Annotated in this window: 49 protein-coding genes and 1 pseudogene (1 of these 50 only partly in view); 35 read left to right on the forward strand and 15 right to left on the reverse strand. The window is 61.2% G+C overall.

Translation table 11 applies throughout. From position 1 onward, the window contains the following. Together JAO85_RS19665 and JAO85_RS19670 are read right to left on the reverse strand one after the other, a co-directional pair. Positions 1–173: pseudogene (locus JAO85_RS19665) on the reverse strand (allantoinase); the annotation flags it as partial. Further along, positions 170–847: a GntR family transcriptional regulator gene (locus JAO85_RS19670; protein ID WP_019043607.1), complete on the reverse strand. Its 678-nt coding sequence runs from the start codon at positions 845–847 to the stop codon at positions 170–172. The pseudogene JAO85_RS19665 and the gene JAO85_RS19670, both read right to left, overlap by 4 nt. Positions 848–1,059: 212 nt before the next feature. Here JAO85_RS19670 and JAO85_RS19675 point away from each other — a divergent pair, with 212 nt between their 5' ends. Next, positions 1,060–2,412: a glycerate kinase gene (locus JAO85_RS19675; protein ID WP_202788819.1), complete on the forward strand. Its 1,353-nt coding sequence runs from the start codon at positions 1,060–1,062 to the stop codon at positions 2,410–2,412. Positions 2,413–2,661: 249 nt separating this feature from the next. Here the strand turns inward: JAO85_RS19675 and JAO85_RS19680 are convergent, their stop codons facing one another. Then, entirely contained in the window at positions 2,662–3,579 is a 918-nt protein-coding gene (locus JAO85_RS19680) for a LysR family transcriptional regulator (RefSeq protein ID WP_003052436.1), read from the reverse strand. A 109-nt stretch (positions 3,580–3,688) separates the two neighbouring features. Here JAO85_RS19680 and gcl point away from each other — a divergent pair, with 109 nt between their 5' ends. The 3 genes from gcl to glxR all read left to right on the forward strand — a co-directional run bounded on the left by gcl (position 3,689) and on the right by glxR (position 7,426). After that, a complete protein-coding gene (gcl, locus tag JAO85_RS19685) occupies positions 3,689–5,479 on the forward strand; it encodes a glyoxylate carboligase (protein WP_012839516.1) in 1,791 nt (596 codons plus the stop codon). 147 nt (positions 5,480–5,626) lie between these two features. Then, positions 5,627–6,430, forward strand: coding sequence for a hydroxypyruvate isomerase (hyi, locus tag JAO85_RS19690; RefSeq protein WP_039048398.1), 804 nt, complete (start codon positions 5,627–5,629; stop codon positions 6,428–6,430). Between the two features lie 84 nt (positions 6,431–6,514). Then, positions 6,515–7,426, forward strand: a complete 912-nt coding sequence (glxR, locus tag JAO85_RS19695; RefSeq protein ID WP_003063991.1) for a 2-hydroxy-3-oxopropionate reductase — start codon at positions 6,515–6,517, stop codon at positions 7,424–7,426. A gap of 97 nt (positions 7,427–7,523) precedes the next feature. Here glxR and ggt read toward each other — a convergent pair whose 3' ends face one another. Next, entirely contained in the window at positions 7,524–9,353 is a 1,830-nt protein-coding gene (gene ggt, locus JAO85_RS19700) for a gamma-glutamyltransferase (protein ID WP_202788820.1), read from the reverse strand. Positions 9,354–9,676: 323 nt separating this feature from the next. On the opposite strand from ggt, the gene uraH reads away from it, so the two are divergent. Then, a complete protein-coding gene (gene uraH / locus JAO85_RS19705) occupies positions 9,677–10,027 on the forward strand; it encodes a hydroxyisourate hydrolase (protein WP_003070903.1) in 351 nt (116 codons plus the stop codon). A 135-nt stretch (positions 10,028–10,162) separates the two neighbouring features. Here the strand turns inward: uraH and JAO85_RS19710 are convergent, their stop codons facing one another. Further along, entirely contained in the window at positions 10,163–10,552 is a 390-nt protein-coding gene (locus tag JAO85_RS19710; RefSeq protein ID WP_003073280.1) for a DoxX family protein, read from the reverse strand. A gap of 326 nt (positions 10,553–10,878) precedes the next feature. Here JAO85_RS19710 and JAO85_RS19715 point away from each other — a divergent pair, with 326 nt between their 5' ends. Further along, positions 10,879–11,463 carry a YSC84-related protein gene (locus JAO85_RS19715; protein ID WP_039048395.1) on the forward strand — a complete coding sequence of 195 codons (585 nt, stop codon included), beginning with the start codon at positions 10,879–10,881 and terminating at the stop codon, positions 11,461–11,463. Positions 11,464–11,548: 85 nt separating this feature from the next. On the opposite strand, the gene JAO85_RS19720 is transcribed toward JAO85_RS19715, so the two are convergent. Further along, positions 11,549–11,959 carry an energy transducer TonB gene (locus tag JAO85_RS19720; protein ID WP_012839511.1) on the reverse strand — a complete coding sequence of 137 codons (411 nt, stop codon included), beginning with the start codon at positions 11,957–11,959 and terminating at the stop codon, positions 11,549–11,551. A 265-nt stretch (positions 11,960–12,224) separates the two neighbouring features. Between JAO85_RS19720 and xdhC the strand changes: the two genes are divergently transcribed. Both xdhC and JAO85_RS19730 read left to right on the forward strand, forming a co-directional pair. After that, the gene (gene xdhC, locus JAO85_RS19725) at positions 12,225–13,055 is read left to right on the forward strand and encodes a xanthine dehydrogenase accessory protein XdhC (protein WP_202788821.1); all 831 of its coding nucleotides are present in this window, start codon (positions 12,225–12,227) and stop codon (positions 13,053–13,055) included. A 291-nt stretch (positions 13,056–13,346) separates the two neighbouring features. After that, positions 13,347–14,663 (forward strand): urate hydroxylase PuuD, encoded by a 1,317-nt coding sequence (locus tag JAO85_RS19730; protein WP_202788822.1) that lies wholly within the window; start codon positions 13,347–13,349, stop codon positions 14,661–14,663. A 241-nt stretch (positions 14,664–14,904) separates the two neighbouring features. On the opposite strand, the gene JAO85_RS19735 is transcribed toward JAO85_RS19730, so the two are convergent. Then, entirely contained in the window at positions 14,905–15,702 is a 798-nt protein-coding gene (locus JAO85_RS19735) for a helix-turn-helix domain-containing protein (protein ID WP_202788823.1), read from the reverse strand. On the opposite strand from JAO85_RS19735, the gene JAO85_RS19740 reads away from it, so the two are divergent. Continuing rightward, on the forward strand, positions 15,701–16,468 hold the full coding sequence (locus JAO85_RS19740; RefSeq protein ID WP_012839508.1) for an MSMEG_1061 family FMN-dependent PPOX-type flavoprotein: 768 nt from the start codon (positions 15,701–15,703) through the stop codon (positions 16,466–16,468). The genes JAO85_RS19735 and JAO85_RS19740 overlap by 2 nt on opposite strands. A 67-nt stretch (positions 16,469–16,535) precedes the next feature. Here the strand turns inward: JAO85_RS19740 and JAO85_RS19745 are convergent, their stop codons facing one another. Continuing rightward, positions 16,536–17,177 (reverse strand): TetR/AcrR family transcriptional regulator, encoded by a 642-nt coding sequence (locus tag JAO85_RS19745; RefSeq protein ID WP_039049048.1) that lies wholly within the window; start codon positions 17,175–17,177, stop codon positions 16,536–16,538. A 243-nt stretch (positions 17,178–17,420) separates the two neighbouring features. On the opposite strand from JAO85_RS19745, the gene JAO85_RS19750 reads away from it, so the two are divergent. The 20 genes from JAO85_RS19750 (at position 17,421) to JAO85_RS19845 (ending at position 44,259) form a co-directional block, all read left to right on the forward strand. Beyond that, the gene (locus JAO85_RS19750; RefSeq protein WP_370552211.1) at positions 17,421–19,115 is read left to right on the forward strand and encodes an ABC transporter ATP-binding protein; all 1,695 of its coding nucleotides are present in this window, start codon (positions 17,421–17,423) and stop codon (positions 19,113–19,115) included. Further along, positions 19,109–20,878, forward strand: a complete 1,770-nt coding sequence (locus tag JAO85_RS19755; RefSeq protein ID WP_039049050.1) for an ABC transporter ATP-binding protein — start codon at positions 19,109–19,111, stop codon at positions 20,876–20,878. Before JAO85_RS19750 ends, JAO85_RS19755 begins: the two co-directional genes overlap by 7 nt. Beyond that, on the forward strand, positions 20,878–21,819 hold the full coding sequence (locus JAO85_RS19760; RefSeq protein ID WP_039049051.1) for an ABC transporter permease: 942 nt from the start codon (positions 20,878–20,880) through the stop codon (positions 21,817–21,819). Before JAO85_RS19755 ends, JAO85_RS19760 begins: the two co-directional genes overlap by 1 nt. Beyond that, positions 21,819–22,775 carry an iron chelate uptake ABC transporter family permease subunit gene (locus tag JAO85_RS19765; RefSeq protein WP_012839501.1) on the forward strand — a complete coding sequence of 319 codons (957 nt, stop codon included), beginning with the start codon at positions 21,819–21,821 and terminating at the stop codon, positions 22,773–22,775. The genes JAO85_RS19760 and JAO85_RS19765 overlap by 1 nt, the downstream gene beginning before the upstream one ends. Continuing rightward, on the forward strand, positions 22,772–23,548 hold the full coding sequence (locus JAO85_RS19770) for an ABC transporter ATP-binding protein (RefSeq protein WP_039049052.1): 777 nt from the start codon (positions 22,772–22,774) through the stop codon (positions 23,546–23,548). The genes JAO85_RS19765 and JAO85_RS19770 overlap by 4 nt, the downstream gene beginning before the upstream one ends. Next, positions 23,545–24,486, forward strand: coding sequence for a siderophore ABC transporter substrate-binding protein (locus tag JAO85_RS19775; RefSeq protein WP_003067141.1), 942 nt, complete (start codon positions 23,545–23,547; stop codon positions 24,484–24,486). The genes JAO85_RS19770 and JAO85_RS19775 overlap by 4 nt, the downstream gene beginning before the upstream one ends. 98 nt (positions 24,487–24,584) lie before the next feature. Then, complete coding sequence (locus JAO85_RS19780; protein WP_202788824.1) at positions 24,585–26,789, forward strand: TonB-dependent siderophore receptor; 2,205 nt, start codon at positions 24,585–24,587, stop codon at positions 26,787–26,789. Positions 26,790–27,106: 317 nt separating this feature from the next. Next, positions 27,107–27,586, forward strand: coding sequence for a sigma-70 family RNA polymerase sigma factor (locus tag JAO85_RS19785; protein WP_034353742.1), 480 nt, complete (start codon positions 27,107–27,109; stop codon positions 27,584–27,586). A 1-nt stretch (position 27,587) separates the two neighbouring features. After that, a complete protein-coding gene (locus JAO85_RS19790; protein WP_039049054.1) occupies positions 27,588–28,541 on the forward strand; it encodes a FecR domain-containing protein in 954 nt (317 codons plus the stop codon). Positions 28,542–28,684: 143 nt separating this feature from the next. Beyond that, positions 28,685–31,225, forward strand: coding sequence for a TonB-dependent receptor (locus JAO85_RS19795; RefSeq protein WP_202788825.1), 2,541 nt, complete (start codon positions 28,685–28,687; stop codon positions 31,223–31,225). Between the two features lie 400 nt (positions 31,226–31,625). Next, a complete protein-coding gene (locus JAO85_RS19800; protein ID WP_039049055.1) occupies positions 31,626–32,264 on the forward strand; it encodes a Crp/Fnr family transcriptional regulator in 639 nt (212 codons plus the stop codon). Between the two features lie 248 nt (positions 32,265–32,512). Continuing rightward, complete coding sequence (locus JAO85_RS19805; protein WP_039049056.1) at positions 32,513–34,588, forward strand: diguanylate cyclase domain-containing protein; 2,076 nt, start codon at positions 32,513–32,515, stop codon at positions 34,586–34,588. 155 nt (positions 34,589–34,743) lie between these two features. Next, positions 34,744–35,676: a LysR family transcriptional regulator gene (locus tag JAO85_RS19810; protein ID WP_003067150.1), complete on the forward strand. Its 933-nt coding sequence runs from the start codon at positions 34,744–34,746 to the stop codon at positions 35,674–35,676. 76 nt (positions 35,677–35,752) lie between these two features. Next, entirely contained in the window at positions 35,753–37,312 is a 1,560-nt protein-coding gene (locus JAO85_RS19815; RefSeq protein ID WP_034380525.1) for an ABC transporter ATP-binding protein, read from the forward strand. After that, the gene (locus JAO85_RS19820) at positions 37,305–38,399 is read left to right on the forward strand and encodes an ABC transporter permease (protein WP_039049057.1); all 1,095 of its coding nucleotides are present in this window, start codon (positions 37,305–37,307) and stop codon (positions 38,397–38,399) included. The genes JAO85_RS19815 and JAO85_RS19820 overlap by 8 nt, the downstream gene beginning before the upstream one ends. 3 nt (positions 38,400–38,402) lie before the next feature. Continuing rightward, positions 38,403–39,323 (forward strand): ABC transporter permease, encoded by a 921-nt coding sequence (locus JAO85_RS19825; protein WP_039049058.1) that lies wholly within the window; start codon positions 38,403–38,405, stop codon positions 39,321–39,323. Between the two features lie 52 nt (positions 39,324–39,375). After that, a complete protein-coding gene (locus tag JAO85_RS19830; RefSeq protein ID WP_003067155.1) occupies positions 39,376–40,521 on the forward strand; it encodes a BMP family ABC transporter substrate-binding protein in 1,146 nt (381 codons plus the stop codon). A gap of 195 nt (positions 40,522–40,716) precedes the next feature. Further along, positions 40,717–41,874, forward strand: a complete 1,158-nt coding sequence (locus tag JAO85_RS19835; RefSeq protein WP_202788826.1) for a BMP family ABC transporter substrate-binding protein — start codon at positions 40,717–40,719, stop codon at positions 41,872–41,874. A gap of 181 nt (positions 41,875–42,055) precedes the next feature. Further along, on the forward strand, positions 42,056–43,030 hold the full coding sequence (locus JAO85_RS19840; protein ID WP_003067157.1) for an aromatic ring-hydroxylating dioxygenase subunit alpha: 975 nt from the start codon (positions 42,056–42,058) through the stop codon (positions 43,028–43,030). A 185-nt stretch (positions 43,031–43,215) separates the two neighbouring features. Continuing rightward, on the forward strand, positions 43,216–44,259 hold the full coding sequence (locus JAO85_RS19845; protein WP_054074601.1) for an adenosine deaminase: 1,044 nt from the start codon (positions 43,216–43,218) through the stop codon (positions 44,257–44,259). A gap of 105 nt (positions 44,260–44,364) precedes the next feature. On the opposite strand, the gene JAO85_RS19850 is transcribed toward JAO85_RS19845, so the two are convergent. From JAO85_RS19850 to glaH, 3 genes are all read right to left on the reverse strand, one after another. Then, positions 44,365–44,805 (reverse strand): HIT family protein, encoded by a 441-nt coding sequence (locus tag JAO85_RS19850; RefSeq protein ID WP_046461538.1) that lies wholly within the window; start codon positions 44,803–44,805, stop codon positions 44,365–44,367. 52 nt (positions 44,806–44,857) lie between these two features. Then, positions 44,858–46,099 (reverse strand): alpha-hydroxy acid oxidase, encoded by a 1,242-nt coding sequence (locus JAO85_RS19855; RefSeq protein WP_057093142.1) that lies wholly within the window; start codon positions 46,097–46,099, stop codon positions 44,858–44,860. A 100-nt stretch (positions 46,100–46,199) separates the two neighbouring features. Beyond that, complete coding sequence (gene glaH, locus JAO85_RS19860) at positions 46,200–47,123, reverse strand: glutarate dioxygenase GlaH (protein ID WP_054074603.1); 924 nt, start codon at positions 47,121–47,123, stop codon at positions 46,200–46,202. Positions 47,124–47,227: 104 nt separating this feature from the next. On the opposite strand from glaH, the gene JAO85_RS19865 reads away from it, so the two are divergent. From JAO85_RS19865 to dcd, 3 genes are all read left to right on the forward strand, one after another. After that, a complete protein-coding gene (locus tag JAO85_RS19865) occupies positions 47,228–48,124 on the forward strand; it encodes a LysR family transcriptional regulator (RefSeq protein ID WP_012839484.1) in 897 nt (298 codons plus the stop codon). 242 nt (positions 48,125–48,366) lie between these two features. Further along, positions 48,367–49,659, forward strand: a complete 1,293-nt coding sequence (gene guaD, locus JAO85_RS19870; protein WP_202788827.1) for a guanine deaminase — start codon at positions 48,367–48,369, stop codon at positions 49,657–49,659. 63 nt (positions 49,660–49,722) lie between these two features. Then, complete coding sequence (gene dcd, locus JAO85_RS19875) at positions 49,723–50,289, forward strand: dCTP deaminase (RefSeq protein ID WP_003052512.1); 567 nt, start codon at positions 49,723–49,725, stop codon at positions 50,287–50,289. Between the two features lie 76 nt (positions 50,290–50,365). Here the strand turns inward: dcd and nadB are convergent, their stop codons facing one another. The 3 genes from nadB to JAO85_RS19890 form a co-directional block, all read right to left on the reverse strand. After that, complete coding sequence (gene nadB / locus JAO85_RS19880; RefSeq protein WP_202788828.1) at positions 50,366–51,892, reverse strand: L-aspartate oxidase; 1,527 nt, start codon at positions 51,890–51,892, stop codon at positions 50,366–50,368. A 15-nt stretch (positions 51,893–51,907) separates the two neighbouring features. Continuing rightward, positions 51,908–53,056, reverse strand: a complete 1,149-nt coding sequence (gene nadA / locus JAO85_RS19885; RefSeq protein WP_202788829.1) for a quinolinate synthase NadA — start codon at positions 53,054–53,056, stop codon at positions 51,908–51,910. Between the two features lie 213 nt (positions 53,057–53,269). Next, the gene (locus tag JAO85_RS19890) at positions 53,270–54,229 is read right to left on the reverse strand and encodes a delta(1)-pyrroline-2-carboxylate reductase family protein (RefSeq protein ID WP_202788830.1); all 960 of its coding nucleotides are present in this window, start codon (positions 54,227–54,229) and stop codon (positions 53,270–53,272) included. A gap of 157 nt (positions 54,230–54,386) precedes the next feature. On the opposite strand from JAO85_RS19890, the gene JAO85_RS19895 reads away from it, so the two are divergent. From JAO85_RS19895 to JAO85_RS19905, 3 genes are all read left to right on the forward strand, one after another. Next, positions 54,387–54,707: a hypothetical protein gene (locus JAO85_RS19895; protein WP_202788831.1), complete on the forward strand. Its 321-nt coding sequence runs from the start codon at positions 54,387–54,389 to the stop codon at positions 54,705–54,707. 143 nt (positions 54,708–54,850) lie between these two features. After that, positions 54,851–55,726, forward strand: a complete 876-nt coding sequence (locus JAO85_RS19900; RefSeq protein ID WP_202788832.1) for a neutral zinc metallopeptidase — start codon at positions 54,851–54,853, stop codon at positions 55,724–55,726. Between the two features lie 211 nt (positions 55,727–55,937). Beyond that, a complete protein-coding gene (locus tag JAO85_RS19905) occupies positions 55,938–57,359 on the forward strand; it encodes a DEAD/DEAH box helicase (protein WP_034362449.1) in 1,422 nt (473 codons plus the stop codon). Positions 57,360–57,418: 59 nt separating this feature from the next. On the opposite strand, the gene JAO85_RS19910 is transcribed toward JAO85_RS19905, so the two are convergent. After that, positions 57,419–57,426, reverse strand: partial view of a symmetrical bis(5'-nucleosyl)-tetraphosphatase gene (locus tag JAO85_RS19910; RefSeq protein WP_202788833.1) — the 3' end only. It continues 847 nt past the right edge of the window; only the last 8 of its 855 coding nucleotides appear in the window; the start codon falls outside the window, past its right edge — the gene reads right to left on this strand; its stop codon occupies positions 57,419–57,421.

Below are 57,426 nucleotides of genomic sequence, written 5' to 3' on the forward strand. Positions count from 1 at the left end.
AGAAACTGCTCGCTGCCGGGGTCGCCATGCAGGATATGGTTCTCACCGCCTTCTTCGTAGTTCAGCACGAACTGAACAGCCACGCGGGCTTTGCCGGGCCATTCGGGATGGGGCGTGTTGCGGCCGTAGCCAATCAGGTCGCGTGGGTAGGAGGCGGTGGAATCGTAAGTCATAGGGATACGGATGAAAGTGCCATCGACAAATCGTTCGTTGGCAAATCGCGGTCGAAGGTCAGGCCTGCTTCCACGTGGTCCAGGTGCAGCTGCATCAGCTGCACCGCATGTTCGGCATCGCCCGCAGCCAGTGCGGTCACGATGTCGGCATGTTCTTCGTGCGAATGCTCGGCCGCCGATGCAGACTGGTACATCAGGGTGATCAATGCGCAGCGGGAAATCAGCTCGCCCAGCAACTGAGCCAGCACCTCGTTGCCCATGAGCTCGGCCATGCGCACATGGAAGTCGCCCAGCAGCTCGGTGCGCTGGCCCACGTCATTGGCTTCCATGGCCTTCTTCTCGGCAGCCACATGCTGCTTGAGGGCGCGAATCTTGGCAGCGCTGCTTTGCTTGACAAAGCTGCGCACCATCTCGGCCTCGAGCATGCGGCGCACGGCAAACACCTGGCGCGCCTCGTCCACCGAGGGCGTGGCCACAAAGGCGCCGCGGGCGGGCTCGAGCCGGATGAGACGGTTTTGCGAAAGCTGGAACAGGGCCTGGCGCACCAGGGTGCGGGAAACTCCAAAGTGGTCGGCCAGCTTTTGCTCGGCCAGCTTGGTGCCGGGCATCAGGCGATGCTCGACGATGGCCTTGGTCAGGCTTTCGACAATGAAACTGGTGGTGGAAGTTTCCATAAATCCATCATAGCGGTTGAAGACAAGTTTTGTATACAGTTTCTGTTCACCAAACATGGTGTTTGTATCGATGTTCAGGCGCAGAAAGCTGTGCGCAAGCGCGCAAACCCAATGGGAGCAAGGGCTTGCAACATTGGTGTTGCAAAGATCAGCAGTGTTGTGACTGGGGGCCCTCTGTAAGGGAAAAAAGCCCGAATGCACAATGCGCAGCTATGCAAGCACAGAATACATCCTCGCGCGCGCAGGCCGCGGCAACGCCTGTTCCCCAGCAAGACCCGGCTGGCTTTCTGCGTCATCTGTATGACGTGGCGGTGCGCAATGCCCTGCCCATCGAGGGGCTGGCGCGTCATCTGCCCAAGCCGCCCAAGGGCCGCACGCTGGTGCTGGGTGCCGGCAAGGCCGGCGGCTCCATGGCGCAGGCGCTGGAAGCTCTGTGGCCGCAGGATGCGCCACTGTCGGGCCTGGTGGTGACGCGCTATGCACATATTCCCCCACGCCCCGAAGGGCTGGCCCAGCGCCTGGAGGTGGTGGAAGCCGCCCACCCCGTGCCGGACGCGGCTGGTCTGGCTGCGGCCGAGCGCATTCTGGCGCTGACCGAGGGCCTGATGGCCGATGATCTGGTGATCTGCCTGATCTCCGGCGGCGGCTCCTCCCTGCTGACGCTGCCCGCCGAAGGCATTGACCTGGCCGAGAAGCAGCGCATCAACAAGGCGCTGCTGGAGAGCGGCGCTGCGATTGGCGAGATGAACTGCGTGCGCAAGCACCTCTCGCGCATCAAGGGCGGCCGTCTGGCAGCCGCCTGCCATCCCGCCAAGGTGGTGACGTTGACCATCAGCGATGTGCCCGGCGACGATCCTTCGGTGATCGCCAGCGGACCCACGGTGCCGGACGCGTCGACCTGTGCCGACGCACTGGCCATCCTGGACCGCTACCAGATCGGCATTCCCGAGTCCGTGCGCGCTGCGCTGCAAGCCGGCGAGCTGGAGACGCCCAAGCCCGGCGATGTCCGCTTTGAAGGCCATGAGGTGCATCTGATCGCCACGCCCCAGCAGTCGCTGGAAGCGGCCGCGGCTGCCGCCCGCGTGGCCGGCATTGCCGTGCACGTGCTGTCCGACGAGATGGAGGGCGAGTCGCGCGAGGTGGGCAAGGTCCATGCGGCGCTGGCGCGTGCCGTGGCCAGGCATGACCAGCCTTTTGCCAGGCCCTGCGTGATTCTCTCGGGTGGCGAGACCACGGTGACCATCCGCCCGCGCCAACCCGGTGCAGCCAAGGGGCGCGGCGGGCGTGCTGGCGAGTTCTGCCTGGGTCTGGCCCAGGCCCTGCAGGGTCAGGAAAAGGTCTGGGCGCTGGCGGCGGACACCGATGGTATCGACGGTGTCGAGGACAACGCGGGAGCCCGTGTCTCGCCCTGCACGCTCAAGCGCGCGGCAGAGCTGAATCTGCGCATCAGCGATCACCTGGACCGCAACGATGCCTATGGCTATTTCTCGGCACTGGGCGATCTGGTGATCACCGGTCCCACGCACACCAATGTCAACGACTTCCGCGCCATTCTGATTCTTTGAAACCATCAAATTGGATAGCTGCTTGCGCAGGCTATTCAACGGTTTCAAATAGAAAAATATCTGCAGCCACCGTTCATCAAGCGGTAGCTGCTATTTTTATATAGCTGCAGTGTAAAACTGGCGCTACCCATCCCAGTGCTCCGAGCAAGAGCCGCCTCGCGGCGAAGGAGCAGTCCCCCTCCGTTAGCGCGCAGCGCGTACAGAGAGGGGAGGGCGGGGCCGCCTAGGCGCGAAGCGCCTCAGGGGGAGCTAGCCCCCTCTTGGCAGATCCTCCCACCAGGCATCGTCGAACTTGCCCTGCAAAAAGGCGATGAAGGACTGCACCTTCTGCGGTACCAGGCGCGGTGAGGGGTAGACGGCGTGGATTTCCTGTTCGGGCAGGCGGCAGGTCTTGAGCACTTCCACCACGCGGCCGTCCTTGAGCGAGTCCTGGGCCACGTAGCGCGGCAGGGCCGCGATGCCCATGTGCGAGCGGGCCGCGGCCAGCAGGGCCGAGAGATTGTTGGAGCGCAGCCGCCCGGTGACGGGAATCGACACCGGCTCGCCGCTGGCATTGCGCAGGCGCCAGATATCGTTGCCCTGCACGCTGCTGTAGATCAGCGTGGAATGCTCCTTGAGGTCCGAGGGGCGGCGCGGCGTGCCGTGCTTGCGCAGATAGGTGTTGGAGGCCACCAGCACCCAGGGATTGACGCCCAGCATGCGCGCGCCCAGTGAAGAGTCGGCCAGCTTGCCCAGGCGCAGTGCCACATCGATGCCGTTGGCCACCAGATCGGTGTAGCGGTCCTCGAAGCTCAGATCGACCTGCACCTGCGGGTTGTGCTTCATGAAATCCATGGCCAGCGGAATGAGCACCCGGCGCCCGAATGCCACCGAGCTGCCGATGCGCAGCTGACCCTGGACCTGGGTCTGGCGTACCTTGACCACGTTCTCCGCCTCGGCCACGTCGCTGACGATGATCTTGCATTTTTCGTAGTACAGCGCACCGGCCTCGGTCAGGCTTACGCCGCGTGTGTTGCGGTTGAGCAGGCGCACCTTGAGGCGAGCCTCCATGGCCGCGACCTGCTTGGTCACGGTGGGCTGGGTGGTGGCGAATTCCTGCGCCACCTTGGTGAAGCTGCCGGTCTCCACCACGCGCACAAACATGTGCATCGCGTCGAGTCTGTCCATGGATTTGTCTCCTATTTATTCTTGGGTGGAATAAATTTTATGGTCTGAGAGCGGCTTCCAGCAAGCAAGGGTCTTGACTAAAGTTCAACCAAGTTTTTAGGAGACCCTCATGGCCAAAATGAAAGCAATCGACGCCGCAGTCCTGGTGCTCGAAAAAGAAGGTGTAACCGTGACGTTTGGTGTGCCCGGCGCGGCCATCAACCCGCTGTACGCTGCAATGAAGAACCACGGCGGCATCGGTCACATTCTGGCCCGTCACGTCGAAGGCGCCAGCCACATGGCCGAAGGCTACACCCGTGCGGTGGCCGGCAATATCGGCGTGTGTATCGGCACCAGCGGCCCCGCCGGCACCGACATGATCACCGGTCTGTACTCGGCCAGCGCCGACTCCATCCCAATCCTGTGCATTACCGGTCAGGCACCTCGCTCGCGTCTGCACAAGGAAGACTTCCAGGCCGTGGACATTGCCTCCATCGCCAAGCCCGTGACCAAGTGGGCCACCACCGTGCTGGAACCAGCCCAGGTGCCACGTGCCTTCCAGCAGGCTTTCCACCTGATGCGCTCCGGTCGTCCCGGCCCCGTGCTGATCGATCTGCCCATCGATGTGCAGCTGGCCGAGATCGAATTCGACATCGACACCTACGAGCCCCTGCCTGCCTACAAGCCAGCCGCTTCGCGCAAGCAGGCCGAGAAGGCCATCGAGATGCTCAACGAATCCGAGCGTCCCCTGCTGGTCTCCGGTGGCGGTGTGATCAACGCCGATGCTTCCGATCTGATGGTCGAGCTGGCCGAGATCCTGAACGTGCCCGTGATCCCCACCCTGATGGGCTGGGGCACCGTCCCTGACGATCACCCCCTGATGGTCGGCATGTGCGGTCTGCAGACCAGCCACCGCTACGGCAACGCCAACATGCTGGCTTCGGACTTCGTGTTCGGCATCGGCAACCGCTGGGCCAACCGCCACACCGGCTCGGTCGAGGTCTACACCAAGGGCCGCAAGTTCATCCACGTGGACATCGAGCCCACCCAGATCGGCCGCGTGTTCGCGCCTGACTACGGCATCGTCTCCGACGCCAAGGCGGCTCTGGAGCAATTCGTTGCCGTCGCCAAGGAGTGGAAGGCTGCCGGCAAGCTCAAGTGCCGCAAGGCCTGGGTGGCCGAGTGCCAGGGTCGCAAGAACAGCGTCGAGTACCTGCGCAAGACCAACTTCGACAACGTGCCGATGAAGCCCCAGCGCGTCTACCAGTGCATGAATCGCACCCTGGACCGCGACACCACCTATGTGTCCACCATCGGTCTGTCGCAGATCGCCGGTGCCCAGTTCCTGCACGTGTACAAGCCCCGCAACTGGATCAACTGCGGCCAGGCCGGCCCTCTGGGCTGGACCACTCCCGCCGCCCTGGGCGTGCGCGTGGCCGACCCCCAGCGCAAGATCGTGGCGCTGTCCGGCGACTACGACTTCCAGTTCATGATCGAAGAGCTGGCCGTGGGCGCGCAGTTCAAGCTGCCCTATGTTCACGTGCTGGTGAACAACAGCTATCTGGGTCTGATCCGTCAGGCACAGCGCGCTTTCTCGATCGACTATTGCGTGCAATTGGCGTTCGACAATATCAACATGGATGAGGGTGATGCGACCCGTGGCTACGGCGTCGACCATGTTAAGGTCGTTGAAGGCCTGGGTTGCAAGGCGATCCGCGTTCATCGCGCCGAAGACTTTGCCCCCGCCATGCAGCAGGCCGAAGCCTGGATGGCTGAGCACAAGACCCCTGTGGTGATCGAGTGCATCCTGGAGCGTGTGACCAACATCTCCATGGGCGCCGAAATCGACAACGTGGTCGAGTTCGAAGACCTGGCGACCGAAAAGGCCGACGCGCCCAGCGCACTGGCCCTGCTGGACTGATAGGAAGACTCCCCCTGAGCGGCTCCGCCGCTTCCCCCTTTCTCTGCGCGGGAGGGGGCGACGCCTTCGCTGGGGGGCGCGGCCGGCTTAGGCCCTTGCTTGGCGTCTAGCGCCTGCAACTATTAACGATTACCGGAGACTTTTATCATGCCCCGTTTTGCAGCCAACCTGAGCATGTTGTTCACCGAGGTGCCTTTCCTCGAGCGTTTTGAGCGTGCCGCAAACGCAGGCTTTGAAGCCGTGGAGTTTCTCTTCCCCTACGCTCATACTGTGGAAGAGATCAAGGAGCGCCTCGACGCCACCGGCCTGAAGATTGTTCTGCACAACCTGCCCGCTGGTGACTGGGACGCAGGCGAGCGCGGCATTGCCTGCGACCCCACGCGCGTGGACGAGTTCCGCGCCGGCGTGGCCAAGGCCGTGACCTATGCCCACGCCCTGGGTGTGCCCCAGCTCAACTGCCTGGCCGGCAAGGTTCCTGCCGGTGTTGACGCTGCCGTGGTGCGCCGCACTTTCGTGGAAAACCTGCGTTTTGCTGCCGCCGCCCTGAGCGCCGCCAACATCCGCCTGCTGATCGAGCCCATCAACCCCTTCGACATCCCCGGCTTCTACCTGAACCGCACGGATGAAGCGCTGTCCATCCTGGACGAAGTGGGTGCACCCAACGCCTTTGTGCAGTACGACATCTACCACGCCCAGCGCGTGGAGGGCGAACTGGCTGCCACCATGCAAAAGCAGCTGGGCCGCATCGGTCACATCCAGCTGGCTGACAACCCCGGTCGCAACGAACCCGGCACCGGCGAGATCAACTACCCCTTCCTGTTCGCACACCTGGATCGCATCGGCTACGACGGCTGGATCGGTTGCGAATACAAGCCCGCCAACGGCACCGAGTCCGGCCTGGGCTGGCTGCAGAAGATCGGCGGCTGGAACAAGGTCGCAGTGGCTGCCTGAATGGATGAAAAGGCCTGTGGCGCCTGCTCGCAAAGCGCCATCGGCCATCGAATTTGAGTATCAAGAAAACTGAGGAGTACAACCATGAACGCATCGTCTCTCAAGCTGGGCTTTATCGGTCTGGGCATCATGGGCGCGCCCATGTGCGGCCACCTGATTGCGGCCGGCCACCAACTGTTCGTCAACACCGTGGGCAAGGTGCCTGCCAACATCGCAGAAACCAGCGCCACCCAGTGCACCACTGCTCGCGGTGTGGCCGAGCGCGCCGACATCATCTTCATCATGGTGCCCGACACTCCCGACGTGGAGAAGGTGCTGTTCGGTGAAGACGGCGTGGCAGCCGGTCTGAAGGGCAGCTCCGGCAAGATCGTGGTCGACATGTCCTCCATCTCGCCCGTGGCCACCAAGGACTTCGCCAAGCGCATCGAAGCCGCTGGTGCCCAGTACCTGGACGCTCCCGTCTCCGGCGGCGAAGTCGGGGCCAAGAACGGCACCCTGTCCATCATGGTCGGCGGCCCCGATGCAGCCTTCGAGCGCGTCAAGCCCCTGTTCGACAAGATGGGCAAGAACATCACCCTGGTGGGCGGCAACGGCGACGGCCAGACCGCCAAGGTGGCCAACCAGATCATCGTGGCTCTGAACATCGAAGCCGTGGCCGAAGCCCTGCTGTTTGCATCGCGCGCCGGTGCCGATCCAGCACGTGTGCGTGAAGCCCTGCTGGGCGGTTTTGCCTCTTCCAAGATCCTGGAAGTGCATGCCGAACGCATGATCAAGCGCACCTTCGACCCTGGCTTCCGCATTGCCCTGCACCAGAAGGACCTGAACCTGGCCCTGTCCAGCGCTCGTCAGCTGGGCGTGTCCCTGCCCAACACCGCTCAGGCACAAGAGCTGTTCAACAGCTGCGTGGCCCACGGCGGCGCTGCCTGGGATCACTCGGGCATGGTGCGTGCCCTGGAAATCCAGGCCAACTTCGAAATCGGTCAGAAGGCTGAATAAAGAGAGGTGGGGAGGGCGGCCACTGGCCATGCGTACGGCCAGCAGCCGCCTCAAGTAAAAGCCGCGCTCGGGGGAGCGCGGCTTTTTTTATTCAGCGTCAGTACCCCATGGTTTTTCCGTCGGGGTTGCGCGGATCCGAAGCGCCGCGCAGCAGGCCGTCTCGGATCTCGATGGTCTGAGTGCGGCCCATGGATGCCTTCAGTGCCACCTTGTGGCCCCATTGCCTGAGCAGGGCCAGCGTATCGGGGCTGAAGCCTTTTTCAACGCGCAGCTCGTCAGGCGTCCACTGGTGATGAAAGCGCGGCGTGGCCGCAGCCTCGGCCGGGTTCATGCCGAAGTCGATGTGATTGACGATCTGCTGCAGCACCGTGGTGATGATGCGCGCTCCGCCCGGACTGCCGGTGACGAGGACCGGCTTGCCGTCCTTGAGTACCAGGGTCGGTGTCATGGATGACAGCGGCCGCTTGCCGGCCTGCACGGCATTCGCGTCGCCGCCCACCAGACCATAGGCATTGGCCACGCCGGGCTTGGCCGAGAAGTCGTCCATCTCGTTGTTGAGCAAAATCCCCGTGCCCCTGGCGACGATGCCGCTGCCGAAATTGGTGTTCAGCGTATAGGTCACGGCCACCGCGTTGCCGGCCTTGTCCACCACGGAGTAATGGGTGGTCTGGTCGCTTTCATAAGGCTGGGGCCTGCCGGGCCGGATGTCCTTGCCGGGCCTGGCCTGCTGGGGTTTTATGCTTGCGGCCAGCTCGCTCGCATAGCTCTTGGAGATCAGCCCCTTGAGCGGAATCTTCACGAAGTCCGGGTCGCCCAGATACTCGGAGCGGTCGGCATAGGCGAGCTTCATGGCCTCGGTCATGTAGTGCACGCTTTGTGCGCTGTCGGCACCCCATTGATTCATGGGCCAGCGCTCCATCATGTTCAGGATCTGAATCAGGTGCGCGCCGCCCGAAGAGGGCGGAGGCATGGTCACGATCTGGTAGCCGCGGTAGCTGCCGCGCACGGGCTCGCGCTCGGCCACCTTGTAGTCGCGCAGGTCCTGCAGGCTGAGGGCATTGGCGTGCGGCGCCATCTCCGCCACGATCTTCTGCGCGATCGCGCCCTCGTAGAAGGCCTTGGCACCTTGCTGGCTGATCAGGCGCAGGGACTGCGCCAGATCCTTTTGCACCAGCCTCTCGCCGCTTTGCAGCGGAGCGCCGTTCCTCCAGAAAACGGACTGGGTGGCGGGCCAGCGGCCCATATTCTTTTTTTCCTGCTCCAGGGTCTTGGCCAGGGTGACGCTGACAGGATAGCCCTTGTCCGCCAGCGCAATCGCGGGAGCCATGACCCTGGCCAGCGGCATGCTGCCCCAGCGCGAGAGCGCGTGCGTCATGCCGGCCACGGTGCCGGGCACGCCTACGGCGTAATGGGTGTAGAGCGATTTGCCGTCGATGACCTTGCCGGCGGCATCCAGATACATATTGCGCGACGCGCCCCTGGGGGCCACTTCGCGGAAGTCCAGTGCAATGTCCTTGCCGTTCCGTGCGTCGTGCACCATCATGAAGCCGCCGCCGCCGATATTGCCGGCATTGGGCAAGGCCACGGCCAGCGCAAAACCCACGGCCACGGCGGCATCGACGGCATTGCCGCCAGCCTTGAGAATATCCACGCCGATCTGCGTGGCCAGCTCCTGCTCCGAGGCCACCATGCCGTTCTTGGCGATGACGGGGTGAAAGACATCCAGCTCGAAGTCATAGGCAGCAGCGGCTGCCTGGGCGGCGGCGGTCTGGGTGACGGCAGGCGCTGCAGCCTGAGCAGTGGCATCGTGACCGATGGCCGCGCGTTCGTTGCGGGCGGGCTCTGGTGTGGCCGTGCTGCTGCAGGCGCTCAGGCCGGCCAGAGCGATGAGCAGGCTGGCTGCCAGGGCGGTGGTGCGCAATTGCATGCGTTGTCTCCTGTTCGCTTGATGAATCGGGCCAGTGTATAGAGGCTGAAAAGAAGCCAACCGGGCAGAGCTGGCTATGTGCCTGAAAGTCAAGGCAGAAAAGCCTTTGATGGAGTACAGAAACTGTATACACTTTCACGATCAAAGCGCTGCGCTCATGCGCGAGCAGACTTTGTGATGGCATAGATGTTTCAGGGCTTACGCAAACAGGAATGCAACAACGGCCTGCCTTCTGAGGCGTTGTCCTGCCTGAACCCGTTTTGCGTAAGTCGTGTGTTTGATACAACCAAGGGCAGTGGCAAACTGCCTGTGAGGAGATTTCCATGGGCCTGAGCACCCACGTTCTCGACACCATGAATGGCTGCCCCGCCGCAGGCATGGCTGTCGAACTGTTTTCCACTGAAGGCGACAAGGCCACGCTGATCAAGAGCCTGGTGCTCAATCATGACGGCCGCACCGATGCGCCGCTGTTCGACAACAACACGCTCAAGGTCGGCACCTACCGCCTGACCTTTGACGTTGCGGCCTACTTCAAGGCCCGTGGCGTGCAACTGCCCGAGCCCAGCTTTCTGAACAAGGTGAGCCTGGACTTCGGCGTGGCCAATGTGGAGCAGCACTACCACGTGCCTTTGCTGGTCAGCCCCTGGAGCTACTCCACTTATCGCGGCTCCTGAGCGGGACGTGAGTCTCTCGAAGCGGGAGACATGGCAAAAACAAGAGCGGCTTGCGCACGTCATTTCTTGGTTTCAGCATTAAAAGGCATTGAAACCAAGATATGACAGGCGCAAGCCGCTCCTGTTTTTAAAGACTTATTTGCCCTTGGAATAAGCCATGGCCACGACCAGGGCGCTCACGAAATAAAAGGCCTGCAGCTCCAGCGCCCAGCCGCCAGTGCTGTTGAGCATCAGAATCTGCCGGGTGTGCATCAGCGCAAATGCCACCACCATATTCACCGCAATCACCAGTGCGGCGGGTACCACCCACAGGCCCACCAGCAACAGCAAGGGCGCGACCACTTCGCCCAGATAGACCGCATAGGCGAGAAATCCCGGTGCACCCAGACTCTCGATCTTCGCCTCTATGCTGCCTATGCCATAACGAATCTTGGCCCAGCCGTGCAGCAGCATGAGCAGGGCCAGGGTGACACGCAGCACAACCAGAGCTGCTTTGGGGTGGTGAAAGTAATTCCAGAACTTCATGAATTTCCAGTCGTCCGCGCGATGCTTATATCAACAATGCTAGCGCCTGTTTCAGACAATTCGTCTGATTGCCTATGGATGAGGCCAAGTGTTGTCTTGTGTTCATGTTGTAGGTCTTTTTCGACAACTGCTCTTGCCTTCTGTAGGCCAATGGCGCAAGCTGTAACCGCTGAGTTTTATCGGCAACGCTGCGCACTAGCATCGTGCCAACCCTGTTTCTGACAGCTTTGCATCGGGGGGATGTGCAAAAGCGACTCAATGTCGGACTGCAGGACCTTCTACCTCTGAAATGTGTCTACACATTCATCCCATGAAAGGATATAGGTATGCGTCAAATTTCTCTGCGTTCTGTTGCGATGGCTGCTGCACTGGCTGCCGGTGCCTTGACCATGACGGCCTGCACCACGACCAAGCCTGACACGGCATCGGCTCCCCGTGCCGATTCCACAACGGTCAATACCCGTGCCAATGCAGCTCTGGAGCGCCTGTACCAGACCGCACCAGGATCCAAGGAAATGGTGCAACGCGCCAAGGGTGTGCTGATCTTCCCGTCGGTGATTGGCGGCAGCTTTGTGGTCGGGGTGGAGCATGGCCGCGGCGTGCTGCGCGTGGGCGGTCACAACCGTGGCTTCTACAGCACGACAGCGGCCTCTATCGGATGGCAAGCTGGTGGTCAGTCCAAGGCTGTGATCTATGTGTTCAACACACAGGAAGCGCTGGACAAGTTCCTCAAGAGCGACGGCTGGTCCGTGGGGGCTGATGCCACCGTGGCAGCAGGCAAGATCGGTGCCAATGGCAGCGTGGACACCACGACTGCCCAGGCTCCGGTCACCAGCTATGTGCTGACCAACGCGGGCCTGGAGGCCGGCGTATCGCTGCAGGGCACGAAGATCACCAAAGTGGTCGAATAAGCCTCGCCTGGCTTGTTGCAACAAAAAAACCGGCCTTGGCCGGTTTTTTATTGTCCGATGCGGCTCGCTGCATCGCTGTGCGCTTTTACTCGCCCAGCTGACCTTCGGTCAAGGTGTCGAGCTGGAAGCGTCCCGACTTGTCCCACAGCCAGGTGTCGGTATAGGTCACGCTGCGACCCGGGGCTGGGAAGGGGGCTGCGGAGCGCACGGCTCGCTCGATCTCGGCCACCACTTCGGGGGCATGACCTGGCTTGCGCATCCAATGCAGGTTTTTCACGCGGCCCTGGCCGTCGAGCTGAACCTGCAGCACGCCGATCGCATACAGCATAGGCGGCAGCATGCCCTGGTAGATGCGGCCGGAGTTGCGTTCATACAGATGCTGGGCAGCCTGCTTGCGATAGCCGGGGCTGGCCTTGTCGGCAGGCGTTGTGCCGATGGATGGGCTTTGAGGTGCGATCTGACAGGCGGTCAGCACCGCTGCAACGGCAGCCATCATCCCGGTCCGCAGCCAGTTCAGGGGGCGGCGGGCTGTTGTGGCGCGGGTGGGGTCGTGGGTTTCAGACATGACGCCAAGCGTAGCCGCAAATGGATGGAGGCAGCGGCCCGGGGGCACAATTCTGACGCCTCCTCGTGAAAAATCTGCAACGACTCGTCAAATCCGGTCCGGATATGCATCCGATTAATGTGCTCATACGCTTGTCTGTCTATTGCGACTCGCAAAATGCATGAACATCGGTCATCAAAGCAATCGGCGTTCAGTCATGTGGAGCGAAACACAGCAAGGAATCTTGAACCGTCTGGCGCAGCAGCCGCTGTGCTGGGTGCAGGTACAGGCCACTCGTGGCTCCGTGCCCCGCGAGGAGGGGGCCTGGATGGCGGTGTTCGCCGATGAGGTGATGGGGACGATCGGCGGCGGTCATCTGGAATGGCAGGCCATTGCCCAGGCGCGCCAGCTGCTGGCGCAGTGGAACGCAGACCCCGCAGCCTTGCGCGAGCATGTCCAGCGGTATGCGCTTGGCCCCAGTCTGGGGCAATGTTGCGGCGGTGCGCTGGAGCTGCACTTTGCATGGTTTGACGCCCGCGATGCTCAACGTCTGCGGGCCTTGATGCCCGAGCCGTCGCAATGTGTAGCCTTGTTCGGCGCGGGCCATGTGGGGCATGCGCTGGTGCGCATTTTGCGCAGCTTGCCGTACCGCGTGATCTGGGTGGACAGCCGTGATGCAGTCTTTCCCGTGGAGGAGCAGATAGGGGTGCAGTGCGAGCATTCCGATCCGGTGCAGGCCGCGGTGGCAGAGTTGCCGCCACAGTCGCAGGTGCTCATCATGAGCTTCAGCCATGCCGAAGACCTGGAGGTGGTGGCGCAATGCCTGCTGCGCCAGCGCGAGCGAGGAGATCTGCCTTTTGTGGGGTTGATTGGCAGCAAGACCAAATGGGCCAGTTTCAGCAGCCGCTTGCGCAGGCGAGGGTTCAGCGATGCAGAGTTGGCTCACATCACCTGCCCGATCGGCGTGCCTGGCATTACCGGCAAGGAGCCCGAGGTGATCGCTGTGGCGGTGGCGGCACAGCTTCTGCAGCGCTTGTCTGCGAGCTGATGGTGCAATGAATGCCCTGATCTGGTGCGTGTGGCCGCAAACATGCTGTTACCGGCCCTAAAAATCAGGCCCGATCCTTGCATATCGCTCTTGTATTAGGGAAATCTCTAGGGTGGTTTATCCCTGATTCGAGAGTTGCGGCAGCAAAAATTGCATACACTTTTGGTCGACAGAATGGTCGCAGCGGTGCCCCGTGTGTAACGTCCGGGAGCGCGGCCTTTTCTTCTGCTCAGAGCGCCCGCAGTGGTGAGCAGGTTGTTCGGCAGCCCCACGCTGCCAAGGTTGAGAGCTATGGAAAGCTACATTCTCGACTGGGCCGGCCTGCTGTTGCGGTGGCTCCACGTCATTACCGCGATCGCCTGGGTCGGTTCCTCCTTCTACTTTGTGTTCCTGGACAGCAGCTTGACGCCGCCCGTGGATGACGACCTGAAGAAGCAGGGCGTTAACGGCGAACTCTGGGCTGTGCACGGTGGCGGTTTCTACCACCCCGTCAAGTTCAATGTGTCTCCTCCCAAGATGCCGGATCACCTGCACTGGTTCTACTGGGAAAGCTACACCACGTGGCTGTCCGGTTTTGCCCTGCTGACGGTCTCCTACCTCTGGAACGCCAACATCTATCTGGTCACTCCCGGCGACCCCAATGCCATGAGCACCGGCGCTGCCGTGGCTTCGGCTCTGGGCTTCCTGGTGGTCTTCTGGCTGCTGTATGACTTCATCTGCCGCACTTTCGGCCAGAAGAAGAATGGCGACGCCACCGTCGGTGCCATGGTTCTGGTGCTGGTGTGTATCGCAGCCTACCTGGCCTGCCACATCTTCCCCGGCCAGGCAGCCTTCCTGCTGATGGGCGCGATGATCGCGACATCCATGAGCGCCAACGTGTTCTTCTGGATCATCCCTGGCCAGCGCAAGGTGGTGGCTTCGCTCAAGGCTGGTGAGCCTGTGGACCCACGTCACGGCCAACGTGCCAAGCAGCGCAGCGTGCACAACACCTATTTCACGCTGCCCGTGCTGTTCGCCATGCTGTCCAATCACTATGGCTGGTTGTACAGCCACAAGCTGAACTGGCTGGTGCTGATCGGCATGATGTTTGCCGGTGCTGCCATTCGCCAGTTCTTCGTGATGCGCCACGGCTACAAGCTGGGTCGCAACAGCCACCCCTGGCCTTACGCTGCTGTCGGCGTAGCTGCTCTGCTGGCTGTGTTTGTCTGGCTCAAGCCTGCTCCTGTGGCAGCAACTGCTCCGGTAGCGGCTGCTCCAGCGGCACCCGCAGCTGGGCAGGCTGCAACTCCCGCGGCCCCTGCAACTGAAGTCGCAACTCCTGCAGCCGAAGCCGCGTCACCTGCTGCTGCTCCCGCAGCCGCTGGCGGAGAAGGCTTTGCCAAGGTCAATGCGATCTTCCAGCAGCACTGCGTGGTGTGCCACGGCACGGCCATCCAGCAAAAGGCTGTCCGTCTGGACTCCCCCGAAGCGGTGAAATCGCACGCCCAGCAGATCTACCAACAGGTGGTGCAGCTGAAGAAGATGCCTTTTGGCAACCCTGCGGCTCTGTCGGATGACGAACGCAACCTGATCAAGACCTGGTACGAGTCCGGCGCTGCCGTGAACTGACCATCAGCTGTTCGGGGCAATTGAAGTCGTAGGCAGCGATCTGGTATCCATGCGGCTTTCTGTGGAGCTAGGTTGCGTCAGCAAAGCCTAGACTCCTTCTCCTCGTAAAAAAGCGCTCCTTGTGAGCGCTTTTTTTATTGAGATTCAACACTCAAGCTTCGGTGATGCGGTGTTGAACAAGACGACTGCAGCAAATGAAAGTGTGAAGTCTGCCTTGGCCTGAGGACTCAACTGATCCCTGCTAAACGGCTTTCAAGCGTGATCGATAACATGCCGGCGTTTCACCGAAGGTCCGGCGAAACAGGCTGATGTAAGCGCTGATACTGGTATAGCCGAGATCCAGTGCAATGGCTGTAATGCTTATGCCTTCGGCAAGCATCTCAAGTGATCGCAATAGGCGTACGCGCTGGCGCCAGGCAGTGAAATTAAAGCCTGTCTCGCTGACAAACCTGCGACTGAGAGTGCGCGAGCTGATGGCTCCGAAACTTGCCCAGTCATCGATGTTGCGCTCGTCGGCCGGATTGGCTATCAACGCTTTGGCGATACGCTGCAGACGAGCATCTGCTGGTATGGGCAGGCCAAACTCCTCAACCGGCAGGCTTCTGATCTCGTCCAGAACCACAGCGCATATATGTGACTGTGCTTGACTCGATTGATCGGAGGCTTGCGGCATGGAGCTGGCAATACGCAGCACCGCTTCGCGCAGCAGGCCCGATACCCTGATGATGCAGGGCTGTGCCGGCAAATTGGCGCATGCGGCTTCTGCCACATAGGCGCTCCAGCCATGGTAGGGGCCGAAGGAGCGCCCCGCGTGAGCATGATGGGGAGGAAGCCAAACGGCATGTATGGCCGGTACCACCCAGAGACCGCCATCGACCTGCACCGAGATCAAGCCTTTGATTGAACCAAACAATTGACCGCGTGCATGCTGATGCATCTCGGAAGAGAGTTCACTCTCCAGCATTCGAGTGGCCGCTACAACACTGGGCCCGTCAGGGGAGTCCATATAGGAGCCCAGCAGATGCATGAGATCAGGCATGGCGGATTTGAGTTATCTAATGGCCGATAAATTCTACAGCCGCCATATCGCCTGGGCCTACGCTTGCAACTTTCCTCAAACACAGGAGTTTCACGTGCCTTCATCAAAAGACTCGGCGGATCAAGGATTGCACAAGAGCAGTCGGTCAGATGCGGTTGATCTGAATCGGCTGTACGCGCGCCCAACGGAGCGAATTCAAAAAGCGGTTCTCGATCATTTGATGGATTTCCACAAGGCGTATTTGGCAAAAGCGACGTTTTTCTGTCTTGCCACGGGAGATGGGAATGGCTTGGATGCATCGCCACGCGGAGGTCCTCCTGGTTTCGTACGGGTACTGGATGCACGCACCTTGGTTTTTGCGGACTGGCCCGGCAACAATCGCATTGCCTCCTTGCGCAATCTTCAGGATGACGACCGGTTGGCGATGCTGTTTCTCTTCCCTGGTCTGGAAACCTTTTTGCGAATCAATGGACGCGGTCGAGTTTCTTCCGATGGTGACCTGATGCAAGAGTTGCGAGAAGGGATCAAGGTGCCAAAAACTGCAATAGTGATTCGGATCGATGAAGTGTTGTTCCACTGTGGACGAGCCATCAATCGCGCCCGGTTGTGGCGCGACGAGAGTCATCTGGACCCCAATCATCTGCCTACAGTCGGAGACGTGATGGCTGGCCTGGCCCAATTGCAGGGTGATGCTCAATTCACATCAGAGCAGATCGTTCACGCAAATGAGCGCTACTCAAGTGCCGTAAGAACCGAGCTTTACTGAGCGCTCACAGCTTCGCTCTATTTCTGCCCATCTCTGCCGCATGCCCTGCGGTTTCGCAGGACTCGAATTACTTGTTGATGCGAGCGCCGATCTTGGGGTCTGGCCTGCTTTCGAGTAGTCCCAGGGCTCCTGCTATCAAGGCTTGAGTTCCCTCAATCAGTTCTGCCTCCATTTCTGCCTCTTGCAGTTGCCAGTCCGCCTCCTCAATCGGCTCCAGACGGGCTGCGGCATACACCGTGTCGGCCGCAGAGATGCAAAAGAAGGTCACGGTGGAGAGCAGCCAGCGTGATTGTTCCTTGGTGATGCCGTAGGCCTGTGCAATATGGGCCTGATGGGCGCTGATCTTCTCCAGCATGGCCGGTGTGGCCGCCAGGCGGCGAATCACGAAGGGAGTGACGCCGGGGTGCGCTTTTACGAACTGTCGTGTGGACGCAGTGAACCCCATAAGGTATTCCTCCAGCCCGATCTGCTGAGGGCTTGTTGCCTGCGGCAACTCCCAGCGCTTGAAGATTTCCTCTGCAATCAGGTGTTTGAGTGCTTCCAGGCTTGGCACATGCTTGTAGAGCGCCATGTGGCTGACGCCCAGTGCTGCGGCAACGCCGACGAACGTAATGTCAGGAAGGCCGATGGCAATTCCGGCGTCTGCAATTTTCTCTCTGGTGATGGAGCGTGGTCTCCCACGAGTCGAGGGCTTGGGTGTGTGGGGCATACGCTGGTTCTCAGTCTCTGGGCGAGATTGTCGGTGATTCACATCACTTGTCGTAGACCTATTGCTTGAATCGTTTTGAATTAGTTTATTATAATGCAACTAATTCTCGTAAAGCTTCTCGTTCGCATCCTTGTGAGAGATAGCCTTCTTCCATATCGAATGTCTACCTCTGAATCGCTTGCAGTTGCTGCCAGACCCGCGCAGCCGATCGCCCGGATATTCGCGCCAGTTCGCGGGCGCTTGATGCTTGCTGGTCTGAGCGCTGCGGTTGGCACCATGTTCACGCTGGTGCCACTGGCGGTCATCGCGCATATCGTCAAGCAAGCCTTGCTCGATGACTTGGATGGCATATGGGGCAGCATCGCTGTCGGAGTGCTGTGCATGTTCGTGGGCATGGGTTTAGTGATCGTCGCCGAGCTGATCGCGCACCTGGCAGACAACCGCCTCACTTACGATCTGCGCCTTGCTGTAATCAAGCGGCTGTCGCAAGTGCCTTTGGGCTGGTTTACTGCCCGCGCCTCAGGAGAGGTCAAGCAGGCGCTGCAGGACGATGTCGCGACGCTGCACAGTCTGACTGCGCATTTCTATACCGCCGTGGGGCGTGCGGCCGGGGCGATCGTGATTGCAGTGATGTATCTGTTTGTGCTGGATTGGCGCATGGCGATCTTTGCGCTGCTGCCATTTCCCGGATTCTTCGTTTTTCTCAAGCGCGCAATGAAAGCCAGCAATGCGCACATGCAGGAGTTCGTTGCGCGACTGGGGCGGATCAACAGCGCTACGGTGGAGTTTGCGGGGGGGATTCCGGTCATCAAGGCCTTTGGTGGAGCGAGCCCGGTCCACGCAGGTTACAGAGATGCCGTGGATGGATTTGCCAGTGCCTTTACGGATTTCACTCGCCCGCTGGTGATCTCCATGGCTCGTGCGCATGCATTGATTGCGCCTGTGACCGTCCTCGGTGTGGTGCTGGCTTCTGGCGCTGCGTTTGTTGCCATGGGCTGGATGCAGCCTATTGATGTATTGCCGTTCGCACTCGTCGCGCCCGGTATTTGTGCGCCGCTTTTGCTTTTGCATACCTTGCTGCATGACCTGCAGGGTGCGACCGGTGCGGCCCAGCGCGTGCTGGCATTGCTGGACACTCCGGTGCTGCCGCAACCGGCGCCGGGGCAGCCATCGCATCCTGAAGGCAATGCCGTGCGTTTCGAGCAGGTGGGTTATGCATATGCGGCAGAGCATCAGGTGCTGTCCGGCATCAGCTTTGACATGCAGCCCGGCACCGTCACGGCCGTGGTCGGCCCTTCGGGTTCCGGAAAATCCACGCTGGCACGTTTGCTGTTGCGGTTTTTCGATCCCGCACAAGGGCGCATTACTCTGGGTGGAGTCGATTTGCGGCAGATCACCAGCACAACCCTGTATCAACGCATTGGCTTTGTGCTACAGGAAGTGCAGCTGATTCACGCCAGTGTGCGCGAGAACATTGCGCTGGCCCGTCCATCGGCCACTATGGAGGAAATCGAGGCCGCAGCCCGCGCAGCCCACATCCACGATCGCATTCTGGCGTTGCCGCGTGGCTACGACTCCGTGGTGGGCGAGGATGCGCAGCTCTCCGGTGGGGAACGCCAGCGCCTGAGCATTGCCCGGGCAGTGCTGCTGAATCCGCCCATTCTCGTGCTGGATGAAGCTACCGCATCTGCAGATGTGGAAAGCGAAGCCTTCATTCAGGACGCACTTTCTCGCTTTGCACGCGGGCGCACCTTGCTGGTGATTGCACACCGGCTCGACACCATCGTGCATGCGGATCACATTCTGGTGCTGCGCGATGGAGAGATTGCCGAGCAAGGCAGACATGCGCAACTGCTGGCTGAAGACGGTCTCTATGCGCGGCTGTGGCAGCTTGGTGCTTATGCCAGCCCGATGCCAAAGAGTGAGCTGCCATGCTGAAGACCTTTTTGAAGTTGCTGGGTGATGATGCGCGCCTGCTGCACCGCTACACATGGATGGCTGTTGCCTACGGTGTGCTGTGCGGTCTGACGATGGCGGCGCTGCAACCGTTGCTGACGCATTGGTTGCAAGGTGACTGGCGTGCAGCCATGGGCTGGCTATGCGTGCTGCTGCTGGGCGTGCTGCTGTCATGGATTGCCAGACGTGTCGTGGAGCAGGCGGGCATCCGTGTCGGCGTGGCGGTTCTGCAAAGCGGACGCCATCGCCTGGGCCTTCATATGGCGAGCCTGCCCATCGGCTGGTATACGCCGAAAAATACCGCGCGCATCGGCCATGTGGTGACGCAGGGGATGATGGGCATTGCGCAATTGCCAGCGCATGTTTTCACTCCACTCATCAGTGGTGCGGCCACGACCGTGATCGTGTTGGTGGCACTTCTGGTTGTGAGTCCGGTCCTGGGGCTCACTGCGCTGATTGCGCTGCCATTGCTTGCCGGATCGTTCGCATTGACCTCGTCGATGTCGGCGCGCGCCAATGCCGCTTTCCAGCGCGACTTTGCCCAAGCCAGTCAGCGTGTGGTGGAGTTCGCGCAGGCCCAATCCGTGCTGCGTGCGTTCAGCGGCGATGGCCGCAGCACACGCTTTCTGGAGCAGGCCATCACCGAGCAACGTCAATCCGGACTGCGGCTGGTGGTGTTGTCATCGCTGTCCTCCGTATTCTGTGTATGGACCGTGCAGCTGATCTTTGCCCTGCTGTTGGTGGTCGCGATATCCGGTTTGAACGCAGCATCCGGTGGCTCCTTGTCCACAGCGCAAATCATTGCCTTGAAGGTTGCGTTATTGCTTGTGGTGCGTTTTATCGAGCCCTTGCAGGAAATCGCCGGCTACGCAGAAGTGCTTAGGAGTGCAGGCTCGCAGCTGCAAGCAGTACAGGAGCTATTTGCCGTGCAGCCGCTGCCGCAACCGAAGCAGGCAACACTTGTTGGCGATTCTTCCGTGGAGTTGCGTGATGTGCGGTTTCAATATCCAGGGTCTGCAGATGAAGTGCTGCACGGTGTGAGCTTGCATGTGCCGCCGCGCAGCATGACGGCGCTGATAGGTGCATCTGGTTCCGGCAAGTCCACGGTGATGCGACTGATCGCCCGTTTCTTCGATGCCACGCAGGGCGAGGTCTTGATCGCAGGCGTGGATGTCCGTGACATTGGCGATGCGCAACTGGCCGGGCAAATCAGCCAGATCTTTCAGGATAGCTATCTGCTTTGCGGCAGCATTGCCGACAACATCCGCATTGGCAAATCGGACGCCAGCGATGCGCAAGTTCTGCAAGCTGCGCATCAGGCCGGGCTTGATGAAGTCATTGCGCGATTGCCAGACGGGGTGCTGACGATGGTGGGCGAAAACGGCGCACGTCTTTCCGGAGGCGAACGCCAGCGCATAGCGATTGCCCGGGCCTTGATCAAGGAGTCCCCCATCCTGCTGGTGGATGAAGCCACTGCTGCGCTGGACGCAGAGAACCAGTCCATCATCGCTCAAACACTTGCACGGCTGAAGGGGCAGCGCACGCTCATCGTGATCGCGCACCAGCTCTCCACCATTGCCATGGCCGATCAGATTGTGGTGCTGGAAGGCGGCGGCGTGGTAGAGAGCGGATCACCTGCGCAGCTAAAGGCAAGTCAGGGTCGCTATTCCCAATTGCTTGCGCAGAGCCGCGCTGCCAAAGGCTGGCGCATGGACACAGTGCAAATGTCCGGGGATGCCGTGTGATGCGCAAGCGTTGGTTGCTGGTGTTTGCTGTGCTGTGCGTGGTGTCCGTGCTGCTGGGAGCGCGACAGATGGTGTGGTCGGATCTGCTTTCATTCTCCGGCGATGCCTGGCTCACCCTGACTGCAAGCCGTTTGCCGCGTTTGGCGGCGCTGGTGCTTACGGGGGCGGGTCTGTCGGTGTGCGGCGTGATCCTGCAGCACATCGTGCGCAACAAGTTTGTGGAGCCGGGCACCACAGGGGGGCTGGATGCGGCCAAGCTCGGTATCTTGGTGGCGCTTACCGTGATGCCTGCTGCGGGAACCCTGAGCCGGATGCTGTTTGCGCTGGTGTTCTGCCTGATGGCAAGTCTGCTGTTCATAGCCGTGATCCGACGCATCCAGTTTCGCAATCTGGTGCTGGTGCCCGTCGTCGGTCTGATGTACGGCAGCGTGCTCACCTCGATTGCCGAGTTCTATGCATACAGCCACAACATCCTGCAAAGCATGCAGGGCTGGTTGCTGGGTGACTTTTCCCGCGTGGTGCAAGGCCATTACGAGATTCTCTACATCATTTTTCCGGTGGTGATGCTGGCCTATTTGTATGCGCACCGCTTCACTGTGCTGGGCATGGGCGAAGACATCGCCACGAGTCTGGGCCTGGGTTATGCAGCCACGGCCATCATCGGTTTGGTGCTGGTGGCATTGACGATTTCTGCCACGGTGATTGCCGTGGGGGCGATTCCTTTTGTGGGCCTTGTTGTGCCCCAGCTGGTTGCCATGCGCTGTGGTGAGAACTTGCGACGCACATTGCCACTGGTGGCTTTGGGAGGTGCATCCCTGCTGCTGGCCTGCGACATTGCAGGCCGCCTGATGATGTACCCGTTCGAGGTGCCTATCGGCCTTACTGCCGGTGCGGTGGGCGGTGTGATGTTCCTGGCGCTGATTGTGCGGGGGCTTCGCTGATGCGCATGTCGTTGACCAAGACCTGCTGGTTCGCAGCGCTGTCGATTGCACTCCTGGCGCTTGCTTTTGTGCTGCTGGGCTCCGGACTGGATACGGATTATGTGATCCCCAAGCGCCTTGTACGCCTTGCGTCGATTGTCATTGGCGGGATCTGCGTGGCTGTGTCGGCCATAGTGTTTCAGGCACTGGTGAACAACCGCATTCTGACGCCCTCCATCATGGGTTACGAGGCCGTGTATCTGCTGTGGCAGGCCATGCTGCTGTTGCTGCTGGGTACACATGGCTTGAGCATGCTTGGCGTACACGGGAATTTCCTCGTCTCCGTGCTGCTGATGCTGACCTATTCATGGGCGCTGCAATGGTGGCTGTTGCACCGCGGCCGCAATGATGTCTATGTGCTGCTGCTGCTCGGTCTGGTGCTGACCATGGTGATCGGCACGTTCACCCAGTTTGTGCAGCTGCGCATCAGCCCCGGTGAGTTTGCAGTGTTTCAGGGCGTGAGCTACACATCCTTCAATCGTGCCAAGCCGCAGACTTTGCTCTATGCCGCCATTGCGGTAGCGCTCGCCTGTGCCGTGGTTCGCAAGACGCTGGCGGTGCTGGATGTGCTGGCCCTGGGGCGTGAGCAGGCCATTTCTCTGGGCGTGCCGCATGGCCGGTATTTGCAGCTCTACCTGGCGCTGATCGCCATTTTGGTGGCGCTGTCCACCAGCCTCGTGGGACCCACAGCCTTCATGGGCATCTTTGTGGCGAACATCGTCTACGCCCTGGTGCCGCATGCACGCCACCGCGTCACGCTGCCGCTGGGGTGTGCGGTTGCCATTGCCATTTTTCTTGCCGCTCAACTGCTGGTTGAGCATGTTTTCAACTACAAGACCACCGTCAGCATTCTGGTGAATCTGGTGTGCGGTGTGTATTTCCTGGCACTGATTGTGCGCAAGCGGGGTGCAGCATGATGGGGGTCCACCATCTTTCCAAACAATATGGCAGCGGGGCGGTGTTGTCAGACGTGAGCGTGGAGTTTCCAGCCCAGCGCGTCACATCGCTGATCGGACCCAATGGTGCGGGAAAGTCCACGCTGCTCATGCTGATGGCGCGCTTGCTGGAGCCCAGCAGCGGTGCGATTCAGTGGCAGGCACGTGACGTCAGCCGAATTCCCGTTGCCGAATACGCACGGCATGTTGCCACGCTGCGTCAGGCCCCCGGCTTCAATATGCGCCTGACGGTGGAGGAGCTGGTCGCTTTTGGACGTTTCCCGCATAGCCGTGGCGCGCTGACGGTTCACGACCGCCGAGCCATGGATGAGGCAATCGCCTTTCTGTCTTTGGAGCCGCTGCGTCACGCTTTCATCGATGAGATCAGTGGCGGTCAGCGGCAGATGGCATTTCTCGCAATGACGATTGCGCAGCAGACAGATGTGCTGCTGCTTGACGAGCCACTCAACAACCTCGACATGAGGCACGCCGTACAGATCATGCGCGCACTGCGTCGCCTCTGCGACGAGCAGGGCCGCACCGTGATTCTGGTGATTCACGACATCAACTTTGCGGTCAATTACTCGGACCACATAGTCGCGCTCAAGAACGGAGCACTGCGCTTTCACGGCCCGGCTCAGGACGTGGTGACCGAGACGCGCATGGCCGATCTGTACGAGCTGGATTTCGAGATCACGCGCAACCAGCGTGGCTGTTTCTGCAATTACTTCACATCCAGGGAAGATCACTCATGAATTCGTTGCGCAGGCAACTCCTGCTCTCTGTTGCCGGCGTGGCGGCTTTGTCCTTCGCGCCCGGCATGGCTCACGCCTATGAGCCTGTTTCCATCCGTCACAAACTGGGCACCACGCTCATCAAGCGTCTGCCGCAGCGTGTGGCGGCGCTGGAGATGAACGAGGTGGACTTCCTCGATCAGCTTGGCGTGCCCGTTGCGGGAATGGTGAAGGACTACGTTCCCCATTTCCTGGCCAAGTACAAGGGCGACGCCAAGGTGCAGGATCTCGGCGCCATCGTACAGCCCAATCTGGAGCGTGTGCACGCGCTGAGGCCGGATCTCATCCTGATGACATCGCTGCAGGCCGGCAAATACGAGGAGCTGGCTGAAATTGCCCCCGCCTTGTACTACGAGGTGGACTTCAAGAACAGCGAGAAGGGACATATCGAAGTCGTCAAGAACCATCTGCTGACCCTGGGCCGCATATTCAACAGGGAAGGGCTTGCCAGCGCCAAGGCTGCAGAGCTGGATGCACAGGTTCAACAGGTACGGCGCATCACGCAAGGTCGGCCGGAGCGGGCCATGATCGTGTTGCACAACAACGGAGCTTTCAGCTCCTTCGGTCTGCAATCGCGTTACGGCTTCGTATTCAGCGCGCTGGGCGTGAAGCCTGCAAGCTCTGCGTTGGAAACCAGTCTGCATGGGCAACCCATCTCCAGCGAATTCATCCAGCAGGCGGATCCGGAGATCCTTTATGTGGTGGATCGCACTGCGGTGATGGAGCGCCGCCCCGTCATCAATGCCGATGGCATTGCCAATCCCTTGCTGCGCCAGACCAAGGCCTGGAAGAACGGGCGCGTGGTGTTTGTCGATGCAGATGCCTGGTACACCACAGGTGCCAGCCCAAGCTCACTGAAGCTGTTGTTTAGCGATGTGCTAAAGGGCTATTCGCGCTGATTGCTTCTTTATTTGTCGTAGCCAGGTCCATACCCAGCCAGCAGTTCTATTAAGCATGCGGTGCAAAAACGTCATGCATGTATCGACAGGAATCGGGTATGCCCAAGAACCCAGGTCTCATTTCACTCAACTCTCTGACGACTCCTCCATTTGCGCGCCGGCGTAGCGTGATGTGCCCCTATGTGCTGCTGGGACTGGCCATGGGCAGTCAGCTGGCGGGAGCGGCGCACGCCCAAGTGCAAACCAGCGAGGCCGAGGCCACGCTGCCACAGGTCACCGTGCAAGAAAAAGTCGCTCCCGTCACCGCTCCCTATGCGGGGGGGCAGGTCAATTCCGGCGGTCGTGTCGGCCTGTTGGGCGACAAGGACTTCATGGAGACGCCCTTCAACACCATCAGCTATACGGAAAAGTTCACGCAGGATCGTCAGGCACAGACCATTACCGATGTGATCTCTGCCACTGATCCCACGGTGTTCAGCAATGGGGTTGCAGCGTCATGGAGCGAAAACTACTCGATTCGCGGTTTCTCTTCGAGCAGCTCCGACATGACGCTGGGCGGTCTCTACGGCATGGCTCCTTACTACCGCACCACGCCGGAGATGTTCGAGCGCATCGAAGTCCTCAAAGGACCGTCCGCATTGCTCAATGGCATGCCCCCCGGAGGATCAGTGGGGGGCTCCGTCAACCTGGTTCCCAAACGCGCTGTCAGCGATCCCATCACGCGGCTGACTACCACCTATATGTCGGATTCGCAGTTTGGCGGCCATATTGATCTGGGGCGCAGGTTTGGCGCAGACAAGCAGTTCGGCATCCGCTTCAATGGTGTTTACCGTGGAGGTGAAGCGGCGGTTAACCAGCAGGACAAGAAATCCAGGCTTGCATCGTTGGGCCTTGACTGGCGTGGCGACCGAGCCCGGATCTCCGCCGACTTCTACACCAGCGATGACCGCGTGAACGGCGTGACACGAGGCATCAGTCTGGCCCCGGGTGTGGCCATTCCCAGGCCGCCCAAGCCTGAGACCCTGCTGAACCCCAACTGGTCGCATGTGCACAATCAGGACAAGGCCGCGATGGTGCGCGGTGAATTCGATGTGAATGACCAGGTGATGGCCTACGCGGCCTTCGGCGTCAGCAAAACCGACTATGAATACAACGGCGCGATGTCGGCTCAGGTGCTCAACGCTGCGGGCGATTTCAAGACCGCCATGGGACAACTGGCCTTCGAGCAGAAAAAGCGTTCGGCAGAAATGGGTCTCAAGGGAAGGCTCCAAACCGGAGCCATCAAGCATCAATGGGCGCTCAATGCAACGCACTATGCTCACAAGCAGGACGACTATGGGCGCCGTAGCGTGCCGGGCGCAGACTGGACTACCAACCTCTACAACCCGGTCTGGGGACCGGAAGCGCCCTTTGTTGCGCCGCACATCTCGCACACCGAGGTGTGCCTGAGCAGCTATGGCCTGGCGGACACCATGTCATTTGCCGAAGATCGTGTGCAACTCACCCTGGGTGTGCGCCGCCAGCAAGTGGTCAGCGACGCCTTCAGCATCACCACGGGGGCGCGTACTTCGCGATATGACCAGAGCGCAACATCGCCTGCCGCAGCCTTGCTGTTCAAGGCCACAGAACATGTGTCGGCTTACGCCAACTACATTGAAGGCCTGAGCCAGGGCGCAACCGCACCAATGACCGCTGCAAACGCGGGTGAAGTGTTTGCGCCTTACAAGACCAAGCAGAAAGAAGTGGGTGTCAAACTTGATCTTGGGGAATTCGCGCACACGTTCAGTCTGTTCGAGATCACACGCCCCAGCAGCTACACGGACCCGGTCACCAATATCTTCTCGTTCGGCGGAGAGCAGCGCAATCGCGGCATCGAATGGGGCTTCTGGGGATCGCCGCTGCGTGGCGTACGCATGATGGGCGGGATTGCCTACACCGCGCCCAAGCTGACGCAGACCGCAGGCGGCGTCAATCAGGGCAAAGTCGCCACGGGGGTGCCCAAGCTGCAAGGGAAATTGGGTGCTGAATGGGATGTTCCTGCCATTCCCGGGCTGACTGTTACGGGTAATGCAACGGCGGTGTCCAAGCAATATATCAGTGCGGACAACAGCCTTTGGGCGGCAGGTCGTGTGACCTACGACCTCGGTGCACGCTATGCAACCAAGGTCGCCGGCAACCCTGTCACGTTTCGCGCGACGCTGCTGAACGTTTCCAACAAGGCTTATTGGGGCATGCCACTGCTGTCCAGCTTGGCATTGGGGGCACCGCGCACGCTGGCGCTGTCGGCAACGGTTGACTTCTGACGCGGGTGTGCTGAAGTTTGCAGTCCGGTCTCTGGTCTCCAGGTGGACGATGCTCTTGCTAATTCCGAGCAGATATGGATCCGAGATCCTTTGACGGCGGCTGCGCAGTTGATGCATCTGCGCGGCTGCTTTTCATGGCTGCGATGACGCTCGGATGGACCGGGTCTGGCCTGGCAGAGGGCTGTGCCCACTGGGCGGTGGGGCTTCTCAATAAGTGAGAATGGGTATCATTTGTGTAGAATCGTTGCATTTCCAATGCACGAGAGACTTCGGTGCCTACCCACGCCAACAGCATCGCCAGTGAAGCACTTGGCAGCATGTACACACTGCACAACCGCTGGCTGATCTCCTGGCTGCAGCGCAAGCTTGGCAACCGTTGTGATGCGGCAGACATTGCGCAGGACACATTCACGCGCATTTGGACAACTGCCAGAACGCAAGCAATCGAAGACATCAGAGAGCCCAGGGCTTATCTGACAATCGTCGCCAGGCGATTGATGATCAATCATCTGGAACGCCGCTCGCTCGAACAGGCATATCTTGCCTCCTTGCAGCTATTGCCTGAAGCCACCGCGCTCTCGGCGGAGGCTAGAGCCATCTTGCTGGAGACCCTGGAGGAGCTGGATGCATTGCTGGGAGAGCTTCCAACGAAAGTTCGCACTGCATTCCTGCTTTCACAGCTCGAAGGGCTTGCTTATGAGGAGATTGCCACGCAGATGCAAGTAAGCGTGCGTACGGTCACCCGCTATATGGCGCAGGGCTTCCGGCAATGCCTGCGCGTGATGCTGGACGCCTGAAATGAGTGCAGTCGATGCAAGCATTCTCGATGAGGCCGCTCAATGGCTGGCTCGCCGGCATGCATCGGACTTCAGCGAAGCAGAGCAGGCCGAGCTTGCCCGGTGGCGCAGCCTCAGTGCAACCCACGAGGAAGTCTGGCAACGCATAGAGCAACTGAAATTCCGAATGGATAGTGTTCCCTCGGCAGTTGGCATGGCCGTTCTGGATCGTCCACGTGCTGCAGGAAATCGCCGGCAGATTCTGCGTGCGTCGGCACTCGCCCTGGCAACTCCAATGCTTGGCTGGTTCTCCTACCGCTATCTGCCATGGCACATCTGGAATGCAGACTTCAGAACAGCAACAGGCGAAAGACGCGAACTGACCTTGGCTGACAACAGTCAGGTGCTGTTGAATACGGCTTCCGCAATAAGCGTTCAGTTCGATGGCAAAGAACGTCTGATCCAGCATCTTGCAGGTGAGATTCTGGTGGAAACCGCACACCTGAGCGAATACAAGACCTTGCCCTTTGTTGTCCAGACTGCCGATGGGCGGTTGCAGGCACTGGGCACCAAATTCATCGTTCGAAAGCATGCGCGAAGCACGACGCTGTCGGTGCTGCAAGGTGCGGTGAAGGTAATGCCTGCCCATTCCAGGCAATCGCTTGTCGTGCAGGCTGGCGAGCAAGTGAACTTCGATGCTCACAAGGCGGGCGCCTTCACCTCCCTGCCATCCCACGCCGATGCCTGGACTCGGGGTGTGCTGTATGCCGAGAACATGCGCTTGGCTGACTTCCTGGAGGAGTTGCAGCGCTATCGCGAAGGAATCCTGCGCTGCGATCCAAGTGCTGCTGAGCTGCTCGTGTCCGGCACATTCCATTTGCGCGACACAGATCGTATTCTCGAGTTGCTGGCTCGGACCATGCCAATCCATAGGCAGCAACGCACCCGTTACTGGATAAGTGTCACGCGTTCCTGAAGTTTCTCAGGATCAGGTTCTCGCATGCTGCCCTCGGAAATTCAGGCCGCAGCGATGACTCTTTTAAATCGCTGTCCTGTTTTTCAATCTCGCCTGTCAAGTGCATCAAGACCCGTTTATTGACAGCCAAGAGGATTGAGCAGATGCCCGAAAAGTACGTCCGGAAACCCAACAGGAACGCCAATGCGATGCGACTGCGCCCGGTCGCAACGGCAGTCGGAGGAATTTTTGTTGCCATCGTCGGCACAGCCGCTATCGGTTTGCACATGCCAGAGGCTTACGCTGCAGATCAGGTTACCAGTTCTGCGCAGAAGTCCTATCAGGTGGCCGCTGGCCCAATTGGCCCCGCGCTGATGGACTTTGCAGCTCAGGCAGGCATCAATCTCAGCATGGATCTGAGCAAGCTCAAGGACCAGCGTACTCCTGGCCTGTCGGGTTTCCACACCGTCGATAGCGGTTTTGCACAGTTGCTGGAAAGCTCGGGACTGAGTGCACGTCGTCTAAGTGAAGGCAACTATGCACTGGAAGTCCCGGGGAGCACCAAGGCATCCATCGAACAAAAGAGCAGTGCTTCCGTGCCCGTCAGCGGCCAAGGCTCTCCAGAGCTTGCCACCGTGACGGTGACGGCACGTACCCAGAATAATCTCGTTGCACCGTCCCGGCAGGTCAGTATTCTCGAAGCTGAAGAAGTTCAGCAACTTCGGCAAGGCTCCGACAGTCTGGCAACCATGCTCAGCAAAGTCGTCCCAGGGATGGCCGATTCCAGCCACACAATCACCGACTATGGGCAGACTCTGCGTGGCCGGAACATGCTTGTCCTCGTAGACGGCGTTCCGCTGAACACCAATCGCGACTCATCCAGAAACCTCGCCAACATCAATCCTGCAGACATCGAACAGATCGAGGTGCTTCGCGGCAGCAGTGCCATCTACGGCAGCGGCGCAGCAGGCGGCATCATCTCTGTGCGTACCAAACGCCCCTCGGGCGAGACCAAAGCAGAGACCATAGTGACGGGATCTGCACCGCTGTCCAAACTCAGAGGCGCCGGGCTTGGAGCCGAAGTCCAGCACTATCTTTCTGGCGGCGGCGATGTGGTCGACTATTCCGTCAGCCTGGGCGCCAAGCATGTCGGAGGCTCTTTCGACGCCAAGGGGAACCGCATTGCACCAGAGCCCAGCCAGGGAGACTTGTTCGACTCCAATATCTACAACGCGTCGGCCAAGATCGGCTTCAAGCTGGACGCAAATCAACGGCTTCAATTCTCCGCGAGCCACTACAACGCCAGCCAGGACACCGACTATGCATCCGATCCGTCAGTGGCCCGCTTGCCCGCAGGTACGGCAGCCGCCAGGCCTATCAAGGGCTTGGTACTTGCAGATCAAAACCAGATCAAGAACACCATGCTGGGTCTTGACTATGAGAACCGCGATCTCGCAGGCAGCGCCGTGGCGGCTCAACTCTATTACCGAGATTTTTATACGCGCTTTGCGCCCTTCGATGCACGAGCCGTTCCTGTGCGAGGCGCCAACGTCGATCAGTCCATGCAGAACTCCGATGTGTTCGGTGGTCGCCTGACCATCAAAACACCTCTCGGACAAGAGAAGAACACCTTGCTGATCTGGGGGGCCGACTTCAATCACGAGCGCACCGACATGCCGATCGATATCTTTGATCCCAAGGCCTATGACGCCAGTGGAGGTCTGGTGTTCAACAAGATTGGCCGCCTGATCTATATGCCCCAGGTCACGACCCGAAGCATTGGCGCCTTTGCCCAGCTGCAACACAAATTCAACGATCAGTGGTCCGTGGAAGGCGGAGCGCGCTACGACCGAGCTCAGGCCAGCTTCAACGACTTCACCCCTTTGTCGCAATCGAAATTGCCCAGCCCCCAGTCCGTCTCTGGCGGTACCGTTAAATACGGCTCATGGACTTACAACCTGGGCACGGTCTTTGCGCCTACCAAGGGGCACGAGTTCTATGCGTCCTACAGCCAGGGCTTTGAGCTGCCGGATATCGGGGTCGTGGTGCGCAATGCCACAGCGGGCTTCAACATCGGCAATTCCAACCTGCAGGCCGTCAAAACAGATACCGTGGAAGTCGGTTGGCGCGGCAAGTTTTCCAATGTCATTGCCAACCTGGGAGCCTTTCAATCGCGCTCCGATCTCGGCGCCGTGCAGAGTTTCAATAACGGGCTCACGCTGCTGCGAACCAAAGAAAAAATCAAGGGGATAGAAGGCGGTCTCGATTACTTCAGCGACGATGACCGCTGGAGCAGCGGTGGGAGCTTTACCTGGATGAAAGGGCGTGAACTTCCGCAGGGATCAAGCCTTTATCAGGACATGACGGGCTATCGTATTCCGCCCCTCAAACTGACTGCCTATGTGGAATACCGTCCCAATGCCAGCTGGAGCCACCGCATCCAGGCAAGCGCATATGCCTCCAAGGATTACCGCCTGGATGGCAAGACCAGCTTTGGGCGCCACGACACCAGGGGCTACACCACAGTGGACTTGATCAGTCAATGGAAAATCGACTCCAAGAACCGCGTATCGCTCGGTGTGGAAAACCTGCTTAACCGCAACTACTTCCCGCTATACAGCCAGCTGCTTCGCAATAACAACAACACCAGCCGCCTCCCTGCAGCGGGCACTGTGTTGCGAGTCAGCTATGCACACACTTGGTAGGTGCGCGTCACACAAGCCGGTCGACGAATGGCGGTGCTTTGCGACAGCAGCGCCTGATCTGATGGAGCTGTTTTTGACGCCGAGGCACTGCGGCTGCCGCTTGCCGTATTTCTGACAGCGTTCCCTGAGAGTCTGCTGCCTTAGCTGGCTTCCTGTGTCCGGTAAGGAATGACAGCCATCGGCAATCCATGGTCAACTGGAAAAAGATGCAGCGATATGAGGCGCCTGGACGTATCTGTTTCCGGGGGCTGAGTTGTGTTTACGACGTTGTCGATCCGGAATGTCGACTGGTCAGGTCCAAAGGGCCGCAGCTTCGGCTGCGGCCCTTTTGGCTGCTCGGCCTGGCTTGTTGACTTGGCTCAATATGAGCCGGGGCAAAGCCCGGCACAGTGTGGCGCATATGTTCACCATGCCCTCCATGTCGCAAATCGCTTCCACGTTTGGGCAGCCTGAGAGCTTTGCTCCAGGCTCTTGGCTCAGGCAACGTCGCCAACCCCTTGATTCGGTGCTGTATCTGGAAAGCGGCAGCGTGATGCTCGGGGTCGGGCAGGATTCGGCCATGCGCCATCAACTGGGGCAGGTGGAAGGGCCGACCTGGCTGGATGCCGCTTTTGCGCTGCAGGAGCGTCCTTCCTGCCTCGATATGCAGGCGCAGACGGCTGGGCGCATCTACATCATTCCTCTGGCGCGCTTTCTAAGCTCTGTGGCGGAGCTTGCACCCGCCGTACAGCACTTGCTCAAAGATCTGGCCAGGGCCTATTGCTCGCAGACCGAGCTGGCGGTCAGTCGTCTGGCTCAGGACGCCGAAGCTCGCTGCGCCCAGTGGCTGCTGAACCATGCGAGCCCGGGAGGAAATGGCAATGCCCTGCATGTCACCCTCAAGGCACGCAAACGCCTGATTGCAGCGCAACTGGGTATTGCGCCGGAAACATTCTCGCGCGTGCTCCGGCAGTTGCGAGAGCATGGGCTGATTGCCGGGCGAGGCAATGTCATTGAATTGCCCAAGCCCGGCGCGCTGGAGGTGCTGGCGCTGGGGTAAATACCGGGCCGGGTTGCAGACCATGCAGCGCTTGGCTTCTGCTCTGAGCAGGAGCTTGCGGCGTAGCATTTGTCGACAATCTCCGGGGTTTCCTCTCGTTGGGTTGCAGACATCGGCTCTCTATATTGAGGCCCATGTCAGATGCTGTCTTCTCCCTGCAAGCAGAGCCGCCATGGGTTGCGCCGTCGCAGCCAGAGGAGGTTGCTGCCGCACCACAGTCTGGGCGGATACGCAGAGGCCCAGGCCCCATGCTGCGCAGCATGGTGCTTGTTGCCATGATTGCAGTGCTGCTGGCTGGAGCTGGCGCTGCGGGCTGGGTGGCTTATTCCCTGCGCCGGGCGGTCATGGACGGAGCGTTGCCGGCGCAGACCAAGGCGTTGGAATACGCGGCTCGTTCGCTGGCCTTCAGAGTCGAGCAGCAGCAAAAGCCCCTGCATAGTCTGTCCTCTGTGCTGGCGGGCCATATGCATGATTCTCCGGAGTCACTGCAGGCCATGCTCAAGCAGCCCACATCCATGGCACAGCAGTATGAGCAACTTCAACTGGCTGATGGAAAAGGGCAGTTGCTGGTCAATCTGCATCAGGAGCAGGCGCTGGCCGCAGAACAGCTTGAAGAGCCGCTGCGTGAAGTGCTCAAGCGCTCGTTGGCTGAGGGCAAGCCGATCACCCAAGCCTGGGTGCGTGCCGGTGATGCGGGCCTGCAGCTGGAGTTTCAGAATGTCGTGCCGGTGCGTGATCTGCAAGGCAAGTTGCAGGGCGTTCTTGGCGGCAGCTACCGGACGCCTTTGTCGGTGTTGTTTTCGCTGGAGGTTGCCTCTGCCGAAGCGGGTAGCCAGCTGCTGCTGATCGACCGTGACCTTCGTCCGCTGGCTCTCAGCAGCAAAGGGCAGTGGCAATTGCCCCCTGCCTTGGGCGATGCTGCGCTACCTCGCGGGCTGGATCAAGCCTGGCTCAAGACGGCCCAGACCGGTGCGGTCAGTGAGCAGAGAAATAGCCAACTCTGGAGCGCCATGCCGCTGCCTTGGGCGCAATGGACTCTGCTGAAGGTCAGCAACGTTCAGGAATGGGTGCCGGGAGTCTCGGTCAAGATGATGGGCTGGCTGGCCACGGCCCTGCTGTTGCTGGCTGGATTGCTTGGCGCGGTGCTTTGCCTGATCGCCTATCCGCTGACGGCCTTGTTCCGCTCGGCAGAGCAGGCTTCTCGACGCGGGCTGATGCTGGAAGTGGACTTGGGCAGCCGGGGGGGCAACTGGTGGCATGGTCTGTCCGATCATGACTGGGGAGAGGCCCAGACCCTGCGCACTGCCTTGCAGGCCCTGGGCGGTGGTTATGAGGCGCATGGCGAGCTGGAGCGTGATTTGCAGATGCAGTTGCAGACCTTGATGGACTATGCCCCCGTAGGTTTGATCGTGACGCATGGCTCGAAGGTGCAGCGTGTGGGCATGCAGGCAGCCAGAGTACTTGGCTATCAGCCTCAGGAAATGCAGGGCCTGGCCGTGCGTGATCTGTGTGCCAGCGATGCCGACTATGAGGATCTGATGGGGCGGGTCCGGCGGGCTCTGGATACTTACGGACAATTTGATAGCGAAGTCTGCTTGGTACGCAAGGATTCAAGGCCGATATGGGTGCGAATTCACGGTCAGAGCATGCAGCGCATGCACAGGGCCTGGGAGCAGTCGGGCAAGGCGCTGGATGGTCAATACCTGGTCTGGGAACTGGAGGATGTGACCACGCAGCGGCAGTTGCGCGAGCAATCGAGCTGGAAAGCCATGCACGATCCCTTGACCCGTCTGCCCAACCGAACGGCGTTTGCTCTGCGGCTCAAGGAGTGGCTGCGCGAATATACGACTCCCGACTATCTGGAGAGCCTGGGCGGCGCGAATGTGATCGCCCGTTCGCAGAGCGAGCCCAAGGCGCATGGCATCGTGCTGTATGTGGACCTGGACCACTTCTCTCAGGTCAATCGCCAGGGCGGGCGTGAAGTGGGTGACGAGGTGCTGGGCCATATCGCGCGCCTGATCGAGTCCACGGTGCGACCCCATGGCTGGGTGGCGCGGGTGGGAGGCGATGAATTTGCCATTCTCATGGCCGGAATCAGCCGGGAAGAGGGCATGCGCCATGCGCAGCTGCTGTGCATGGCCATACAGGACTGGGAGGGCTCCTACCAGGGGCAGCGCTATATGTTGAGTGCCAGCATCGGCATGTTGCTGCTGGATGCCAGCTACCACACGGCGGCCAGCGCCTTCAAGGGGGCCGATATGGCCTGCTACGCCGCCAAGCGCAAAGGGCGCAACCGTGTGGAAGTGATGACGGCGGCGGTCTGAGCCGGATTGCGCATGCTGAATTCAAGGCAGATATGACAGCCTAGAGGGCAATCCCTTGGCTGCTCAAAGGGGTTGACTGAGTTACGCTCTGCGGCTGCTTTGTATACAAAATGGATGAGGCTGGCCGTGCCAAAGCGCCCGGATGGCCGTGACCTATGCGTGACCAGACCTTGTTCGACAAGATAGATTTGCACCTGATCAGGGTGCTGCACACGGTGCTGACGGAGCGTAGCGTCTCCAGGGCAGCGCTGCGACTGGGCATGCACCAGCCGGCGGTGTCTGCAGCCCTGCGGCGTCTGCGTGAGCTCGCTGGCGACCCTTTGCTGGTGCGCTCAGGGGCACAGATGCAGCCTACCGATGTGGGTCTGCGCATGGTGCAACCCTCGGCAGACATTCTGCGTGCAGCCGAGGGGCTGTTCAGCGATGCGCGGCAGTTTGACCCGCGCACCTCGACTCGTACCTTCCGTATTGCGGCCAGCGACTATCTGGACCCCCAATTCCTGCCGCGGCTGATGTCGGCCATGAAGGCGCAGGCCCCGCATTGCCCGGTGGACTTTCTGCCGCTGAGCGCCGAGGCGCATTACGAGGGACAACTGGCCGATGGCGAGATCGATGTGGTCATCGGCAACTGGCCGCAGCCACCGGAAGGCCTGCACATGGCCAAGCTGTTCGAGGACGAGGTGGTCTGTCTGGTCAGTCCCAAGCATCCGGCAGTGCGCAGGGGCTGGGATGTACAGCAATGGCTGCAGGCCGAGCATATTGCGCCAACCCCGGCCTATCCGGGTGCCCTGGGCGTGATAGACGAACAGCTGGCAGGCATGGGTTTGAGCCGCCAGGTGGTGGCACGCTGCGCGCATTTCAGTCTGATTCCCGACATGGTGGCATCAAGCTTGCTTGTCATGACCTCGGGCAGATTGTTCTGTGAGCGTTTCAGCGAACGTCTGTCCCTGGCCATACTGCCTTGCCCCGTGGAATTCCCTCCGCTGGTTTATTACCAGCTCTGGCATGCGCGTTCGCATGCCGGAGCCGCCACACGCTGGCTGCGAGAGGTGGTTCGCAATGTTGCACTAACGCTGCGAAATCAATAGCTTGTATCGTATTCCTGTTCAGCGCATAGAGCCTGTTTGAGTCAATTTGTTATTTGAATTGAGAGACAATCCAGCGATGAATCCCCCCCCGACACATTCCCCCTCTGCGAGTGCGCCTGCGCGTTTGCAGCTGGAGGGTATTACCAAGCGGTACCCGGCTGTGGTCGCAAACAGCAAGGTATCGCTGAAAGTTAAGCCCGGCGAGATCCACGCCATCCTGGGCGAAAACGGCGCTGGCAAGTCCACGCTGATGAAGATCATCTACGGTGCGGTCAAGCCTGACGAGGGTGCCATCCTGGTCGATGGCAAGCCGGTGCAGATCCGCAATCCGCAGGAAGCCCGGGCACTGGGCATTGCCATGGTGTTCCAGCATTTCAGCCTGTTCGACACGCTGACCGTGGCCGAGAACGTCTGGCTGGGCCTGGACAAGAGCATTGCACTGGCCAAGGTGATCGAGAACATTCAGGCCACGGCCCGCGATTACGGGCTGGAGGTGGACCCGCATCGTCCCGTACACACGCTTTCCGTCGGCGAAATGCAGCGCGTGGAAATCATCCGCGCCCTGCTGACCAATCCCCGCGTGCTGATTCTGGACGAGCCCACCTCGGTGCTCACGCCCCAGGCCGTGGAGATGCTGTTTGTGGTGCTGCGCCGCCTGGCCGCGGAAGGCTGCTCCATCCTCTATATCAGCCACAAGCTGCATGAGATCCGCTCGCTGTGCACGGCCTGTACGGTGCTGCGCGGCGGTGTGGTGACGGGGGAGTGCAACCCGGCCAACGAGACCAATGCTTCGCTGTCGCGCATGATGATCGGCTCGGAGCCGCCGGAGCTGGAGCACCGCAGTGCGAATACCGGCGATACCGTGCTGCGTGTGCAGGGGCTGTCGCTCAGAAGCCAGGATCCTTTTGGTGTCGATCTGCAGAGCATTGCGCTGCAGGTGCGTGCGGGCGAAGTCGTCGGTATTGCCGGCGTCTCCGGCAACGGCCAGAAAGAGCTGATGTATGCGCTGTCCGGCGAGGACACACGCTCCGAGGCAGAGGCCGTGCAGTTGCTGGGCAAGGGCGTGGGACGCATGGGGCCTGGTCGGCGCCGTGGCATGGGCCTGCATTTCGTGCCTGAAGAGCGGCTGGGGCGCGGGGCCGTGCCCAGCATGGGCCTGGCCCACAACCTGTTGCTGACGCGAAAGACCGCAGTGGGCAAGGGCGGCTGGATTCGCATGGCGGCGCTGCAGGCGCAGGCGCGGGACATCATCGGCCGCTTCAACGTCAAGGCCGGCGGTCCGAATTCGGCCGCGCAGTCGCTGTCGGGCGGCAATCTGCAGAAGTTCATCGTGGGTCGTGAAATTGATGCCAAACCACGTCTGCTCATCATCTCTCAACCCACCTGGGGGGTGGATGTGGGGGCTGCGGCGCAGATTCGGGGCGAGATTCTCAAGCTGCGCGACCAGGGTTGCGCCGTGCTGGTGGTCAGTGAGGAGTTGGACGAGTTGTTTGAGATTTGTGACCGCCTGCATGTGGTGGCCAAGGGCCGCCTGAGTCCTTCGGTGGATAGAGCGGCTGCCACGGTGCAGCAGATTGGTGAATGGATGAGCGGCCTGTGGGATGCGGCAGTCGTGCAGGGAGGTGCCCATGCTTAAGCTGGAACAACGCCCCCAGGCATCGAAGTTCTGGACCTATGGCTCGCCGATTCTGGCCTTGCTGATCACCGTGTTGGTAGGAGTCTGCCTGTTTGCCCTGCTGGGCAAGGATCCGGTCAAGGGCTTGCAGGCCTTTTTCTGGGAACCCATCAAGTCGGGCTATGCCCTGGGCGAGCTGGCTGTAAAGGCCACGCCTTTGCTGCTGATCGCTCTCGGGCTGGCCGTATGCTTTCGCTCCAATGTCTGGAATATCGGTGCCGAAGGCCAGTTCGTCATCGGGGCGGTGGCTGCGGGCGGCATTGCCTTGCTGGCCGACAAGACCACAGGGCCCTGGATCGTGCCAGCCATCCTGATCGCCGGCATGCTCGGCGGCATGTTCTGGGCGGGCATAGTCGCCTTGCTGCGCGACCGTTTCAACGCCAACGAAATCCTGGTCAGCCTGATGCTGGTCTATGTGGCCACGCTGGTGCTGGGCTATCTGGTCTATGGTCCCTGGAAGGACCCCATGGGCTACAACTTCCCGCAGACCAAGAGCTTCGAGCGCGTCACGCAGATTCCTCGGCTGGTGCAGGGCATGCGCATGAACATCGGCGTTGTCATCTCGCTGGTGGGGGCCGGTCTGCTGTGGGCATTCCTGTTTCGCACGCGTGCAGGTTTTGCCCTGCAGGTCGGCGGCCTGGCGCCGTCGGCGGCACGCTATGCCGGTTTTTCCTCGCGCAAGGCGCTGTGGACGGCGCTGCTGATCTCCGGCGCCACCGCCGGTCTGGCGGGGGCACTGGAAGTCGCTGGCCCTCTGGGTCAGCTCACGCCCTATGTGCCCGCCGGCTACGGCTTTGCGGCCATCATCGTGGCCTTTGTGGGGCGCCTGCATCCTGTGGGCATGATTTTCTCGGCCATTCTCATGAGCATGTTTTATATCGGTGGCGAGCTGGCGCAGTCGCGTCTGGGCCTGCCCAAGGCACTGACCGGCGTCTTCCAGGGACTGCTGCTGTTCGCGCTGCTGGCCTGCGACACGCTGGTGGCCTATCGCATCCGCTGGGTGGCAAAAAAAGCCGGCAGCGCCATTTCTGCAGTGAAGGGAGCCTGATCCATGGAATCCTATGCACTGCTGCTGGGCTCCACCCTCAGCGCCGGCACTGTTCTGGCGCTGGCGGCCCTGGGCCTGCTGATCAATGAAAAATCGGGCATCGTCAATCTCGGCGCCGAAGGCATGATGCTCTGTGCTGCCATTGCGGGCTTTGCCGCTACCGTGCACACCGGCAATACCTGGCTGGGCTTTGGCGCGGGCATGCTGGCAGGGGCCTTGCTGGCCGCCATCTTCGGGGGACTGGTGATCTGGTTCAACACCAACCAGTACGCAACCGGTCTTGCGCTGTCGCTGTTCGGCGCGGGCTTCTCTGCATTTGTGGGCCTGGGCTATGTGCAGGCCAAGCTGCCCGAGCTGCCCAAGTACTCGATTCCTGGCCTGGCAGATCTGCCGCTCGTGGGCCCGGCTTTGTTCACGCTGCACCCGCTGGTCTACGGTGCCATCGTGCTGGCCGCCCTGATGGTCTGGTTTCTGTACCGCACGCGTGCGGGCCTGGTGCTGCGCTCGGTAGGCGAGTCGCCCTCGTCGGCCCATGCCCTGGGCTACCCCGTGCGCCGCATCCGTCTGATGGCCGTGATGTTTGGCGGTGCCATGTGCGGTCTGGCGGGGGCCTTCATCTCCGTGGTCTACACGCCGCTGTGGGTGGAGAACATGGTGTCGGGTCGAGGCTGGATTGCTCTGGCGCTGACGACTTTCGCGACCTGGCGACCGGCCCGCGTCCTGCTGGGCGCCTATCTGTTTGGCGGCGTGACCATGTTGCAGTTCCATCTGCAGGCCACGGGGGTCCAGGTGCCCAGCCAGATTCTGTCCATGCTGCCGTATCTGGCCACCATTGTGGTGCTGGTGCTGATCTCGCGTAATCCGACCTGGATTCGAGCCAATATGCCGGCCTCCCTGGGAAAACCCTTCTACCCTGGAGCGTGATGCCCAAATGTGGTGCAATCCGCTTTTCAAAAATAACGAGAGGACAACTTCGATGACAACTCTGGGCAAACGCGCTCTGATCAAGATGATCGGCCTGACGGCTGTTTCCATGGCTGTGCTGACCGCTTGCGGCAAGAAGGAAGAGGCTCCTGCAGCGCCTGCCGCGGCACCTGCGGCTGCTCCTGCTGCCGACAAGCTCAAGATCGGCTTCATGTATGTGAGCCCCATCGGCGACGGCGGCTGGACCTACCAGCACGAGCTGGGCCGCAAGGCCATCCAGGAGAAGTTCGGCGACAAGATCGAGACCTCCATGGTCGAGAGCGTGCCAGAGTCTGCCGACGCCGAGCGCGTGATGCGCGACATGATCGGTCAGGGCAACAAGCTGGTCTTCGCCACCAGCTTCGGCTATCAGGACTTTGTGCAGAAAGTCGCCGCCGACGTCAAGGATGTGAAGTTCGAGCACGCCACCGGCTACAAGACGGCCGACAACGCAGCCGTGTACGACACCAAGACCTTTGAAGGCGCTTATCTGGCCGGTATCGTGGCGGGTGCCATGACCAAGACCAAGACCGTGGGCGTGGTGGCTTCGGTGCCAATCCCCGAAGTGGTGCGCAACATCAACAGCTTTGTGCTGGGCGCCCAGAGCATCGACCCCTCCATCAAGGCCAAGGTGGTCTGGGTGAACGAGTGGTTCGCTCCTCCCAAGGAATCCGAAGCCGCCAACAGTCTGATCAACGGCGGCGTGGACGTGATGTACCAGAACACCAATTCTCCAGCCGTGCTGAAGACGGCCGAGGAGCGCGGTGCCCGTGCCTTCGGCAAGGACGGCGACATGAGCGGCTTCGCGCCCAAGGCTCATCTGGGATCGGCCGTGATCGACTGGACTCCTTACTACAGCAAGGTGGTGGAAGACACGCTGGCAGGCAAGTGGCAGACCGGCAACTTCTGGTGGGGTGTGAAGGAAGGCGCCATCGACCTGAAGAAAATCGCTGACGACGTGCCCCAGGAAATCAAGGACAAGGTTGAGAAGGCTCGCGCCGGCCTGAAGGACGGCTCCTTCGCCGTCTGGACCGGTCCCATCAAGGACAACACCGGCAAGGAACTGCTGGAAGCCGGCAAGGTTGCCGATGACGCCTGGCTGCGCAGCATCAACTTCTATGTGAACGGTATCGAGGGCAAGGTGCCCGGTGCCAAATAAGCACTGTTTGCGGGGCGCCTGAGCAGCGTCCGATCAAAGGCCCCTAGGGGGCCTTTCTTTTTGCGCTGTCGTTTTCAGGATACCTATCTGCAATTTGGCGCAGTTTATGCATATATTGCCCAAGGTGTAACCGGTATCCATGGGCTTGCGCTCCTATCGGTTTCAAACCTCACTCTTTGTTCCAAGGAAACTTTAATGACTGATTTGCACAAGCGTTCATTGATCAAGGTCGCCGCACTGACGGCTATTGCCTCGGCCGCTCTCGTGGGCTGCGGCAAGAAGGAAGAAGCAGCTGCGCCGGCAGCAGCCCCCGCTGCCGCTCCTGCGGCCGCTGTTCCCGAACCTCTGAAGATTGCTTTTGCTTATGTCGGCCCGGTGGGCGACGGTGGTTGGTCCTTTGCCCATGACCAGGCCCGCAAGGCCCTGGAAAAAGAGTTCGGTGACCAGATCAAGACCAGCTATGTGGAGAGCGTGCCCGAAGGTGCCGATGCCGAGCGCGTGCTGCGCGACATGGCCTCGCAGGGCAACAAGCTGGTGTTCGGTACCACCTTCGGCTATATGGACGTGATCCAGAAGCTGGCCCCCGAATTCGCCGATGTGAAGTGGGAACACGCCACCGGCTACAAGACCGCCGCCAATGTCAGCACCTATGACAGCCGCACTTACGAAGGTGCCTATCTGGCCGGCATCATTGCCGGTGGCATGACCAAGTCCAACACCCTGGGCGTGGTGGGCTCGGTGCCTATTCCCGAAGTGATCCGCAATATCAACAGCTTCACCCTGGGTGCCCAGTCCGTGAATCCCAAGATCAAGACCAAGGTGGTCTGGGTCAACGAATGGTTCAGCCCTCCCAAGGAGACCGAAGCTGCGACCAGCCTGATCAACGGCGGCGCCGACATCCTGTTCCAGAACACCGATTCGCCGGCGGTGCTGAAGACGGCCGAGGAAAAGGGCAAGCGTGCCTTCGGCTGGGATTCGGACATGACGGCCTACGGCCCCAAGGCTCACCTGGGCTCGTCCATCATCAACTGGGCGCCTTACTACATCGACTCCACCCGCAGCGCGCTGGAAGGAAAGTGGAGCAGCCGCCAGACCTGGTGGGGCGTCAAGGAGGGCGTGATCGACATCGTCTCACTGGCTGACGACATTCCTGCCGAGCTCAAGGCAAAGGTTGAGGACGTGAAAAAGGGACTGAAGGAAGGTACATTCACCATCTGGAAGGGCCCTATCACCGGCCAGGACGGCAAGGAACTGATCGCTGCCGACAAGGTTGCCGATGACGGTTTCCTCAAAGGCATCAATTTCTACGTCAAGGGCGTGGAAGGCAAAGTGCCCGGCGGCGACGCCAAGTAAGCACTGCGGATCAGGCATCGCGCAGCCTCGTCGCACCGATTGCGGCCTGTGGCGCATGTCTTCACGGCAGACCCCGGGTTTGCCGGGTAGTGTTGGCTGTTAACAGTCGTCCAGACACGACTTGCAGCGACAGGGCCGCCGCAGAGCGGCCCTTTGTATTTCGATAATGACGAGTATCCCCATGACTGAACGTACCCTCTGGCATCCTGTTGCCCAATCCTCCGAGGTGGTGAGCGCGCCGTTTTCCGTGCTGCTGCTGGAACAGCCGCTGGTGCTGTGGCGCAATGCCGAGGGACTGGTGCAGTCCTTCGTGGATCGCTGCCCGCATCGCGGTGCACGCCTGTCCATGGGGCGCGTGGAGAACGGACATCTGGAGTGCCCCTATCACGGCTGGCAATTCTCCTCCGGTGGCCAATGCGTGAAAGTGCCCGCCGTGCCCGATTTCACTCCCCCCGCATCGCAGCGCGTACGGGCCTTCGAGGTGCAGGAGGCCTACGGACTGATCTGGGTGCGCCTGGAGCCTTCCGACAGCCAGCTGCCCGTGTTCGCTGCCGAGACGGATGAACATCTGCGCAAGGTGAACTGCGGGCCTTACGATGTGGCGGCCAGTGCACCGCGCATCATCGAGAACTTCCTCGACATGTCCCACTTCGGCTTTGTGCACGAAGGCTGGCTGGGCAGCCGCGACGCCACGGCCATTGCCACTTACAAGGTGGAGAGCACCTCAACCGGCGTGCTGGCGACAGGCTGCAAGGCTGTACAGCCCCAGTCCAATCTGCACTCCACCCAGGCGGCCGAGGTGGAGTACACCTACGAGGTGACCGCCGCCTACACTGCCGTGCTGACCAAGATTCCCGAAGAGGGCACTTCCAAACAGGGCTGGCGTGAGCAGATCGGTCTGTTCATCTGCCCTGTCACTCCCGAAACCAGCCGCGTCTGGTTCCGTCTGGCGGTCGCGGACTTCGAATCGACCGATGAGCAGTTGCAGACCTTCCAGCACACCATCTTTGTGCAGGACCAGCCTGTGCTGGAGTCGCAGCTGCCCAAGGCCCTGCCGCTGGATCCGCGCGCAGAAATGCACTCGGCGGCCGACCGCATGTCGTCGGCTTATCGCCGTTTCCTGAAGGCCCAGGAGATCGCCTTCGGAACCTGCTGATACAGGCCTGAGAGGCTTTGCCGCCTGCCCGGCTTGGCGTCCATGCGGCTCGCCGGGAGGCCGCGCCAAGGGCTTGTGGCCGCCAGGCCGAAGTCACAGACTCGTCGGGGCTGGCCATATGGCTTGAGCTGCGCCGGTTTGATAGGCTAGACATTGAATGGCGCGTAGCGCCAAGGAGAATAAAGATGAACACCGTGCCTGCCGTAGATGTTTCCCGTCTGCCGGAGCTGCTGCGAGCCATGCCCAAGGCCGAGCTGCATATGCATATCGAGGGTTCGCTGGAGCCCGAACTGATTTTTGCGCTGGCGCAGCGCAACAAGGTGGCTCTGGCCTATGACAGCGTGGAAGCTCTGCGCGCGGCCTATGCCTTCACCGATCTGCAGAGCTTTCTGGACATCTATTACGCGGGTGCCAGCGTGCTGCTGCACGAGCAGGACTTCTACGACATGGCGCGCGCCTATCTGGACCGCGCCGTGGCCGACAATGTGGTGCACACGGAAATCTTCTTTGACCCGCAGACCCACACCGAGCGCGGCGTAGCCATGGAGACCGTCATCAACGGTCTTTACCGTGCCTGCCGCGATGCGCAGATCGAGCAGGGCATTTCCTCCTCGCTGATCCTGAGCTTTCTGCGCCATCTGAGCGAAGAAAGCGCCCTGCAGACGCTGGAGGCCGCGCTGCCGCTGCGTGACCGCTTCATCGGCGTGGGGCTGGACAGCAGCGAGCTGGGCAATCCGCCCGAGAAGTTCGAGCGCGTGTTTGCGCGCTGCAAGCAGCTGGGCCTGCATCTGGTGGCCCATGCCGGGGAGGAGGGGCCGCCCGCCTATATCTGGGGTGCTCTGGATGTGCTGAATGTGGAGCGCATCGACCATGGCGTGCAGTCAGAGCAGGATGCGCTGCTGATGCAGAGGCTGGTCAAGGAGCAGATACCGCTGACGGTCTGCCCTTTGTCCAATCTCAAGCTCTGCGTGATCAAGGACCTGGCCGATCACAATTTGCCGCGCCTTCTGGCGGCCGGGCTCAAGGTCATGATCAACTCGGACGACCCGGCCTATTTCGGCGGCTATGTCAACGAGAACTACACCCAGCTCTTTGCCGCCACGGGCATGGGTGCGCCCGAGGCCTACCAGCTGGCGCGCAACAGCCTGGAAGCGAGCTTTGCCGCTGAGGCGCAGAAGGCCGAATGGATTGCAAAGCTGGATGCAATCTTTGCGCAATTTGCGGCTTGAAAATAGGAGCTTCCAGCGCTTGCTAAATGTGGGTTTTAGATAGATTTCTATCTGAACTCTATGAATATCAAGTGCTGGCAGCTCTTTTTTTATCAGTGGCTTGCTTCAGGAAAACTGGGCCTTGATGCGCTCAGCCAACTCTCCCAGCGCTGCAAAGCCCGGCTCCTCGCGCTTCCAGACCACGGACAGTCCATCGCCCTCGAAACGCGGCAGCACATGCAGGTGAAAGTGAAACACCGTCTGCCCCGCAGGCGCGCCATTGGCCTGGAAGATATTGATGCCGTCGGGATCGAAAGCCTTGTTCACCGCAGCCGCCACGCGCTGGGCCGTCTGCATCACGGCGCCGGCTTCCTCGGGCGTCAGCTCCAGCAGATTGACGGCATGGCGCTTGCTGGCTACCAGCACATGGCCTCGTGTGGCCTGGCCGATGTCCATGAAGGCGATGGTCAGATCGTCCTCATAGACCTTGGCCGATGGAATCTCCCCTTTGACGAGCTTGCAGAAAATGCACTCCCCAGGGGGCGAGTGGTCTACAAACATGGGCATGACGCTCTCCTTTTTTATGGTTCAAGCGTTCTATCTTAGAGGCTGAGCGGTTTCAGGCCCGCGTCGCGCGCAGGCAGCTTGGGGTGATCTCGGCCATGGATGTCGCGCCCAGCATGGCCATATTGCGGTCCACCTCGTCACGCAGCAAGGTGATGGCGTGATGAACGCCCTGCGCACCGCCGACTGCGGCGGCGTACATGAAGGGGCGGCCCAGAAACACCATGCGCGCGCCCAGGGCCACGGCCTTGAGCACATCGCTGCCGCGGCGAATGCCGCTGTCCATCATCACGGCCGTGCGGTGGCCCACGCGGTCCACCACATAGGGCAGCATCTGCAGCGGTGCGACCACGCCGTCGAGCTGGCGGCCGCCGTGGTTGGAGACCACGATGCCTTGCGCGCCGATATCGGTGGCCATCACGGCATCGTCTTCGTTGAGGATGCCCTTGATGATGAGGTTGCCTTTCCAGCGCTGGCGAATGCGTTCGATGTTCTTCCAGTTCAGGTGGTCACGGCCCGAGGTGTCGCGGATGGCGGTGCCCGACAGCAAAGGCGCGCCGCGCGTGGCAAACGAATTCTCGAAGTGCGGCATGCCGTGGTTGATCAGCGTACGCAGCATGGTGCCCACCATCCAGCGCGGGCGGGTGATGCCGTCATAGGCCAGGCGCAGCGAGGGGCGCAGCGGCATCGAGAAACCGGTGCGCACATTGTTTTCGCGATTGGCCCAGACGGGGATGTCCACGGTGATGACCAGGGTGCCGAAGCCGGCAGCCTCGATGCGCTCGATCAGGCCGTCGATGCGCGTGGTGTCGCCGGGCAGATAGGCCTGGAACCAGGTCGACGGTGCGGCCTTGGCTACATCTTCCATGGGGATCAGCGAGGTGCCGCTCATGATGGCGGGAATGCGGTTGGCAGCCGCCGTCTGTGCCAGCACCAGATCGCCACGGTAGGCATTGATGGCGCTGATGCCCACGGGGGCCACGCCGAATGGCGAGTCCCAGGTCTGGCCGAACAGCTCGACCTTCTGGTTGCGCTGCGACACATCCACCATGACCCTGGAGCTGAAGCCATATTGCAGGAAGCTGTCACGGTTGGCCTGCAGCGAGACGCAGTCTTCAGCCGCGCCGGAGACATAGCCAAACAGAGGGCGGGGCAGGTGCTTGCGTGCGGCGGCCTCGAAGTCATGCAGCGACAGAATGTTCTGCAGATGACGGGGAAGCCCTGCGCGTTGGCCGTAGGCGGCTTGCGCTTTGGGGGCGGAGGCTGCGTTTGCAGCAGGGGCTTGTGACGATGCCATGGTAGGGCGCCTCGGGAGCGAAATTCAGGGGTTTAACTGGCTGCGCCCCCGCACACTTGCGGTGCACGGGGGCGTGACAGAAACATCAGGTGTTCAAGGTTTACTGAGCGAATGTACCGCGCTGACGCATCAGCTCGCGGTGCAGTTGCTCGTTACGCTCGAACGGTGCGCGGCCATGCACATAGAAGTAGTTGTTCAGAACCACCAGGTCGCCAGCGGGCAGGCTGACGGTGCGGGTGCCGGGCGAATTTTCCATCGATTCGGACAGGTTCTGCAGATATTCGGCTTCGGCGTCGTTGGCGGGCTGCACGAACTGGTCGATGAAGGAGATCGACAGGCCGAACTCGCCGTGGAAGAACACGGGGCGTTCCACGCGCTCGTTCACATTCTTGGAGCCCGGGGCCTTGTACAGCAGGGGCTTGGCGCCCAGCGGGTCTTGCACAAAGCAGTCCAGCTCGCTCCAGTCGTCCAGGTGCAGAAAGCGCGACTCGCCGCCCACGGCGTTCTGCTCGTCGAACTTCATCATCAGCAGCCAGTCGGTGGCTTCGGTCACGAAGGTGCCGTCGGTGTGCATGGTGAACAGACGATAGGCCTGGCGCAGATAGGAGTCGCTGGCGTCGGTGTGCTTGACCAGGAAACGTGCGTAGTACTTGTTGGACATGGAGTCGTGGTTGGCCGGGCCCAGGATATGGCCGATGGCGGTGCCGAACTTCACATAGTCGTCGCTATCCTGGCTCACCCCTTCCAGACCCAGCACAAAGCCGCCATGCTTGCGGTCCCTGATGATGTTCACCAGGGTCTCGCCAAAGTCGGCACCCATGTGGGCCTTCAGGCGGCGCGCCAGATGAAAGCGCATGAAAGGCACGTATTCGAGGTTCTGCACGTCGATATCGCGCACATCGGCCAGGAAGGCGTTCAGGGCATCGGTGTTCAGGGTCAGCTTCAGCAGGCGGGGATGCTCGGGGTGAGCGGCGATCTCGTAAGCGGCAGGCTGAATCAGTTGCTGGGGGGTAGTAGCGTTCATGGTGGGCGGGTACTTCAATCAGGGATGGGCTGATTTGACGCTTCTTGTTTGATACGATCTACGGGGTTAAATGCATTTTTTGATAAGAATTTCAGATTAAATCCATGCTCAGCTACCGCCAACTCGAGCACTTCGTCACCGTAGCCCAGGAGCTGCATTTCTCTCGTGCCGCCGACAAGCTGGGCGTGGCCCAGTCCGCCGTCAGCGTGCAGGTGCAGCAGCTGGAACAGCAACTGGGGGTGCGCCTGCTGCAGCGCAACAAGCGCAAGCCCATCACGCTGACCGATGCGGGCGAGCTGCTTTATGACGAAGCAGTGGCCGTGCTGCGCCATATGGAGCGGGCCCAGCAGATCGGGCAGTTGGCGGCCCAGGGCATGAGCGGCCATGTCAAGCTGGGCTATATCTCCTCGTCAGTGACCTCGGGTGTGCTGGCGCGCATGCTCACGCAGTTCCGCCCCGGCCATGAGCAGGTGCACATGCAGGTGCTGGCCATGGAGACGCCGCGCCAGTTGCAGGCGCTGCAGCAGGGCGAGATCGATGCCGGTCTGCTGCGGCCGCGCCGTCGTTACCCCGAGGGCGTCAAGGCGGTCATCGTGCATAGCGAGCCCTTCATGGTGGCGCTGGCCGAGAATCACCCGCTGGCACGCCATGAATCCATCAGCGTGGCCGATCTGCGCGGCCAGACCTTTATTGCGCCGCAGTTCATCAACGAAAGCGAAGGCTTTGCCGAGGTGCTGGCGCGGCTGGCCGAGACGGCCGGGTTTTCGGCTCGCGAGGCCTATCGCGTCAACGACTTCGTCACGGCGACCAGCCTGGCGGCTGCGGGCTATGGCATTGTGGTGCTGCCCGAGTCGAACCGCCTGCTCAATCAGCCGGGCGTGGCCTTCAGGCCGCTGCGTGACTTCAAGGAAAACGTGCACATGGCGCTGGCCTACCGCGAGCGCGAGAACTCGCCCGCGGTGCGCGCCTTTCTGGCCGTGGCCAGAAGCTGCGCAGCCTAGTTACGCGGCTGCGGGCAGGGCGGTGTTGCAGCGCAGGGTTTCGGGTGTTGAACTAGCTAAAATGATAGCTGCTATCGCTTGCTGATATTAGTTTCTGGATATGAATTGCATTGAATTCAATGCATGAAAAGCGCAGTAGGCTCTGTTATTGATAGCGCAAGCCCTGGCCTGCGCGCAGCCGTATAGCCTCTATAAGCGCAGCCGTGTTCCGCAGGCGAGAGCGGGCGCGTAAGCTCTGGTCCATGAAAATCTATCGTAGTGCCCTGCTGCGCTTCGCCGATGACGGCCAAGCGGTTTATGACTCCGACGCCTTGCTGGCGGTTGCTCCCGATGCCGCGGGCGTGCAGCGTGTGGTGGCTGCGGGCAGCTGGCAGGCGCTGGCCGACCAGTATCTTGAGCGCGAAGGCGTGCAAGTCATTCACCTGCCCGGCAAGCTGCTGGCACCGGGCTTTGTCGACCTGCACATCCACTATCCGCAGACCGATGTGATCGGCGCGCCTGCCCCGGGCCTGCTGCCCTGGCTGGAGAACTACACCTTCCCGCACGAGTCGCGTTTCCACGATCGCGAATATGCCGATGGCGTGGCCGATTTCTTCATGAACGAGCTGCTGCGCAACGGCGTGACCACGGCGCTGGCCTTTGCAACTTCGCATCCGGCATCGGTGGATGCCATCATGACGGCTGCGCAAAAGCGCAGCATGCGCATGATTGCCGGCAAGGTGCTGCAGGACCGCAACAGCCCCGACGGCGTGCGCGACGACACCGAGCAAGGCCTGATCGACACCGAAACCCTGATCCAGCGCTGGCATGGCGTGGACCGCCTGGGCTATGCGATCACGCCGCGCTTTGCGCCCACCAGCACCGAAGCGCAGCTGCGCGGTGCGGGCGAGCTGGCCGCCAGGTACGGCGATGTCTGGATCCAGTCCCATGTGGCCGAGAACCTCGACGAGGTTGCCTGGGTCAAGCAGCTGTTTCCCGAGTCACGCAGCTATCTGGCGGTCTACGACGACTTCGGCCTGATGCGCGAGCGCGCGGTCTATGCGCACAGCATCTGGCTCGATGAAACCGACCGCCAGCTCATGCACGACACGCGTTCGGCGGCGGCCGTCAGCCCGACCAGCAACCAGTTTCTGGCCAGCGGCTATTTCGACTACCTCAAGGCCGACCAGGCCGGCATGCTCTACGGCCTGGCCAGCGATGTGGGCGGCGGCATGAGCTTTTCGCCGTTTCGCACCATGCAGGCCGCCTATGTGGTGGGGCGCGAGAGCCATGCCAAGCAGGGGCAGAGCCTGTCGCCGCAAAACCTCTGGTGGCAGCACACGGCAGGCGCTGCGCGGGCGCTGGGCCTGCAGGGCGTGATCGGCAATCTGCAGCCTGGCTGCGAGGCCGATCTGGTCGTCATCAACCCCGGCTGCACGCCGCTGCTGGCGCGCAAGACGGCCCAGGCGCGCAATCTGGACGAGCTGCTGTTTGCCATGATCATCCTCGGAGATGACCGCCTGATTGAGCAAACCATTGTTTCTCAAGCAAAATAGCGGTCTTGCGCTTGATTTGTGAGCGCACAACGCTATGAAAAATCAAGCGATACAGGATTTCTAATGAGCATCAAGAGCGACAAATGGATCCGTCAGATGGCGGAGCAGCACGGCATGATCGAGCCTTTCGAGCCTGGCCAGGTGCGCCAGGTCGACGGCAAGAAGATCATCAGCTACGGCACATCGAGCTATGGCTACGACATCCGCTGCGCCCGCGAATTCAAGGTCTTCACGAATATCCACAGCACGGTGGTGGACCCCAAGAATTTTGACGAGAAGAGCTTTGTCGATTTCGAGGGTGACTATTGCATCATCCCGCCCAACAGCTTTGCACTGGCCCGCACGGTGGAGTACTTCCGCATCCCGCGCGACGTGCTGACCGTCTGCCTGGGCAAGAGCACTTATGCGCGCTGCGGCATCATCGTCAACGTGACGCCCTTCGAGCCCGAGTGGGAGGGCTATGTGACGCTGGAGTTCTCCAACACCACGCCGCTGCCGGCCAAGATCTATGCGGGCGAAGGCTGCGCCCAGGTGCTGTTCTTCCAGGGCGACGAGCAATGCGAAGTCAGTTACAAGGACCGCAACGGCAAGTACCAGGGCCAGCATGGCGTGACCCTGCCCAAGGCCTGAGGCCTGTTGCTCCGCCAAAAAAGCCCGCTGCGGATACAGCGGGCTTTTTGCTTTCCAGGGTGGCAGCTGGGCGAGATCAGGCGGCTGCCGCTTCGAGCGCCGGCCAGTCCAGATTGCAGTGCGCGCCCACGCTGGCATGGCGCTGCAGCGCCGCGTCCACCATCAGGCTGCACAGGGCCAGCTGGTTGCGCAGTGCAGGGTCGGCACCGCGCCATTGAGCGCGCCACAGCACCAGTTGCTTGGCCGCTGCAATCAGGCTGTGGTTGCTGCGCACGATGCCCACGTTGTGCAGCATGAGCTGCTGCAGCGACTGGCGCATCTCCTGCTGGCTTTCAGCGCTCAGGCTCTTGCCGGGCTTGCGCTGCCTGCCAGGAATGGCAGCAGGTTTGTGCAAGGGCTGCTCGGCCATGCGCAGCGCGGCAGACCTGCCCATGACCACGCACTCCAGCAGCGAGTTGCTGGCCAGACGGTTGGCGCCATGCAGGCCGGTGCGGGCCACCTCGCCAATTGCCCATAGACCGGCCACGGCAGTGCGGCCGTCCACATGGGCCTGCACGCCGCCGCAGGCATAGTGGGCACAGGGCGCAACAGGGATGGGCTGGGTGGCAATGTCTATGTCGTACGCAGCGCACAGTGCCATGACGCCGGGAAAATGCTCGCCCAGCCAGTCGCGGCTGCGGTGTGTGATGTCCAGCAGCACATGGGGCAGCTGGTGGGCACGCATCTCGCGGTCGATGGCGCGGGCCACGATGTCGCGTGGCGCCAGCTCGGCGCGCGGGTCGTGGCGCAGCATGAAGCGCTCGCCGGGCTGGCCGTGCCGGTCCGGCAGGCAAAGCAAGGCTCCTTCGCCGCGCAGCGCTTCCGAGACCAGGCCCACGGACCGGCCGCCCACCTGCAAGGCCGTGGGGTGGAACTGCATGAACTCCAGGTCGCGCACGACACAGCCCGCGCGCCAGGCCATGGCGATGCCGTCGCCGGTCGCGGTGGCCGGATTGGTGGTGCTGGGGTAGATCTGGCCCATGCCGCCCGTGGCCAGCACGGTATGGCTGGCCAGCATAGGCTGCTGCTGGCCATCGGCATTGCGCACGTTGGCACCCACGCAGCGCTGCTGCACGTCCAGCAGCAGTTCCATGGCGGTGCAATGCTGCAGCAAGGTGATGTGCTTCAGATGCCGGCAGGCCTGCAGCAGGGTCTGGTGCACGGCCTGCCCGGTGCGGTCGGCCGCATGCACAATGCGCCGAGCGCTGTGACCGCCTTCGCGCGTCAGGTGCAGGCGGCCGTCTGCATCGGTGCTGAAGGGCACACCCAGGGCCTGCAGCCAGGCGATAGCCTGGGGGCCTTGTTCCAGAATGCGGCGTACGGCGCCTTCGTCGCAGAGGCCTGCGCCGGCGATCAGCGTGTCCTGAACATGGGCTTCCAGGCTGTCGGCGGGATCCAGCACGGCGGCAACGCCGCCTTGGGCCCAGGCGCTGGCGCATTCGTCGGCACTGCTTTTACTGAGCACGGTGATGCGCAGTGTGTTGGGCAGGCTGAGCGCCAGCGTCAGGCCGGCCAGTCCAGAGCCGATGATGAGCACATCGCTGCAAGTCTGAGATTGGGGCATGGTGCTTGTCCTTTCTCAGGCCGGACCGAAGTTCTGGAACAGGGCCGCGTCGCGTTCCAGCTCGCCGCTGGCGCGTACCGGCTGGCGCTGGGCAGCGGCAAAATCCAGCATGCGCTGTATGGGCTTGCGGGCGGCCAGACCCAGCATCGCGTCAAGCTCGATGGCACCGCTGCCTTGCAGCAGTGTTCGCTCCACGCCCGGCAGGCTGTTCATGGCCATCCAGGGGCAGAAGGCGCAGCTTTTGCAGCTGCCACCCGTGCCAGCCGTCGGGGCAGCCAGAAAGTGCTTGCCCGGATAGCGCTGGCGCATGTCGTGAAGAATGCCTTGATCGGTGGCCACGATGAAGGTGTCGGTGGGCAGCTTGCCCACGGCGGCAATCAGCTGAGTGGTGGAGCCCACCACATCGGCCAGCGCAGTGACGGCGGCCGGCGATTCGGGGTGAACCAGAATCGCGGCCTCGGGGTGGGCATTGGCCAGGGCCTGCAGCTCGTCGGCCTTGAATTCGTCATGGACCACGCAACTGCCCTGCCACAGCAGCATGTCGGCACCGGTTTGTTGCTGGATGTGGCTGCCCAGATGGCGGTCGGGTGCCCAGAGGATTTTCTCGCCGCGCGCGTGCAGGGCGGCCACGATGTCCTGCCCAACCGAAGAGGTGACTACCCAGTCGGCCCGGGCTTTCACGGCAGCGCTGGTGTTGGCATAGACGACCACGGTGCGGTCGGGGTGGGCGTCGCAGAAGCGGCTGAACTCGTCGGCCGGGCAGCCCAGGTCCAGCGAGCAGGTGGCATCGCCGTCGGGCATGAGCACGGTCTTCTCGGGGCTGAGGATTTTTGCGGTCTCGCCCATGAAGCGCACGCCGGCCACGATCAAGGTCTTGGCGGGATGGTTGGCACCAAAGCGCGCCATCTCCAGCGAGTCGCCCACGCAGCCGCCGGTATCGCGTGCCAGATCCTGCAGCGCACCGTCGACATAGTAGTGGGCAACCATGACGGCATTGCGTTCCTTGAGAAGAGCCTTGATGCGCTGCGCCGTCTCGCGCTGCTGCTGGCGGTCCTGCTGCGGCAGCACCCTGGCCCAGGCCTGGCCGGTGCTGCACTGGCTGCTGCTGCACTGGCTGCTGCTGCCCGGTGCGGGCTGGTCGAATTCCACGGTTCTGATCGTCATCGTCTCCATCCTGAGTTGTGCTGTTAAATATTTATACTCAATCTGAGTATTATTAAAACCGCTTTTTTTGAATTTGTCACCATGGAGACAAATTAGCTTGAATGGCGTCGCTTTTCAGTGCCGTCAGTGCTCGGGAAGGCAATCCAGAGAACGGATGGATCGCTTATTCATCAATGACTTGATGCTTCTGAAAAATGAGCAAATGGAGGATGTTCAGGCGGGCTGCCTGAGCAGGTGCTGGCGCAGGGCCAGGCGAGTGGCGGCCAGATCCCAGCCGCCCCAGCCGCAGGATTTGAAGAGTACAGGCTTCGTGGAGCGCGACCAGTCCTGATGCACCACGGCGGCCAGCGTGGGCAGGGGGGCGACCTCGATGCCGGCCTGCAGCAGGTCGCCGGCCTCGTGCGCAGCATCGGCGGTGTCAACGACGATCTGGCCCTGGTGCAGAAAGCGCCGGCACAACTCGGGATCCAGTTCCACCATTTGCGGCGTGAAGGCGCCGACAGCGCAGACAAAGGCATCGGGTCTTGCCGCCTCATGCAGCACCACGGCCTGCGCGGGCGTGCAGGTCACGATCAGCGGGCAGTGCCGGGCGGCTTCCTCCAGGTCGTCGGTGATGCGCGCATGCAGACCCAGGTCGCGGGCCTCGTCTGCAAGCCGCTGCGCGCTGCTGGCACTGCGCGAGTGAATCCAGACCTCCTGCGTGCCAAGGCCCTGAGCAAAAGCCTGCATATGGGAGCTGCCCTGCACGCCGGCGCCGACGATGAGCAGGGCGCCTTGAGGCCTGGGGGCCAGGCGGCGCGCTGCCAGCAGCGATACGGCTGCGGTGCGTCTGGCCGTGACGGTGGGGCCGTCCAGAATCAGTTGACGCACTCCGGTCGCTGCATCAAAAACCACGATATCGCCCTGAATGGTAGGCCTGCCCATCCGGGCATTGCCTGGCGTGAAACTGATGAGCTTGGTCATGACTACCTGGCCATCGGTGGCCGGCATGCAGAACAGGCAATTGCCCGCAGCCGTCGGCATGACGATGCGTGGCGGAACCGAGACACTGCAACTGTTTTGCAGCTGGCGCAAAAGTGCTTCGATCTCATCGGCCAGGGCGGACCATGGCAGCAGTGCGGCAGTGGCGCGGGCGTCCAGAGACGCTGTCGAGGGCTGGGTCTGGGCATTCATGGGCAGTCTTATGGGGGCAGCGGACAAGCCTCCGAGCTTACAGAATTGCAAGCCCGGCCCGGTGTTGACCGACAGAATGTCGCAGCACGGACGCTTCTGGCGAAGGCTGCCAGCGCGCACAATAGCCACTGTCTTATTCATCGATTTTGTCGTACACATGTTTGGCTTTTCTCCCCGCTCCGGGCAACGCAAGGACCCTACCTGGACACAAGCGCCTTCCAGCCGTGGTCATGTCGAGCCTGTCTGGCGGGATGGCGGCTCGGCTGCAAGCTATGAGCCGACCCAGCAGCAGGCGGCAGCACCGCGCAAATCCTCTTCGGCCAAGCTCTGGACATCGGCCGTCCTGGCGGTGGTGGGCCTGCTGGCAGTGGCCTTTCTGTTTCTGAGCATGGTCGATGTGGTGGAGGAACAGGTAGCCCGCAACCAGCCTCAGTCCACGCCGGGCGTGACCCTGATCCCTACGCCTGCCGGCCGCTGAACACCAAGCCAAACGTCAACAATGCTGCGCTGCAGCTTGACTGAGGTGGCAAAAGCACAGCTTGATACCTGCATTCGGAGCCACAGCCCTTAATATCGCCACCCGGCGCAGGCCGCGTGCAACACAGCTAAGGAGTAAGCACCATGAGATGGGAAGGTAACCGCGAGTCGGACAACGTCGAGGATCGCCGCGGAGACGGTGGTGGTGGTGGCGGTGGTTTTCCCATTGGTGGCCGCAGCATCGGCATCGGCACCGTGGTGCTGGCGCTGATTGGCTGGGGCGTGTTCGGCATCAACCCACTGACCACGATTGGCGTTCTCTCCGGTGGTGGCTCGCCCCAGGTGCAGCAGGCTCCAGCGCATCGCCCGGCTGGCGATGACCAGGGGGCCAAGTTTGTCTCCACGGTGCTGGCTTCAACCGAGGATGTCTGGACCCAGATCTTCCGTGAAGGCGGTGCCCAGTATCAGAACCCCAAGCTGGTGCTGTTCACCGGCGTGACGCGCACGGCCTGCGGCACGGGGCAGTCGGCCATGGGGCCGTTTTACTGCCCGGGTGACTACAAGGTCTATCTGGACATGGACTTCTTCAACACCATGAGCCGTCAGCTTGGTGCTCCCGGTGAGTTTGCGCGCGCTTATGTGGTTGCCCACGAGGTCGGCCATCATGTGCAGAACCTGCTCGGCATCTCGGGCAAGGTGGACAGCATGCGTGGCCGTGTCAGCGAACGCGAGCAAAATGCCATGTCCGTGCGCCTGGAGCTGCAGGCCGACTGCCTGGCCGGCATCTGGGCCAACAAGTCGCAGCAGGCCAAGAGCTGGCTGGAGCAGGGCGATATCGAGTCGGCGATGAATGCCGCACAGCAGATCGGCGACGACAAGCTGCAGCGCGAAGCCACGGGCACGGTGCGTCCCGACAGCTTTACCCATGGCTCCAGCGCCCAGCGTGTGCGCTGGTTCACCCAGGGCTACAAGATCGGCAGCGTCAAGGCCTGCGATACCTTCGCAGCTCAGTCGCTTTGAGCCACAAGCTGGTCTGAACCAGGCGTGTGCACTGTCACACGCCTTTGTTTTTGGGGCGGCAGAATGTGAAAATCCGGGTTATCCCGATAGATTGCACGGGATATTGGCAAGGCTTTTTACGCGTGAAAACAGAGGGGGCGAAGGCTTTTCATCTGCAGAAAATCACAAAGCCAACGCGAAAAACCCACTCGGTGCGACAATAACGCCCTCAATGACAAGCTCTTTCTCCAATCTTCACTTGGCTGAGCCCCTGGCACGCGCAGTGGCCGACATGGGCTATGAGTCCATGACTCCGATTCAGGCGCAGGCCATTCCGGTGGTATTGACCGGCAAGGACGTCATGGGCGCAGCCCAGACCGGCACAGGCAAGACGGCGGCTTTCTCCCTGCCCCTGCTGCAGCGCCTGATGCGCCATGAAAACGCTTCGGCATCGCCTGCCCGCCATCCGGTGCGTGCCCTGGTGCTGCTGCCCACGCGTGAACTGGCCGACCAGGTGGCACAACAGATTGCCCTGTACGCCAAGCACACCAAGCTGCGCAGCACCGTGGTGTTTGGTGGCATGGATATGAAGCCCCAGACCATCGAGCTGAAAAAAGGCGTCGAGGTGCTGGTGGCCACGCCCGGTCGTCTGCTGGACCACATCGAGGCCAAGAATGTGGTGCTCAATCAGGTGGAGTATGTGGTGCTGGACGAGGCCGACCGCATGCTGGATATCGGCTTTCTGCCCGATTTGCAGCGTATCCTCTCCTATCTGCCCAAGAGCCGCACCACGCTGCTGTTCTCGGCCACGTTCTCGCCCGAGATCAAGCGTCTGGCCGGCAGTTATCTGCAGGATCCGGTGACCATCGAGGTGGCTCGTCCCAACGAGACTGCGTCCACCGTGGAGCAGCGCTTCTACAAGGTCACGGATGACGACAAGCGTTACGCGATTCGTTCCGTGCTCAAGGAGCGCGACATTCGCCAGGCCTTCATCTTCTCCAACAGCAAGCTGGGTTGTGCGCGTCTGACGCGTGCCCTGGAGCGTGACGGTCTGCGTGCCGCCGCACTGCATGGAGACAAGAGTCAGGACGAGCGCCTGAAGGCGCTGGAAGCCTTCAAAGCCGGCGAGGTGGATCTGCTGGTCTGTACCGATGTGGCCGCGCGAGGTCTGGACATCAAGGATGTGCCCGCAGTCTTCAACTACGACGTGCCTTTCAATGCGGAAGACTATGTGCACCGCATCGGCCGTACCGGCCGAGCCGGCGCATCGGGCCTGGCCGTGACTCTGGTGACCGATCATGACAGCCGCAATGTGGCCGACATCGAAAAGCTCACCAAGAAGAAGATCGAAGTCGAACCTGCGCCCATGCTGGATTTCCGTCCGGCACGCCGCAGCCGCAGCGACGAGGAATATCGTCCACGTCGCGAGCGTGAATTCGATGCAGCATCGCGTGGCGGTCATGCGCATCGTCCATCGCGCATGGCCCAGCGTCCTGTCAATCTGGATCCGTTCTTTGACAAGCCTTATGAGGCCAGCAGCGCCAGCGAGACCGCATCCTGGGACAGCAAGCATGCAGCCCCGGTCAAGAGCGCAAGCATCAAGCCCAAGCGCAAGATTGCCGCTTTGTTCAAGGCTCCCGTCGTGGCTTCCTGAACACTGGGTCATCGCGCCAAAAGAAACGCCTGCGGATGCAGGCGTTTCTTTTTGAAGCTTCAGCCCT

This window comes from Comamonas sp. NyZ500, from assembly GCF_016772095.1.
In the GTDB taxonomy this organism is placed as follows: domain Bacteria; phylum Pseudomonadota; class Gammaproteobacteria; order Burkholderiales; family Burkholderiaceae_C; genus Comamonas; species Comamonas thiooxydans.

Coding starts and splice junctions, on each gene's coding strand:
- JAO85_RS19795 (WP_202788825.1), top strand. CDS start 28,685: ATGCCCGAAAAGTACGTCCGGAAACCCAACAGGAACGCCAATGCGATG.
- JAO85_RS19735 (WP_202788823.1), bottom strand. CDS start 15,702: ATGCCTGATCTCATGCATCTGCTGGGCTCCTATATGGACTCCCCTGAC.
- JAO85_RS19810 (WP_003067150.1), top strand. CDS start 34,744: ATGCGTGACCAGACCTTGTTCGACAAGATAGATTTGCACCTGATCAGG.
- JAO85_RS19750 (WP_370552211.1), top strand. CDS start 17,421: ATGCTTGCTGGTCTGAGCGCTGCGGTTGGCACCATGTTCACGCTGGTG.
- JAO85_RS19825 (WP_039049058.1), top strand. CDS start 38,403: ATGGAATCCTATGCACTGCTGCTGGGCTCCACCCTCAGCGCCGGCACT.
- JAO85_RS19900 (WP_202788832.1), top strand. CDS start 54,851: ATGAGATGGGAAGGTAACCGCGAGTCGGACAACGTCGAGGATCGCCGC.
- JAO85_RS19905 (WP_034362449.1), top strand. CDS start 55,938: ATGACAAGCTCTTTCTCCAATCTTCACTTGGCTGAGCCCCTGGCACGC.
- JAO85_RS19790 (WP_039049054.1), top strand. CDS start 27,588: ATGAGTGCAGTCGATGCAAGCATTCTCGATGAGGCCGCTCAATGGCTG.
- ggt (WP_202788820.1), bottom strand. CDS start 9,353: ATGCAATTGCGCACCACCGCCCTGGCAGCCAGCCTGCTCATCGCTCTG.
- uraH (WP_003070903.1), top strand. CDS start 9,677: ATGGGCCTGAGCACCCACGTTCTCGACACCATGAATGGCTGCCCCGCC.
- JAO85_RS19805 (WP_039049056.1), top strand. CDS start 32,513: ATGCTGCGCAGCATGGTGCTTGTTGCCATGATTGCAGTGCTGCTGGCT.
- gcl (WP_012839516.1), top strand. CDS start 3,689: ATGGCCAAAATGAAAGCAATCGACGCCGCAGTCCTGGTGCTCGAAAAA.
- JAO85_RS19740 (WP_012839508.1), top strand. CDS start 15,701: ATGGCGGATTTGAGTTATCTAATGGCCGATAAATTCTACAGCCGCCAT.
- JAO85_RS19820 (WP_039049057.1), top strand. CDS start 37,305: ATGCTTAAGCTGGAACAACGCCCCCAGGCATCGAAGTTCTGGACCTAT.
- JAO85_RS19755 (WP_039049050.1), top strand. CDS start 19,109: ATGCTGAAGACCTTTTTGAAGTTGCTGGGTGATGATGCGCGCCTGCTG.
- JAO85_RS19855 (WP_057093142.1), bottom strand. CDS start 46,099: ATGGCATCGTCACAAGCCCCTGCTGCAAACGCAGCCTCCGCCCCCAAA.
- nadA (WP_202788829.1), bottom strand. CDS start 53,056: ATGACGATCAGAACCGTGGAATTCGACCAGCCCGCACCGGGCAGCAGC.
- hyi (WP_039048398.1), top strand. CDS start 5,627: ATGCCCCGTTTTGCAGCCAACCTGAGCATGTTGTTCACCGAGGTGCCT.
- JAO85_RS19770 (WP_039049052.1), top strand. CDS start 22,772: ATGATGGGGGTCCACCATCTTTCCAAACAATATGGCAGCGGGGCGGTG.
- JAO85_RS19865 (WP_012839484.1), top strand. CDS start 47,228: ATGCTCAGCTACCGCCAACTCGAGCACTTCGTCACCGTAGCCCAGGAG.
- JAO85_RS19715 (WP_039048395.1), top strand. CDS start 10,879: ATGCGTCAAATTTCTCTGCGTTCTGTTGCGATGGCTGCTGCACTGGCT.
- JAO85_RS19730 (WP_202788822.1), top strand. CDS start 13,347: ATGGAAAGCTACATTCTCGACTGGGCCGGCCTGCTGTTGCGGTGGCTC.
- JAO85_RS19815 (WP_034380525.1), top strand. CDS start 35,753: ATGAATCCCCCCCCGACACATTCCCCCTCTGCGAGTGCGCCTGCGCGT.
- JAO85_RS19760 (WP_039049051.1), top strand. CDS start 20,878: ATGCGCAAGCGTTGGTTGCTGGTGTTTGCTGTGCTGTGCGTGGTGTCC.
- JAO85_RS19670 (WP_019043607.1), bottom strand. CDS start 847: ATGGAAACTTCCACCACCAGTTTCATTGTCGAAAGCCTGACCAAGGCC.
- JAO85_RS19895 (WP_202788831.1), top strand. CDS start 54,387: ATGTTTGGCTTTTCTCCCCGCTCCGGGCAACGCAAGGACCCTACCTGG.
- JAO85_RS19845 (WP_054074601.1), top strand. CDS start 43,216: ATGAACACCGTGCCTGCCGTAGATGTTTCCCGTCTGCCGGAGCTGCTG.
- JAO85_RS19780 (WP_202788824.1), top strand. CDS start 24,585: ATGCCCAAGAACCCAGGTCTCATTTCACTCAACTCTCTGACGACTCCT.
- JAO85_RS19710 (WP_003073280.1), bottom strand. CDS start 10,552: ATGAAGTTCTGGAATTACTTTCACCACCCCAAAGCAGCTCTGGTTGTG.
- nadB (WP_202788828.1), bottom strand. CDS start 51,892: ATGCCCCAATCTCAGACTTGCAGCGATGTGCTCATCATCGGCTCTGGA.
- JAO85_RS19840 (WP_003067157.1), top strand. CDS start 42,056: ATGACTGAACGTACCCTCTGGCATCCTGTTGCCCAATCCTCCGAGGTG.
- JAO85_RS19785 (WP_034353742.1), top strand. CDS start 27,107: ATGTACACACTGCACAACCGCTGGCTGATCTCCTGGCTGCAGCGCAAG.
- dcd (WP_003052512.1), top strand. CDS start 49,723: ATGAGCATCAAGAGCGACAAATGGATCCGTCAGATGGCGGAGCAGCAC.
- JAO85_RS19835 (WP_202788826.1), top strand. CDS start 40,717: ATGACTGATTTGCACAAGCGTTCATTGATCAAGGTCGCCGCACTGACG.
- JAO85_RS19765 (WP_012839501.1), top strand. CDS start 21,819: ATGCGCATGTCGTTGACCAAGACCTGCTGGTTCGCAGCGCTGTCGATT.
- JAO85_RS19830 (WP_003067155.1), top strand. CDS start 39,376: ATGACAACTCTGGGCAAACGCGCTCTGATCAAGATGATCGGCCTGACG.
- JAO85_RS19680 (WP_003052436.1), bottom strand. CDS start 3,579: ATGGACAGACTCGACGCGATGCACATGTTTGTGCGCGTGGTGGAGACC.
- xdhC (WP_202788821.1), top strand. CDS start 12,225: ATGTGGAGCGAAACACAGCAAGGAATCTTGAACCGTCTGGCGCAGCAG.
- JAO85_RS19720 (WP_012839511.1), bottom strand. CDS start 11,959: ATGATGGCTGCCGTTGCAGCGGTGCTGACCGCCTGTCAGATCGCACCT.
- JAO85_RS19675 (WP_202788819.1), top strand. CDS start 1,060: ATGCAAGCACAGAATACATCCTCGCGCGCGCAGGCCGCGGCAACGCCT.
- glaH (WP_054074603.1), bottom strand. CDS start 47,123: ATGAACGCTACTACCCCCCAGCAACTGATTCAGCCTGCCGCTTACGAG.
- glxR (WP_003063991.1), top strand. CDS start 6,515: ATGAACGCATCGTCTCTCAAGCTGGGCTTTATCGGTCTGGGCATCATG.
- JAO85_RS19745 (WP_039049048.1), bottom strand. CDS start 17,177: ATGCCCCACACACCCAAGCCCTCGACTCGTGGGAGACCACGCTCCATC.
- JAO85_RS19800 (WP_039049055.1), top strand. CDS start 31,626: ATGTTCACCATGCCCTCCATGTCGCAAATCGCTTCCACGTTTGGGCAG.
- JAO85_RS19775 (WP_003067141.1), top strand. CDS start 23,545: ATGAATTCGTTGCGCAGGCAACTCCTGCTCTCTGTTGCCGGCGTGGCG.
- JAO85_RS19850 (WP_046461538.1), bottom strand. CDS start 44,805: ATGCCCATGTTTGTAGACCACTCGCCCCCTGGGGAGTGCATTTTCTGC.
- JAO85_RS19890 (WP_202788830.1), bottom strand. CDS start 54,229: ATGAATGCCCAGACCCAGCCCTCGACAGCGTCTCTGGACGCCCGCGCC.
- guaD (WP_202788827.1), top strand. CDS start 48,367: ATGAAAATCTATCGTAGTGCCCTGCTGCGCTTCGCCGATGACGGCCAA.